This is a genomic window from Paenibacillus sp. JZ16, from assembly GCF_015326965.1.
GTDB lineage: Bacteria > Bacillota > Bacilli > Paenibacillales > Paenibacillaceae > Paenibacillus_AQ.
In genome coordinates this window covers 5,049,044-5,106,714 of sequence record NZ_CP017659.1, presented here as the reverse complement: position 1 = coordinate 5,106,714, position 57,671 = coordinate 5,049,044, and the positions used below count along the sequence as shown (strand labels likewise).

The following is a 57,671-nucleotide window of genomic DNA, read 5'->3' as shown; positions in this document are numbered from 1 at the left end:
CCGGAAGCATAACATCCAGAACAACGACCGCACACGAAGCTGCTTCCCCTACGGCCTTCTCTCCGCTGAGCAGCCATCGCACCTCATACCCCTTGTCCTTAAGAAACTCACTGACCCACCCGCCGATCTCCCGGTCATCCTCGATATATAGAATGCATGCGCTCATGAACCATCTTCCTTTCTCGTGCAAATAATCATATCCCCTTAGAAGGAGCTCCTTAGGTCCTTCAAAACAAAAAAGACTCCCGTATCTATGTAGGTATACATTGATCCATCATTTGTCATTGTATCATGGGAGACCCGGCGTGCAGGCATATGATTCGCTAACCCGGCAATCCGTAGTGCAGGCTCAGCTGCCTTGCCTTCTCCCTGAGCATATCAACGATCTCCGGAGGTTCAATGACTTTCGCTTCCGTACCCAGACGCAGGAAGATTTGAGCGACATATTCAAGATCATGGCCATCAATGGTTGTATCCACAATGCCCCGGTGCTCGTCTTGCATGGCTACCTCGTTCTCCAGCCACGGAATGCTCTCGCACTGTCTCGCCCCTTCCCTAGTCAGCTCTGCATACAATCGAACCGGCTCCCGAATGGGGTAATCCTCGAGCCATTCTTGCATGCTAATGTCCGCCTCATAGGTGTTATCGGTCAGGGCTAAGGATTCCATTCGGTCCATGCGGAACAGGCGCACCCCTTCCTTCCCATGCTCCACCGCGGGCATATACCATAAACCATCCTGGGCATAAACGCCGATCGGCAGCACTTCCCGGTCGCTCGTGCCCGATTTGGAACGATAGCTGATCCGTATAGCCCGCTGATGAAGAGCGGCTTCAATGACGTCTTTTAGATAAGGGGACCCTGCGGTTCTGTTTGGACTCCAGAACGTCAGCACCGATTCCAGGCGGCTGATCATTATTTTGGTATCCTCCGGAAATCCGGCCAGCAGCTTGCGGGAGGCAGAGCCGATATTCAGCTCGAACGGCAACGAGGTATAACGCTTCAAAGCTTGAAAAGCAAAAAATATAGCAAACACTTCATCTTCATCGAACAGGATCGGAGGAAGAACGCGGCTCTTCAATGTACGGTATCCCCCGTGCCGCCCTTGCTCCGTATATAAGGGAACGCCCATGTCGCTGATCTCGGTTAGATACCGGTGCGCCGTGCGAACGGAAACGCCGAATTCATCGGCCACTTCCTGAGCGGTAAAGCTCCTTTTGGCATTGACATACATGATGACATCCATGAGCTGTTTCACTTTTGACATAATACCCACCTCACACGTTATAACTAGACAATAATTGTCATGTTTATAAGATATGCTATTGCTGTGTCAAGGTCAAAACGATACAAGAAAGGAGCCCTCATGATGTGCAACCCTATGGAACAGGCCATCAAGGTTAATGGTGCCCGCAACAAAAACCTGCGTAACGTGAGCCTCTCGATCCCCAAAAAACAAATCACGGTGTTCACCGGTGTGTCCGGTTCCGGCAAATCCGCCATGGTCTTCGATACGATTGCCGCGGAATCCCAGCGTCAGCTAAATGAGACGTATTCCAGCTTTATTCGCCATCGCCTCCCCCATTACGGACAGCCGGAGGTGGATTCGGTTGAAAACCTGTCGGTGGCCATCGTCGTCAATCAGAAAAGAATCGGCGGCAATGCCCGTTCAACCGTGGGAACCATTACCGATATCCATTCCTTGCTGCGCTTGTTATTCTCACGAATAGGCCGGCCCTTTGTCGGATATTCGGACGTCTTTTCCTTTAACAACCCTCAAGGCATGTGCCCCCATTGCGAGGGACTCGGCAAAGTGAACAGCTTTCGGATCGAGAACTTGATCGACAAGGAGAAATCGCTGAACGAAGGCCCCATCCGGTTCCCGACATTCCGCCCGGGGGAGTTCCGCTGGAAGCGTTATGTCGCTACAGGCCTGTTTGATAATGATAAGAAATTGAAGGATTACACCGAGGAAGAATGGGACACGCTGCTGTACAAAACCGGTTTTAAACCGCCGAGCCCAACGGAGGAATGGCCGCCCACCTCGTATTATGAAGGCATTATACCCCGGTTGGAGCGGACGTTCCTGAGCAAGGATTCACGGGATGCGAGGACGTACAGGGAAGCTATTGATCAAGTGGTGGCTGAGACCGCCTGCCCGTTATGCCATGGCGGGAGACTGAATCAGGAGGTGCTCTCCTGCAAAATCAACGGCACATCCATCGCCGACTGTGCACGGATGCAGGTCAATGAGCTGATCGCTTTTTTGCAGACGATCGAGGATCCGGCGGCAGCAACTGTCGTGGATACCTGCATCACTCGGCTGGAGCAGCTACTTCTGGTCGGGATCGGTTACCTGACGATGGACCGGGAAACCGCAACACTGTCCGGAGGCGAGTCCCAGCGCATCAAAATGGTGCGCCAGCTGGGGAGCAGCTTGACGGATTTAACGTATATTTTTGACGAGCCCAGCATTGGCCTGCATCCGCACGATGTGCATAACATGAACCGCCTGCTGCAACAGCTTCGGGATAAGGGGAACACGGTCATCATCGTGGAGCATGATCCGGACGTCATCCGGATTGCGGATCATATTGTAGATATGGGGCCGCGAGCAGGCACCGCTGGCGGTACGATCGTGTACGAGGGGGACCCGGAAGGGTTACGGCACGCCAACACCCTGACAGGTAAATATCTCAGTCAACGCACCCGCTTAAAGTCCGCGGTCCGGGAGCCGGCTGGATGGCTGCGCATCAAAGACGCCTCACTTCACAATCTGAAGCAGGTATCCGTGAGCATTCCCGCCGGGGTGCTGACCGTGGTAACAGGCGTTGCCGGGTCAGGCAAAAGCACACTCATTAACCAGGTGCTGCCGAACGTTTATCCGGAGGCCGTCATTATCAATCAGGACATGATCCAGGCATCCAACCGCTCCAATATCGCGACGTTTACCGGCATTTTTGATGCTATCCGCAAGCTGTTCGCCAACGAGAATCGGGTAAGTCCTTCCCTGTTCAGCTTTAACGCAAAGGGGGCTTGTCCGGTATGTAACGGCTCCGGCACGATTACGATGGATCTGGCTTTTATGGACAGCCTGGTTACGGTTTGCGAAGCCTGCCAGGGCCGCCGCTTTCATGATGACGTTCTGGGCTATCAACTTCGCGGTAGAAACATCAGTGACGTGCTCGCCATGACCACCGACGAAGCGCTGGATTATTTCACGGAACAGGGTATCGTGGCCGCGCTTCAGCGCATTGAGCATGTTGGACTGGGTTACTTGACGCTCGGCCAGCCCTTAAGCACGCTGTCGGGAGGGGAACGGCAGCGGGTGAAGCTGGCGGCAGAGCTCGATAAGCAAGGTGAAATTTATGTGCTCGATGAACCTTCAACTGGCCTTCATCTGTCCGACTGTGAGCGGCTTATGTCCATCATCAACCGACTTGTCGCTCAGAACAGCACGGTCATTGTGATTGAGCATAACCTGGATATCATCAGCCAAGCGGATTGGATCATTGACATGGGGCCCGGCGCGGGACATGACGGCGGGAATGTCCTGTTCTCCGGCAAACCGGCCGATCTGCTGAAGAACCCGCATTCCCTAACAGCCAGATATTTACGGCAGTTTCAAGGCTAGACATCTAGGCCTTTTTTGGCTCATGCGAAGGCATCCTAACGGCAAAAAGACCGCGAGTCCCCCTCCTTCCAAGGGGGTACGCGGTCTTTTTGTGTTCCACTGTAGTAGACAAGCTGAGACCGACTTACTCCAATATGACGGTTGTATAAGGCGGCAGTGTTAAACCTTTGCCGTCTAATGCCGCTCTATCATCCGTTGTTTTCGACAAGGATTGGAACGGCGATTCCCCGCTCTTTGCTGCCAAATCAACCGTCTGCTCTTCGCTTGACAGATTGTGGACAACAAGGGCTTTGTTGTCTTGGGAACGGCGGATATAAGCCATCACCTGCCCATTGCCGGAAGCAAAGGATTCAATCGTTCCGCTGTTCAGCGCAGGCATATCATTCCGCCAGCGGATCAGCGTGCGGTAACGGGACAGCAGAGAATCCGGGTCTTCTATCTGCTGTTCCACGCCCTGCACCTGATCGCCGCGATTATGCTTAAGCGGCTCCCAGGTCGTCTGCCCCTTATCGCTGCCCGTATTGGACCAGATCATCGGCTCGCGGATTTGTTCGTCCGGTTTCGCTCCCTTCATCCCGATCTCTTCTCCGTAATAAATAAACGGATTGCCCGGCATGGTCAGCAGAATGCCGGCGGCCATCTTGGCGTGGTTCTCATCGTCCTTCAGCTGGGACATGACACGGTTCATGTCATGATTCGTCAAGAATGCGGCATCCGTAAACTTGCCGCCCGATACTTGGCTGAACAAACCATACATCCGCTCCAGGGTGAAGGCCAGATTGTTATCCTTTTCATTCATCGCGGCACCGATGATGCTCTCGCCCAGGCTAAAGTTGAACCCGGAATCAAACGCGTTATCCAGATACGGCGCAATGACCGCAGCGGAATTATCCCAAATCTCCCCGACAATATAAGCGTCCGGATTCACCTCATTCATGCTGGCGCGGAATTCCTGCCACCATGCTGTATTCTTAGCCGTTGTCGCTTCGCCTTTATCGGACATCAGATCCTCATAAATATGTTTGGCTGCATCGATCCGGAATCCGTCGACACCCAGCTCCAGCCAGAACTTCCCGATATCCTTCATCTCTTCGCGGACCTTGGGATGATCAAAGTTCAGGTCCGGCATCCCGCCCCAGAACGTGCCCATGTAATGGGCCCCGTTGATCTCATGCCATGGCGAGTCGCTGCCTGCCGCGCTGGCTCCTGAAGGAGTCCTCCCTTGATCCTCGGCCCATATGTACCAATCGCGGGTTGCCGAAGCCTTGTCTTTGGCAGCCTGCTGGAACCAGGCATGCTCCGTGCTTGTGTGATTGACTACCAAATCCATAATAATCTTGATTCCGCGCTTATCCGCTTCGGCAAGCAGCTTCTTAAAGTCATCTAGGGTTCCGTAGTCCGGGTGGATGGAACGATAGTCGGTCACATCATAGCCGTGATAGCTCGGCGAAGGATTAATCGGCATCAGCCATATCCCCGTCACGCCAAGATCCTCTGAAGTTTCCGGATTTCCGTCATTCAGATAATCCAGCTTCTCAATGACGCCTTGTAAGTCACCGATCCCATCCCCATCGGAATCATAGAATGAGCGTACAAAGATCTCATAATAGACGTCGGAGGGCTGCTCATCCACCTCCGCTGTCTCCATTGCTTCGGGCGCTTTCGGATCCGGCTGTTTTGTTTCCGGGGCTGCCGGCGGCTTAGCCTCCTCTTGCGACGGAGCCGCTGTGCCGCTGCAGCCTGCCAGCAGACTTCCCGTAAGCGCAAAGACAGCGAGCCATATAGGCAGAGCCCTGCGTTTTCCCCATGTAGAACGTATCACGTTGTTTACCTCCTGTTCGTTGCAGCAGCTGAAATTCATCCAGTTGCTGCACTTATCTATTCAAATGGATCTCTACAGCTATCTTAGAATAGCGCAAACGTTTGTATTCGATTTCATCATTGTTTCCCAGTAAAACGGTTACATTTCGTGGTTCAACTTAACATTCATCTTCTTCCGTAGATGACGGCTCGTTTTTATCCATCCATATCATAACTTACTTCTTTGTTTTGTTAAATCGTTTGCACAATGCCGTTTTAAGTTGTTTTCCGGGCTTTTCTGACTATAACACTGCACTTTCTCCCGTTTTCTAACCCTTGCTTCTTTTTTGATGTATTTGTGAAATATTTGCGCTGGACTGACTTGGATACGTATTTACAAGCCTATCGATTAACGTTAATATAGCAGTGTGAAACCGTTTAACAAACCGGATCAATATGGCTTTAAATCAATAGGTATCATGTATACTCAGGGCCTGACAGACCCACAATTAAATAAAGAAGAACGGTCCGCGATTAGCGGAAGTTACTCTTCTGAAATTAGAGAGAACTCCAGTAGTCGCTTTCTTATTTTCAAAAAAACGCAAACGGTTCCACTGGAGGTCCTATTATGTCTGTAACGATTAAAGATGTCGCAAAACGAGCGGGCGTATCCCCCTCCACCGTCTCAAGGGTCCTTTCCAATCATCCTAGGATCAGCCGCGAAACCTCGCGGAAGGTAAAAGAGATCATGGAGGAAATGGGCTACCATCCCAATATTATGGCCAAGAGCCTGGTTTCCAAAACGACGGAAAGCATATGCGTGATTCTGCCGAAACCTGCGGAAGAATTGTTCCTCAACTTATTCTTCATGGAACTGATCCGCGGGATCGTCACCCAAGCGAACCGCTCCGGATACGACGTCGTTCTCAGTTCGGGCGGCAACGAGAAGGAAGAAGTCGAAGCCGTATCCCGGCTGCTTAACGGTCGCCGCGTCGACGGCGCCATTTTGCTGTACTCTAGGCAGGACGATCAGGTGGTCGATTTTCTCAAGTCCAACAACTACCCGTTCGTGCTTGTCGGCCGGAGCGAGAAATACCCGGATCTGTTATCCGTCGATACCGATAATGTGCAGGCTGCCTATGATGCAACCAAGCATCTGATCTCCCTTGGACATCAACGGATCGGCTTTGTCAGCGGCCCGCCTAACCTGATCGTCTCTCAGGACAGGATGAAAGGCTATGGCAAAGCGCTTGCCGATGCCAATCTGGAGATGAGAAAAGAATGGATTGTCGAAGGCGAGTTCCTTCAGGAGAGCGGCTATCGCGCCATGTCCTTTTTCATGAACCTGCCTGAACGTCCGACGGCGCTTGTTATTGTTGACGATATTGTATCCTTCGGCGTGCTGAGAGGACTGCACGAGCTGGGGTATAAGGTTCCCGAAGATGTGTCCATTATCAGTTTCAATAACATCTCATTGACCGAACTATCGACCCCGCCGCTGAGCAGTGTGGACATCGGTATTTACAACCTGGGTTATACCGCTTCGCAAGCGCTGATCCAGACCATTCGTAACGATGACAACACGATACTGCCGCACCGCTATATCATTCCGCACCGGTTGATGATCCGCGAATCCTCGATGTTTTCGCTGCCGAAATCATAAGGTTTGGATAAACATGGCGGAATACACGAAGTATTATCAAAATAAAGAAGCATCGTGGTGCTTCCTTTATTTTTGCAGCTTGGTTCAAACGTTTGCACTAATTCATTAAGGAGGATGATCATGTCAAACCTAACCGCTTGTTTATTTGATCTTGACGGCGTGCTGGTGGATACCGCCAAGTATCACTACATTGCCTGGAAGCGTCTTGCCGGAGAGCTGGGCTTTGAATTTACGGAGCAGGACAATGAACGCCTGAAGGGTGTAAGCCGCATGGCTTCCCTCGATATTCTGCTTGAGGTTGGCGGAATTACGCTCGATGAAGACGCGAAGCTGGCGCTAGCCGAGAAGAAGAATGCTTGGTATGTCGAGTATATTTCCAACATGGACGAATCCGAGATTTTGCCTGGAGCCCGCGAATTTATCCAAGCGCTGAAGGACCGCGGCATCAAGGTTGCGCTGGGCTCCGCCAGCAAGAACGCGATGCTGATCCTGAACAATACCGGCCTGACTCCTTATTTCGACGCTATCATCGATGGAACGAAGACTGCCCAAGCGAAGCCGGATCCCGAGGTATTTACGATGGGAGCCCGCGAGCTTGGCGCCCGGCCTGACGCCTGCGTCGTATTCGAGGATGCCGAGGCCGGCATCGAAGCCGCCATCCGCGCAGGAATGCGGAGCGTCGGTATCGGGTCGCCTGAAACCTTGGGGCGCGCCAACATCGTTCTTCCCTCCCTGGAAGGTTTCACGGTGGATCGTCTGCTGGAGTTGTAAGCGAATGCGACACGCTTACGGCATCCGGTAGTTTCATCCCATATAGAACTGCAACCATTTTTCCTAAAAACAAAGGAGCCGATGATTGTGAAACAATATTTAAAGCTTGATGAATGGTCAATTATTGAGGAGGGCTTTGATCCTCACACGCATGAGATCTCGGAGAGTATCTTCAGTATTGGTAACGGATTTATGGGCCAGCGCGCCAACTTCGAGGAATCCTACAGCGGTTCTTCCCTGCAAGGCAGTTATATGGCCGGCGTGTATTATCCGGATAAAACCCGTGTAGGCTGGTGGAAGAACGGTTATCCTGAATATTTTGCCAAAGTGCTGAACAGCACCAACTGGATTGGCATCGGCATTGAAATCGACGGCACGCCGCTTGATCTGGCCAAATGCACGGTGAAGGATTTTGTGCGCGAGCTGAATATGAAAGAAGGCTTCCTCTCCCGCAGCTTTACCGCTGTCATGGAAAACGGCAAGGAGCTCAAAGTTGAAGCTGTCCGTTTTGTCAGCATTGTTCGCCACGAGATCGGCGCCATTCGATATGCCGTAACTCCGCTCAATTTTGCTGGAGAACTTACGGTTACGCCTTATCTCGATGGCGATGTGAAGAACAAAGACTCCAACTATGACGAGAAGTTCTGGCTGGAGGTATTCAAAGAAGCGGCGGAAGGCTCGGCCGCATTGACCGTAAAGACCAAGAAACTCGATTTCCATGTGACCTCCGTCATGTCATATAGCATCCTTAAGAACGGCGCGAAGCTGGATCTTCAGGCCGAACTGGTGGAAAAAGAGAAGTATGCGGTGAACCGCGTAAACGTATCCGTATCTGAAGGCGAAGCCATCACCATCTATAAATATGTAGCCAACGTCACATCCCGCAATCATGGATTCGGCGAATTGGTGGATGCTGCACGTGCTGTGCTGGAGCCGGCGGTCGAAACCGGATTTGAGATGCTGCTGAAGGAGCAGGCGGATGCGTGGGGCGACAAATGGAAGGAAAGCGATATCGTCATTGAAGGCGATGTGGCGGCCCAGCAAGCGATCCGCTTCAACATCTTCCAGCTGAACCAAACCTACAGCGGCGAAGACGACCGTCTGAACATCGGGCCGAAGGGCTTCACCGGTGAAAAATACGGCGGCAGCACCTACTGGGATACCGAGGCTTATTGCCTGCCGTTCTACCTGAGCACCGCGGACGCCAGCATTTCGCGCAACCTGCTGATCTATCGTTATAAACACCTGGAAAAAGCGAAGGAAAACGCCAAGAAGCTCGGCTTTACCAAAGGCGCCCTCTATCCTATGGTGACGATGAACGGCGAGGAATGCCATAACGAGTGGGAAATTACGTTTGAAGAAATCCACCGTAACGGCGCGATTGCCTATGCCATCTATAACTATGTAAACTATACCGGCGACTTCTCTTACCTCGGCCAATACGGTCTGGAAGTGCTCGTCGAAATTTCCCGCTTCTGGGAAGAGCGCGTGAATTACGTGCCGGCGAAGGATCAGTATATGATGCTCGGGGTCACCGGTCCGAACGAGTACGAGAACAACGTCAACAACAACTGGTATACTAACCGCATTGCCAGCTGGACGATGGAATACACGCTTGACGTGCTCGAATATTTGAAAGAGAACGAGAATTCCCGCTATGCCGAGCTTGCGGCGAAGCTGGGGCTGCAGGATGTCGAAACGGCCAAATGGCAGGATATCATCAGCAAAATGTACTACCCGGTCGATGAGGAGCTCGGCGTATTCCTGCAGCAGGACGGATTCCTCAACAAGGAGCTTGTCCCTGTGAAGGAATTGGATCCAGCCCACCTGCCACTCAATCAGAACTGGTCCTGGGACCGCATTCTGCGCTCGGTGTACATTAAGCAGGCTGACGTGCTGCAAGGCTTGTTCTTCCTTGGCGACCAGTACGACTTGGCTACGAAAAAACGCAACTTCGACTTCTATGAACCGTTCACGGTGCATGAGTCCTCCCTCTCGCCTTGCGTACACTCCATTCTCGCGTGCGAGCTTGGGTACCAGGAGAAGGCGTACGAGATGTACCTCCGTACAGCTCGCCTGGATCTGGACAACTACAACAACGATACCGAGGACGGCTGTCATACAACCAGTATGGCGGGAACCTGGATGTCCGTTGTGCATGGCTTCGGCGGCTTGCGCGTGAAGGACGGCGTATTGCATTTGAATCCATTCATTCCAGGTCACTGGTCTTCCTTCTCCTTCAAGGTGATGTTCCGCGGTTCCCGCCTGAAGGTCAGCGTCAAAGGCAAGGAAACCATCATCGTCAACGAAACGGATACGCCGGCTGTCCTGAACGTGAATGGCAAGGAGTACAGCATCGACGGATTTGGAGAGGTCCAAGCCGCAAGATAACAGGCATACGTCTAATAAAAACTACCGAGTTATATAAAAATAAGAGCCCTGGAGAACATTCCAGGGCTCTTGTTTTTACAGAAAACGGGCTCCTTCAGGCATCATTGCTCCTTCTTAAAGGGCTCGTTTTCATCCACGCCAAGCATCTATATCATCTGAACTCAGCCAAAGGCTGTGACAATCAGATGCAAAGCTTCGCATCCCGATGGCGGGAGAAATACCGATTATGTATGCTATGAATAAATGAGTTGAGAATGGGGATCACGCGGAGGCCGTTCAGATGGCTTCCCAAACAAATACCCCTGCGAGAGCTCGATCCCGATATCTCGGCAAAAATGAAACTCCTCCCGTCTCTCAATGCCTTCAGCCAGCACCATGGCCCCAAAATCATGAGCCTTGTTCGTGATCATTTTGAGTTGCTCCTGCTGCCCGGGATTACGATCGCAATGGTCGATCAGACTTCGGTCGATCTTTACATAATCCGGCTTAAGCTTAATCATCTGCTCCAATGTGGAATAACCTGCACCAACGTCATCCATGGCTACCGAGATTCCATGACTGCGATACACCTCGAAAATCGATTGCAAATGCTCAACATCATCAATCTTCTCGGTTTCCACAACCTCAAATACGAAGTCCCTCGGATCCAGATGGAGCCTGTCTATGGTATGGAAGGTGTGGCTTAGACACATCTGCGCATCATATATGGAGGATGGCAGGAAGTTCACGAATCGCTTCACGCCGATGGGAAGCCACTCGGCACTGGTCTCAATGGCACTGGTTCGTGCCGCCCGGTCCAGGAATGCATGCAATCCGGTTTTACGGGCTGTCTCAAACAGCTCATACGGCTGGAACCTGGCTCCCCCATCTACCGGACGAAGGAGAAATTCGTAGGCAACGATCTGCTCGGATGAATCCACGATGGGCTGCATATAGCTCGTAAACTGCTTATGTAAAATGATACTTACCATATCGTAATGCTCCATCTGCAGTTCGAACTTCTGCATAGGGGTCCACGAATGCCGGATTTGCGGAGCTTCTCCGTCGGTAACACAGAAGGACAGCTCTTGACGAATCTTCAGCGGAAGGGGCTGCAGACACTTCATCATGGAGATCAGGTCCGCGCGTACCTTGTAGTTTACAGCACAACCCTCATTGTTCTCTTGTACCGCGTAGCCGTTCACTGCCAGCAACTGAATAAGCTCTCCACTTGCAGGCTTCATATGAATGGTCCCCTGATCCTCAATCGGTTCAAAGGTGCTGCAATTGTCGCAAATCATGTTCGTCCTCCTTGGCAAGCTAGCTCTCACTATGCTTCTTATCGGCATTTTGAATATGATTTCTTTGCATTTTATGGATTTTATATCGAATTTATGACCTATTTTAAGAGAAATGCGCAAGATTCGTGCAATGATTACGCCAAATTCTACAAAAATCGACTTATATTGCTTTTAACAACGTATTGTCAATATTATGGTCATACTTGATCTACTCAACCTTTTGATCCAAAAGCTGCAGCAGCATCGTCCGCTCCACATCAAAATGCCAAGGGGCGTTCCGTTCCTTGGCCGCATACATCGCGGCATCGGCGCGACCAATCAGCTCCTGGTCATTTCTGGCATGATCCGGATAAACCGCAATGCCGATACTCGGCGTGGTTCGAACTTCATGCCCTTCCAATTCGTACGGCTCGCTAAGCATCGTCCAAATCTCCTCCGCCATCCAGATCAGCTCCTGATCCTCACCAGCCGGATGGATCATAACGGTGAATTCGTCTCCTCCTAAACGGGAAACCAAAACTCCCTTGGATTCAAGAGATTGAAGCCGGTCTGCAACCTTTCGTATCAACAAATCGCCGGCACGGTGGCCGTATCGGTCATTGACTCGTTTGAAACGGTTCATATCCATATACAGCAAGCCTACACGGGAAGCTGCGAGGTCCGCCTCCTTCAGCGAACTCGCCAGCCTTGCATTAAAATAACGGCGATTATACAGCCCCGTAAGATCATCACGATGTGCCAGGGCTTCACTCTGCATCAGACTCTCATGCAGTCGGTCAAACAAGCGATCGTTCTCGAACTGGATTAAAATCTGCCTGAACAGAATCAGGATCACGCACAGGGATAGGCCGGTAAACAGTCCAGTCCACCCTCCAAACCGCTGCGCCATAAGGGCAAACATCCCGCCAAGCACGCTGTAGGGAAGCAGGTACCTTACGATCAGGTTTCCGACTGAACGCGGCTCCCGCTCGCCAACGGATGGTTTACGGGAATTAGGAGCGGACTGCCCACCTGCGAAACTAATGAATAATACCGATATCGTATAGAGTGGATACAGATAGGAACGAACCTCGATACCCATCAGATCAACGAGATAGATGTACAGGACATCTCCGGCAATATATGCGCTTCCGCCTAGACATAACAGAATGGCCGCCCTTTTCCCTAACAGTCCGGTATTAAAATACAACACCAGCGTAAAAAAAATAAGTACCATTGCGCACAGGGGATACAGCATGTCCACCCAAAGGTTTCCCCATACTGCCTCATGGGCCAGACCCTGAAGCTCAGGCTTGATGAAATATTCCCACCCTACTGTCATGACGGCTATGCCAACAATCACGATATCCAGCATAAACCGGAGCCCCCGAAACGAACCTTGAACATGCCGGAATAAATAAATGAGAGAACTTGCGAACAGAATGAGTTCAAGTCCCCAGAATAAGTGGGTTAGGATCGGCGAGAAAGCGCTCTCTTTTTCAAACCAAACATAACAAGCGTGAATGATTCGTGCCGCTGCATCCCCCATTAATCCGAGACTCACAATAAGCCAAAACCTGCGAAGATGAACCTCATAACGCCGACTAATCCGCATTAAATAAACGGAGGCGGCTGCAGGAGGAATAATGACTAGAACACGCTGAAGCGATAAAGCCACAGGCATCCACAGAGCAATCATGATCTGAATGAATGCATATATCATGGCGAGTCGAATCCACAGATGATCTGCTGGAGTTGGACTCATAAGCATTCCTCCTCGGCCAAAGGGTAAGCTGGATCACTTTCATATGTTAGGTCTTTTGAATTAATCTTTCTATTTCTCACGATACTTTTTACCCACCCAAAAGTAAAGATGAGGAAATGAAAGAAAAATCATCTGTATCAGCCCTGCATGAACACAACTCCCACTTGACGTATAGGGATTATGTGATAATATTTCAGTCATATCTCATATGGATCGGAAAGGGTGTTGAACCATGTCACAGAAACGATTAGATCATGTTGGTATTGTTGTCCGGGACCTAGAAGCTACAATCGCCTTCTATACATCCGTAGTCGGACTAGAACTAAAGGATCGCCTGACCCATACGAATGGCGTCATCCAGCTGGCGTTCCTCGGATTTAACGGCAGCAACGAGACGGAAGTCGAGCTTATTCAGGGATACAGCGACACGCTGCCAGCGGAGGGCACCGTTCATCATTTTGCAGTCAGCACGGATAACATTGAAGAGGAATATGCCCGGGTTCAAGGACTTGACGTTCCTCACTTGGACGAGGAGATCGTGACGCTCCCGAATGGTTTCCGTTATTTCTTCGTGCATGGTCCCGAAGGGGAATGGATTGAGTTCTTCCAGCGCTAACCTCAATATAGAAGCCTTATTCAAATCCTTTATTCCGTGAAAGGTTCATAGGATTAATTAATCCTTCCCATGGCAAGTGTTCTGAGCAAAGACCTGCCTCGTTCGCGCTCCTTCGAACTAGACAGGTCTGGTGTGTTAGGACTATAATAGCGGATGTAATGATCAAAACTTCATAAATACCGGGGGAGCTGGGATATAGCCGGCTGAGAGTGTATCCGATATGATACTGACCCTTACACCTGATCTGGGTAATGCCAGCGTAGGAAGCCCATGTTTGCGGCAGCTATTTATTTGCCGTGGTATACACTTACGCCGTCATGCGTCCTGATATCATCAGGGCGTTTTTTTGTGGAGTTGCGAGGTAATAGAAAGAGAACTTAAAGGAGAGAAGAAACGATGAAGAAGGGAAGATGGATTCCGCTGCTTCTCGCTTGCGTCCTGCTGATGGTCGCGTCCGGATGCGGCACAAGCGGACAGAACAAAAAGACAGGTGCCGAAGGCGAAGGCAGTCAGACTTCCGGGAAACTCCGTGACGTGCAGCTGATGCTCGATTGGTCCGCCAATACGAATCACACCGGCCTGTATGCAGCGAAGGAGCTTGGGTATTATGAGGAAGAAGGGCTTAATGTCCAGATCGTCCAGCCGGGAGCAGGCGGAACGGATACGCTGGTCGCATCCGGAAACGTGCCGTTTGGCATCAGTTATCAGGAAGGCGTAACGCTGGCCAGAACCCAAGGCTTGCCGCTCGTTTCCATTGCAGCGATCATTCAGCATAATACGTCCGGCTTTGCCGCCCCCAAGGACAAAGGCATCGTGAAGGCAGGCGATTTTGAAGGAAAATCCTATGGCGGCTGGGGCTCGCCTGTGGAGGAGGCCGTCATGAAATCCATCATGGAGATCGATGGCGCCGATGTCAGCAAGGTGAATATGGTCAATATGGGCGATGCCGATTATTTTACGGCCGTCAAACGCGACATTGATTTTGCCTGGATCTTCTATGCTTGGACGGGGATTGAAGCCGAGCTTCGCAATGAACCGCTTGACATGATTTATGTGAAGGACTACTCCGAGCAGCTTGATTATTACACACCAGTGATCGTGACGAACGAGAAGCTGATCCAGGAAGACCCCGAGCTTATCAAAGCGTTCATGCGGGCGACTTCAAAAGGATATGACTATGCGATTCAACATCCTGAAGATGCGGCAGCTCTGCTTACGAAGGCGGTTCCTGACCTCGATGCCGAACTGGTTCTCGCCAGCCAGAAATGGCTGAGCCCCCGTTATCAGGATGATGCATCCCGCTGGGGCGAACAGAAAGCCGAAGTATGGTCGGGATATGCAGACTGGATGTTTGAGCGTAAGCTGCTGGAGAAGGAACTTGACGCGGACCGCGCATTCACCAATGATTTTTTACCGGAGCAGCCATAAGGTTATTTTTATTTAATAAGAAGAAAGTCGGCCTTTGCAAAAGGCTGCCTTTCTTCCAATACATTATAGCTTGCACGAAAGGATGAGTTTACATGGCGAATACACTTTTGAGCATTCAAGTGATACCGAGAACGCCAAACGGGGCCGACAGCATCCCTTATGTAGATGAAGCGATTAAGGTCATTCAGGAATCAGGCGTGAAATACGAGGTTCATGCACTCGAAACGACCATGGAAGGAGAGCTCGCCGAGCTGCTCAAGATCGTGGAGCGCATGCATGAAGCGCTGGTGAATGCGGGAAGTCCCAGCATCATATCCCAAGTCAAAATCGCCCATCATCCCAGCGGCATCAGCATGGATAAGCTGACTGAGAAATACCGTCCATGAGAAGCTGGTGGAGTTCGGTTTGGCCGCCCGTTGTGGCGGTCCTCTTCTTTTTGGTGGTATGGCAGGCCGCAGTATCTATATTCGACATTGAACCTTTTATTCTGCCTGCGCCGACGGCCATCGGGCATGAGGCCGTTACCGGAGCTTCCGGTCTCTTCCAGCATACAGCGGCCACCCTGCAATTAACCTTGGTCGGATTTATGATCGGTACGGCGATTGGCCTAGTCATCTCGCTGGCACTGCACATGGTGCCTTTTCTCAAAACCGCTCTTTATCCACTTCTTATTCTTAGCCAGAATGTGCCGACAATCGCCCTAGCCCCGCTTCTCATGATTTGGTTCGGCTTCGGCATGCTGCCCAAGGTTATCGTGATTACGCTGGTCTGCTTCTTCCCCGTCGCTGTTGCGGCCTTGGACGGACTGGCCCGTACTGACCGAACCATGATGAATTACATGCAGATGGCGGGGGCTACCTCTTGGCAAATTTTCAGAAAGCTGGAGCTGCCGCATGCCCTTCCCTCCATCTTCTCCGGGATTCGAATTGCGGCCACCTATTCGGTCATGGGTGCGGTTATCGGGGAATGGATCGGCTCGGACCGGGGAATCGGTTACTACATGATGCTGCAAAAATCCGGCTACCGCACGGATCGGGTGTTTGTTGCCATCCTGGTCATCGTCCTGCTCAGCCTGCTGATGGTGCTGCTGATCACTCTGCTGGAGAAGCGGCTCATCCGCTGGAATCGAAAAGGTTGAGTCCCCGTGAATAGACGTAACGAATCTTATATGATAGGAGGCCATTTGTCGATATGACACATCAAGTACCCCTGACGGTCCAGGACGGGGCTGACCCGTCGGCTGCGTCGGTCTCAACCGCACCTGCCCTCGAGGTTCGCAGCCTTCGAAAAACCTTCCGCGACCGGCGCAGCGAAGTGCATGTGCTGGATGGCCTTTCGCTTCAAGTACAACCCGGGGAATTCGTCTCCTTAATCGGTCCCTCAGGCAGCGGAAAGAGCACCCTCTTCCATATCATTGGGGGGTTAACAGCTCCGGATGCAGGCTCTGTCCTCATGGACGGTCAGGACGTGACCGGGGAAAAAGGCCGCATCGCCTATATGCCTCAACAGCCGGCCCTATTCCCTTGGCGTACGGTGGAGGACAATGTGCTCCTTCCCGAGGAGCTGAGAGGCACCTCGAAAGCCGCTGCCAGGGAACATGCCCGCAGCTGGATGGAACGCGCCGGACTCAGCGGCTTCGAAAAGGCCTATCCGCACACCCTCTCTGGCGGAATGCAGCAGCGGGCGGCTTTTCTTCGCGCACTGATGAGTCCGCAGGAAGTTATGTGCCTGGACGAACCGTTCAGTGCATTGGATGCGTTAACGCGCAGCGATATGCAGCGCTGGCTGCTCGATATCTGGGAGGATACGCGCCGTTCGGTGCTGATGATTACCCATCATATCGAGGAGGCGCTGCTCCTCTCGGACAGTATCTATATCCTATCAGCACGGCCCGGAACCATCTTGAAACGGGTAGAAGTCCCTTTCTCCCGCCCGCGCCGGGAAAACATCCTGATGGATCCGTCCTTCATCGCATTAAAAACCGAAATTTCCGCCATCATGCGGGAAGAACAGCACAAGCGCTGACCGATGAAGGCCAGCGTAATACATACATCCATGATGGGCAAAGCGCTTCGTGGAAGCTTGCAAGCGAGGAGATGTAACCATGAAATCATTCATGCAGAATGAAGCGAATTCCCCCCTGATCGACACTCATATTCATCTGGACAGTTATTCGTTATCCGATCAACAAGCAATTCTCGCGGACATCCGCCATCATGAGGTTCAATCCGTCATCTCTGTCTCCATGCATCTGACTTCCTGCAAGCGAAACCTGGAGCTGGCCAGGCAGTACGGACTGATGGTGCGGCCGGCTTTCGGTTATCATCCGGAGCAGCCCCTCCCTTCCTCTGACGAAACCGAAGGGCTGCTGGATTGGATGGCAGAGCATGCCGATGAGATGGTTGCCGTAGGAGAGGTGGGTCTCCCCTATTACGCCAGGCTGGAGGCTGAATCGGAAGGCCGTCCCTGGGATAACCGCCCTTACGCCTATCTGTTGGAGCAATTTATAGCTTTTGCTAAGAAGCATCATAAACCGGTCATTCTGCACGCTGTATATGAAGATGCGGATATCGCATGTGATCTGCTCGAAAAATACGGCGTCACTCGTGCCCATTTTCATTGGTTTAAGGGCTCCCGTGACACCTTGCAGCGAATGGCGGGCAACGGATACTATATTTCCTTTACGCCCGACATCCTCTATGAGGAAGAAATTCGTGCTATGGCATGTAGGTATCCGGATCACCTCGTCATGACCGAAACCGATGGACCTTGGCCGTTCGAAGGTCCGTTCACCGGACAGATGACCCATCCTCGGATGACGGCTTCTGTGGCTTCGGCATGGGCTGAGCTTAAGGGGCTGTCCATACTTGAGGCCCGCAGGATTTTATATGAGAATGCCGCGAGACTTTACGGTCTATAAAAAGAATCTTCATGCAGTTCAAGTCGGTTGCTTAGGCAATCGGCTTGTTCTCTTTAAGAAGAAATCGGTTATATTGATTAATCAACTCATCAAGCACAATCGATTGTCTGAGGACTTTAGGATGATTAAAATCACGATACCGCTGCTTCATCTTATGAAGTTTATGCCGTTCTTGCTCGATATTAAACTTTATGCCTTCCTTCGTTTCCATGACTTTATATCCTCCCCTCATGTAATATTTTATGCTTTAATGTAAAATTATAGGATGTTTAATATTAGACATCAGAAATATGACATGGAGGGGCTTCTTTCTGTTATTCACGCCAAAAAACCACAATGCCAACCGCAGCATTGTGGTTTTTTGGTTCCATTATTTAACGTACTTATTTAACATACTTCTCCTGATATGCCTTTGACATCTCGTCCGTAATTTCCTTCATCTTCGGGTCACTCTTGATTGTTTCGATCAGTTTATCGTACGATTCAACCGGTTCTTTGCCCGTGATGACCATGACCCGCATATCCTCCACTTTCTTGGAAAGCTCGGGATAGTATTTGTTGTAGGCTTCCGAATACAGCTCTCCCGAAGGATTCGGAACCTTGACCGTCTTGCGCTCCGTGACGATCTCTACGTTCCGCTCATATACTTCATCCGGCATCCCTACCGCGCTGATAGCCATATCGTCGCTGACGAGGTGAATCATATTGTTCAAGTTGCCGTCACCCGTCTTATCCACGGCGGCCTGCGGCGTTGCAACCTTCTTCCCGTTCTCCACATTGTAATGGACCCCTTCAATTCCGTAGGTCAACATTTCATTGCCTTCCTGACTATAACCATAGTCGAAAAACTCGAGGATTTTCTTCACTTTCGCCTCCGGCACTTTCTTCGGAATCAGGTATACTCCATAATACGGCGATCCTGAAGGCGTATACTTCACCCCGTTTGCATTCTCCAAATAAGCAAGCGGCATCAGATCCGCCTTGGGATCAACGCCCTTCACGGCTTCGCCGGTCACCCAGGCATGGTTCATGGACATGCCCCCTACCCCTGCCTTGGCGCTTCGCATCGTATCCATTACCTGCGAGAACTTCATGATAGCGAAGTCTTTGGGGAACAAGCCCTCATCATATGCTTTTTTGATCCACAGCATGGCCTCCCTAGACTCGTCCGACGTCATAATCGGAGTCAGGGTATTATCGGGTTGAAGCTTCCAGGACCCTTGCGTTTCATTAAATATATTATAAATATAGGCGAGTGCGCTCGGATTAGCGGCATACGGGATCTCATCCGCCTGTCCATTACCATTCGGATCCTGTTCCTTAAAAGCCTTTAACACGTTATGGAACTCATCCAGCGTTTTGGGCGTTTCCAGCTGAAGGGCATCCAGCCAGTCCTTGCGGATCATCGGGAACACTCCGCCGCCATAGCTAGGATAATAACGAGGAATGACGATGTTCTTGCCATCCACCTTGGTGATTTCCCACATTTCCTTCAATTCTTCGCGGTTCAAATTCGGATAGTCTTTAAGAAACGGTGTCAGATCCCAGAAAACCCCCTGCTTCAGCATTTTCTGCAGCTGCGGGTTCTGCAACGTCTCCACGAAAGTAACCTCTGGAAGATCGCCGGATGCAAGCATGACATTGATCTTCTCTTCGGCCGTGGACGGCGACAGCCACGTAATATTCAGCTTGGTATTGGTGCGTTTCTCGAGCTCTTTCCATAGTGCATTGGTGTTGTCTATGAATTCGGTGGCATAATTCAGGGTCTGTATCGTAATACTTGTAGGTTCACTGCTGTCTGTTCCGCCTCCGTTGTCGCTCGGTGCACTTCCGTTACGGCTGCCGCATGCGCTAAGCAAGAGCGAGCTTGCCAAGAGCAGCACCCCCGACATTTTTAAAAACGACTTGCCCGGCTTGGTTTCCATTCTTTTCATCATTAGACCTCCCTTATAATGATACCTCTCTCCTGACTGATCATGATGTCAGATAAACCGTATATCGATTCATTCCTTGACAGAGCCTACCATCGCTCCTTTGGCGAAGTGCTTCTGCAGGAATGGATACACTAACATGATCGGCACGGTTGCAATAACGACCGCCGCCATCTTCAACGTTTCCGTTGGAACGGGACGATTCACTTGGAAGGCGAATCCGCCGCCGCTTCCGGATCCCATCGTCGTTGGATCCACAAGCATATTTTGCAGCAATACTTGCAGCGGCCACATCTTCTGGTCGTTAATAAACATCAATGCGTTGAAATACGTATTCCAATAACCGACCGCAAAGAACAATCCGAAAGCGACCAGCGCCGGCAGCGACAGAGGCAAAATAATTCTCCAGAATACGCCGATATCATTCGAACCGTCAATCATCGCGGCTTCCTCCAGACTTTCCGGAATGCTGTCGAAGAATCCCTTCATGAGCAGCACATACCATGCGCTGGTCAAGCTGGGCAGGATAAGCGACCAGATGCTGTCAATGAGTCCCACATTACGAACCACCAAATACAGCGGCACCAATCCCGGCGTGAAGAGAAAGGTGATTAGGATCATAATCATGATTGCCTTGCGAAACCGCAGACGTTTGCGGGACACCGCATAAGCCAAGCCCCCGGTAACGAGCAGACTGAGCAGCGTGCCGACCGTAGCCAGGAACACACTCACGGAAATCGAGGTGACAAACAGTCCGTTGGAGAGTAAATGCTTATAAGCATCCAGCGTCCAAACCCGCGGCCATAATATCAGGCTTCGTTGATAATACTCCACCGGATCGGTAAACGACAAAATAACGGTATAATAAATCGGAAATATCGTTGCCAAACCGATGATCAGCAGCAGTCCGTTATTCACAAGACCGAACAGCCTGGTTTTCCATCCTTTCTCATGCATGCTTTACTCCTCCTTGTCTTCACCCATCCTTTAGTACAAGCTTTCTTGACCGTAACGCCTCGCCAGCCGGTTGGCCGTAACCACCAGAATGACGCCGACAATCGATTTGAACAATCCGATAGCCGTACTGTAACTGAACTCTCCCTGCCGAATCCCCACCCGGTATACATAGGTATCGAACACTTCAGCTACATTGGTAACAGGTGCATTCATCATCAGATATATCTGTTCGAATCCCGTATCCAGAATCGTTCCCAGACGGAGGATCAACAGAATCAAGATCACGTTGCGCATCGCGGGCAGGGTAATATGCCACATCCGTCTCATACGGCCCGCGCCGTCCATGACGGCTGCTTCATATAACTGCGGGTCCACACCGGCGATGGCCGCGAGAAAGATGATGGTTCCCCACCCGACTTCCTTCCAGATGGATTGTCCCGTCAGCATCCCCCAGAAGTAGTTGGGGTTGGAGAGAATATCGATCGTCTCCCAATCCATCGAGATGAGCCACTTATTAAACAAGCCCTCCGATTGCGAGAACATGAGGTACGTAAGGCCATAGATCAATACCCAGGATAAAAAATGGGGGATATACACCAGAGACTGAATGGTCCTCTTATAGAAGGAATTTCGCACTTCATTCAGCATCAAAGCTAAAATGATCGGTGCCGGGAAAAAGAAAATCAAGCTCAGAAAGCTGATCGCCAGCGTATTGCGCAGCAGCATCCAGAAATCATCGTTGGAGAAGAACCGGGTGAAATGCTCGAATCCTACCCAGGGGCTTCCAAGCACTCCAAAGTATGGTGAATACTCCTGGAAGGCAATCACGAGATTCGTAATCGGAATATATTTGAAAATGATAAAAAAGATCAGACCCGGCAAGGCCAGCACGTACAAATACTTGTCGCGCACAACATCCGACCATATCCTCCCCCACTTCGTTTTGGATTTCACGGGAATGGGGGGGCCCCCGCTTCCTTTTGCCGACTGAACGGTTTCTTGTGCTTTCATCGATACTCCCTCACTTTCAGCCTTGTCATCTCGTTCAACATACCGTTCACGGAATGTAGTCCTAATGTAAACGGTTGCAGGATTCCCTGCAATTCCACTTTTTTTCCGTCGGCTCCAATCCCCCTCCCATTCGATGCACGGCACAGGGAAAGCTTGGTCTCTACGGCATTGTGGAACCTTTCGTTTCCTTGTATTGCACTTTTTTTCCACGGCAAACGAACGTCCGATCCGGTTAATCGGTCACGTTGACTCGAACTCGATTAGGAAGATATGATCTTTTCAACTCATCCACTCATTCGCTATGATAGTATGTAATCATTTTACCGGCTCGCTTCGATCAAGCCTTTGATTTGTCTATGCCAACAGGGGGTTAAAGTAATGAGGCAACAGAATCCTGAATCCGTTTTCAAAGGTATTATGTATTGGAGAAGCATCGCGCTTGCCGTTTTGTTAACATGCCTCCCCATCTCGGCCATAACGGCCGTTTACCTTTATGTGGGCAACCAGCACATGATTAACCAATATCAGCAGCGGAACGAAGAAGCCTTGGTTGACGCTGCGCGACAAGTAGACGAGCAATTCACCCAATTGGTCCACTACGCCCTCAATATGGTGGTGAAGCCCCATTTCAAGCCTTCGTTGTCTGATATGGACTTTGTATCGAATATCGAGGAGACGAACGAGCTGTTCAATACACTGAACCTGGTGGAGAATGCCGATCCGCTGGTGGATCAGGTCTATCTCTATATCAAAAAGCAAAATAAAATCATGGAGCCTGATCTCGGCCTGCGGACGCTGGATCAGGAACAGGATGCGTTAAACTTCAACAGGCTCATGGAAGGAGATACGGACATGTTCTGGGTCCACGACCTGGAGCGGCCTTTTAACAAGGATAAATCCTCTCACGCGCTCGTCATGCGACTTCCCTTCAACGGTCATACGCCCTACGGCGCGATCGTCATCTATATTGATCCGTCGAAACTGCACGTCATTCGCAATAGCGAGAATCTCTCGTTCCTGCTGGACGACCATGGTCACGTCATCGGAGAGTCGGGGATGAGCCGCAGCATGCCGAAGGCGATGAGCGCGATTCAGGAACAGCTGAAGCTACCGGAGAATGCCCGGAGTGCGAATCATCTGCGATTGAAGGTTCCGGTCGACCAGGATGTATTACTGGTGAATACCGTTCAATTCGAAAAAATGCAGCAAAGTTGGACCTATGTTTCCGGCACGCCGCAATCGAAAATCATTGCTCCAACGAAGCCCTATACTCATATCATCCTGATTTGCTTTGCTTTTGCGCTTGCGGCATCACTGGCTGTAAGCTGGTTTGCCTCTAAGAGCATGTATCGTCCTATCAGCAAGATGCTGAATATGATTGGCGGCGATCAGGCCAAACCGAGCGCGCGATACAATGAGCTTGATTACATTGAACACGAGTGGAAGCAGTACCGGTTCTCGCATGATACGCTTCAGAGCCAATGGAAGCGGTCCCTGCCCGCGATCAGGGAGGCTTATATCAATCAATTCTTGAGCGGACAAGCCGCCCACCTGACGGAGTCCGAATATGTGCTCAAGCTGCAAGAGATGGATCTTGACATTACCCATAAACAGTTCTCGGCCATCGTGCTTCAGCAGCATACCCACGGGGAGGATCGGACACCTCTGACAGAAAACGATCAGCATCTTCTCACGTATGCCGCTCTGAACGTGATCCAGGAGCTGGCAGAGGACATAAGCGCATATATGCATCCCATCAATTTCTTCGACGGCTCCTTCGGCGTCATCTTGATCGCTCCGGCCTCCCATCAAGCCGATGAACAATCGCGTTTGATGAAGGAGCTGTGCGATCAGATCATGCGGGCGTTGCGCGATACGCTCCGCATGTCGGCAACCATCGTATTGGGCGGGCCAAGCTCAACCTGGACCGATGTTCCCCATATTCTCGAACAGGCCAAGCGGGCGCTGCATTACCGGTCCTTCGACGCAGGCAGTCAGCTGCTGGAAGCGGAAACCGTGCTTTCCCAGAAAAACGACTGGATCGACTTCCCGCTGGAATTGGAGCAGGATTTCATTCATACCTTGAATCTTGGGCTTCAGGGGGATGCGCTGCGTTCCCTAAGCCGCTTCGTAACGGCGCTTCAGGCCGGGGGAGGCTCGGAGTGGCATGTCCACCATGGCCTCATGCGGTTAATCACAAGCGTTCACCGGTCTATGCTGCAGGCTGGCTTAAATCCATATCAGGTGTACAATTTCTCCAATCTGCAGGAACAGTTGTCCCTGCTTCGGGATCCGAAGGCCTGCGTGACCTGGTTTCAGAAAGAAATTATCGAACCCTACCTCGATCAGTTAACAAAGAACTTCAACAGCTCCATGAAATCGCTGGTCGAAAACGTGCTGGAGCAAATCGAGCAAAACGGGATGCAGGATTTGTCCCTGGATGCCATGGCCATGGAAGCCGGCGTCAGTGTATCCCAGCTGAGCAAAGCGTTCAAGCAGATGACGGGCACGAATTATATAGACTATCTGACAACCGTGCGCATGAACCGCTGCAAAGAATTGCTGCTGACCACCGATCTTCGCATTCACGAGATTGCGGAGGCCGCCGGATATCAGCCTCCCTACTTCAATCGTATGTTCAAGAAGCTTGAAGGGATTACGCCCGGACAATACCGTCAGCAGGGCATCGGCAAATAAATCAGCATGTCATCCTGATCAGTAATCTCCATATAAAAGAAGACCGCTGAAAAAAGGGCTGTCCCCAGGTCCGTATTTCACGACCTTTTGGGACAGCCCCTTTTTTATGAGCTATGACTTACGTTCAAGCGTCGTACATGGCGGCACGATTAGCGCCGACGAGTCATCCAAGCATGCTCCGAACCACGCATCGTGCGCACAGGGAGCAGTGCGCACGATGTATAAAATAGTTGCACATTTTTGCGGACTCAGCGGACCTTATTTTGACCAAAAGCACCATTTCTCGAATGGTGGCGGACAAGAGGTCCGTTATTCACCGAATAAGGCTCTCATGTTTCGGATTATACGCTACTTAACGGAACGTGTGTCCGATAGATCCTGCAAAAACGAGCCCATAGCGCAAATAACGGATCTGAGGTCCGATACTGCTATCGCCGTACTGCAACTCGTTCCGACTTGCGGCTTGGAAGCTACGGTAACTTGCGGTGCACTGCTCGCCTCCTACGCCACCAATCCCACATCAGCCAGGTTTGGGTTCGAGGCCGGCTGATGTGGGGTTGGGTTCATGGCGGGGCTTGGTTCCGAGGCCGGCTGGCGTGGATGTGGTCCGATACTGCTACTCCCGGGCCGTAACTCATTCCGGCTTGCGGCTTGGAAGCTACGGTTAAACTTGCGGTGCACTGCTCGCCTCCTACGCCACCAATCCCACATCAGCCAGGCTTGGGTTCGTGGCTGGCTGATGTGGGATGGGGTCCGAGGCGGGGCTTGGTTCCGACGCCGGCTGGCGTGGGATGGGGTCCGAGGTCGGGCTTGTTTCCGAACTAGGCTTGGGTTCATGCCAGGCCTAGTTTCGGGGCCGGCCTAGTTTCGAGGCCGAGCTTAGTTCCTAGAGCCGCGTCCTCCAGGCATGCCCCACGAGAGCAGCCGTACCAGTCCTCTCTATTGATTTACGAGAGCGCTGTACCCGCTTTCTCTATTCATGTCTAACGCCCCATGAACCCCTTCCCCTTCAGGAAGTCCTTCATGTGCAGCCTTACCGGCTCTGCCAGGCGTTTAGCCATAAGCGCCGACCACGGTGTGTTGTTTTTGCCATGGGTACGCAGGGACAAGTATTCGGAAGAGGTTCGATCGTAGTTCTTCACTTCTTCTACAGCCGCACGATTGTAGCTGTCGCGGTGCAGAACAGCCTCCATCGGAAGCCGAGGACGAAGCCCCGGCTCCTGATCCGGGTAACCCAGGCACATGCCAAATACCGGATAGACCAGCTCCGGCAGTTCCAAAGCCTCGGAGAACTCAGCAATGGAGTTGCGGACCCCACCTATATACACGATGCCAAGACCAAGCGATTCCGCGGCGATCGCGGCATTTTGCGCAGCCAAAGCGGCATCCACCGTCGCCACGATGAAATTCTCGGTCGAATCTTCATACGTCTCTTGATCAACCACGTGCGCCTCTGCGCTTTTTTTCAAACGATACAGATCCGCGCACCACACCAGAAATACCGGGCATTCCACAATATACGACTGATTTCCCGCTAAAGCGGCCAACCGCTGCTTCTTCTCTTGAGAGGTAACGGCAATTACGCTGTATGCCTGGACGTTGCTTGAGGTTGATGCCATCTGACCTGCTGCCACAACGGTCCTAAGCTGCTCCTCTGACACGGGTCGATCCGAATATTTACGAATCGATCGATGGTTCATCAGAAGCGATATGGTATCATTCATCGGGGTATCCACTCCTTAGGCTGAAAGCATTGTTCCATCTATTATGAAACTTCGGCTTGGGCAGTGCAAGTTCACGCGATAGGTGACACCGCGCAAAAAAGCCGGCTTGCTGTCGATCGCCTTCAGCAGCCGGCTCCTATTTTAGCCAAAGCTCATGGCCTTGGATTATTCCAGGGAATGTTCGTTAGGACACGATATCGTAGCCTTGCTCTTCAATCGCTTCTTTTAATGCTTCAAGGCTGACCTTGTTTTCGTCGTATTCGATAGCCACTGTATTGGATGCAAGATCGACTTTACCGGAAGCTCCCGCATTCTTCAGTGCGCCTTCCACCGAGTTCACGCAATGGTTGCAGGACATGCCTTCCACTGTCAATGTCACTTGTTTCATGCTGTCGTCCTCCTATCATATAATGTTGTACCATTCAACCTTACTATACCCCCCATAAGTATGTAAAGCTCAAGAATTTGCTTCTTTCTGCAACAGAAACACGAAAAAAGTAGGAAGATTTATCCTTTTAATCTGTTATAATGTACATAATTCATTAGATTCATACAGGAAGGGACAAGCTTTTTATCATACTTCCTAAGTTTTTTTATAAAATTTGATTTTTGTTGAAGGAATTACCAATTTGCTGTCGAACTATCTTAATAACAGAGATAATGAACTATGAAAGTAGGAATTCTATCATGGTATTTGACGGCATTATACTCGGGTTAATTGTCGGGCTGATACGTGGCGGACTCCGTCATGGACTGCAGCAATTCAGTAAGATTCGTCTGAAGGGCGGCTTAATCTTCCCCATACTCCTGATTGTGCAGCTGCTCATATTCCGCTTTCAAGTGAACTCTGATTGGTTGGCAGCCGCAAGCGGCTACGTCTTTATGTTCATCTACGTTGCCGGCATGATCTTTCTCTGGATGAACCGGGATCAGAAAGGTTTTGGCAGCATCTTGGCAGGTGTCTTTCTGAATTTCCTTGTCATGGCAGTGAACGGTGGCAGAATGCCCGTTTCCATGGGTGCAGCTTCCGTGCTGGATCCTGTTTATATGGACATGCTAGTGGATGCCACAGCTACTACCAAGCACTATCTGATGGACGCCTCTACCCGCCTGCCGTTCCTGGGAGACATTATACCATTATCCCCGCCGTACCCAAGAACACAGGTTATCAGTATCGGAGATATTATCATGAACTTCGGCATATTTCTCTACATTCTAAATCTCATGACCGTGGGGAAGAATACCGCCAACGTGCAAACATTAGGAACCAAATCCGATACCAATGAACGTGTGGAACCGCAAAATTAATCATACATCATGCCACCTGGAAAGGAGGGAGAACTGTGAAGAAAACTGATAAAATCAAGTATTCCCGCATCGTATTGAATGCGATCATCGTTGCTTCTGTTGTTGTCGCTCTGACTTCCGGTTACAGATTCGGATAATAGACTTCCATAAAAACAGGCTGGTAAATTCAGCCTGTTTTTTTATATCTTTTTCGTTGTTTTGCATCGCAATATACCTTAAAATGTGGAGAATACACCATTGATTTTATTGAGGAGAAATCATTTATGTCCATATTAAAGCGTCCTAGATTCTCTCGAGACTTAGCGGGACAGCTGTATTTTGTTTTTCTTTCTCTTCTGGGCTGTTCAACCTTCCTGTTGGTGCAACAAGGGGAGATTTTCCATTATACTCCTTCACAGTGGGTATGGGTCTATGCGATGTTAGGCGCCGCCCTCATCTTAAATTACTTCACCTTCCAGCTGCCGCCAGAGGGTAATTTACAGTCTATGGATTCCTCTGTTTACCTGGCGTGTATCTTTATATATGGAGCACCGTTTGCGCTGTCTGTCATCCTGTTTGTCTCCCTTACCATGGCGCTGTACGACAGAAAAATCCCCTTCTGGAAGCATTTTGTTAATTTCTCTGTGTATACCGTGATGATTGTCGGGTCCTCCTTCATTTTCAAAATGGCAGGCGGACAAGCTGGCCCTATTCACAATGATCAATTTGGTGCGTATCTTGCAGCGTTGGTTGTTTATTTTGTTATCAACGTATTCCTTGTCGGTTTCTACTATTACCTTCTATACAAAGGATCGTTATATGATATTTTGAAAACCTTCATAAAAGATACACTGCTTGTATACCTTAGTACGCTCATTCTTTCGCTGGTTCTCTCCATACTCATCGTACATAACGGCGTGTTCGGACTAACCTTGTTTATAGGACTCAGCGTGATGCTGTCCTATTCTTTCAAACAGCTCTTCACAATGTATAAACAGGTACAGGAAAAAGCAATCAAGGATCAACGGACGAGCCTGTATAATCACAGTTATTTCGAAAGTTTACTGGAGGACGAGATCAAGAAAGCCAAGGCCAATGAGACGCCATTGTCGCTGGCCATGATCGATATCGATGATTTCAAGAAATACAACGATCAATTCGGTCACCTGAAAGGGGACATGCTGCTCGGATTTCTCGGCAATTACCTCAAGGTGGAATCCGAAACGGCTGAAGTGGTGGCCTCTCGTTTCGGCGGTGAGGAATTCACGATTCTAATGCCGGGTTACGATGATAACAAAGCACGTTCCTTCATTAACAGGCTCCGCAAAAAATTGAACGATACCTATTTTGACGGCGTTGAGATATTCCCATCCGGGTGCCTCTCCTTCTCTGCCGGCGTTGCGTCCTATCGGATTGACATCCATGACAAGTCACAGCTCGTCGAGCTTGCCGATCAGGCGCTGTACTATGCCAAGAAGCAGGGCAAGAATAATGTGCACGTATACGGGAGCGGCGCCGAAAAAGAATCCGAGATCGACTTCGCGGAGGACGTCCGCGATATTGAGCAGCAGCTGAAGCTGTTCTTGTATAAAGATGTGGATACGTTCAAACACTCCAAACGGGTATTCCGCTATGCCATGGACATCAGCGAAGTGCTCGGGCTTGATAGTGTGGAACGACGCAATTTCGTACTCGGTGCACTCATTCACGATATCGGCAAGCTTGAGATTCCTTGGGGGATCTTGAACAAACGGGACAAGCTCACGGCCGGTGAATGGGAAACCGTCAAACGGCATGTCAGCTGGGGTAAACGCATCGCGGAAACGAACGAGAAGTTCAAGGAACTGGTTCCTTATATTGAATTACACCATGAAAGATACGATGGCGGGGGATATCCGCACGGCTTCAAGGGCAGCCAAATCCCCAAACTGTGCCGGATGCTGACCATTATCGATTCCTTTGACGCGATGACAACGGAACGACCTTACCAAAAAACGAAAACCTTCGAGGAGGGAATTGAGGAATTGCTCCGCTGCTCAGGCACGCAATTCGATCCGGAGCTTGTTGAGCTGTTTATTCGTTATTTAAGACTCAAAGCAGAAGCGCAGCAGCAGCCTGCAGCCGGTTCGGAGACATCTTAAAGAGACCGATGCCCCTCCTATTATTACCTCTACATGTTTGATACTTCCCCAAATAAGGTATAAAGGTAGTATCACAACGATAAATGAGGTGAGAAACGGTGACTGACAAGAAAAAGGATCTCCCGCTTCACAACGGTCCCGGCAACATGGATCACCCTGAACAATACCCGACGGAACAAGAAAGCCTGTTCGATCAACATGAGAGCGAACAGCATGTGGACCCGATTCCGATGGAAGACGCCAGACTGGAGCGCCAGGAAGAGAAGCAGCGGGACGGGACGTCAAAGAAGCGTTCATCCAGTAATGATAAGTATCACAGCGGCTTTTAAAAGAGGGACTGACCTTGTCACTGCAGCGTAACTTGCACTTATGGGCTCCGTTTTGGCGGAGCCTTTTTATTTCACCGTTTTTTCTTTAATATAGAAGAGGATGAATGCGGATTTAAACCTAGAGATTATATAAAGAGTGGAGTGGACCCTTTGTTTTCCATATGGACGTTAAACCGTGTGCAGCGAAGGATGCTGCTGATACTGATTGCAGCGGTTCTGGTTATGTCATGTCTGCTGGTTCTTACCGGTCTTCATGAACGTTCCCCGAGCATAAGCAGCGTGATCGAAGAACGATATATCCAAAGTGCGGCCATGATCAGCCACCCCGGTGGAGACCTGGAAGACCATGCTTCCAGCGTCATGCCCGGTGTGCCGCTTATGATTGCCGGACTTACCGCCTTATTCGGAAGCATGGATGCCGCCCTGATTGCCTACCAGCTCCTTCAATGCGTCTTCCATGCATTTTCCGTATACTTGGTTTTCGTACTGTCCCGCTACATGTTTAATACGCGAATCGCTTTTCTGTCATGCATGATCTACGCTCTGTTCTGGCCGGCCTACGGTGCAGTCCGGCTAATCCTGCCGGATACGACCATGCAAACCTTAATGCTTCTTCTGGTCTGCGCCGTCATCGGAGCGCTTGAATTGAAGCAGGCTGGCTGGTACGCAGCTGCCGGCGCGCTTACAGCGCTTATGGCTTGTTACAACCTTCAAGCGCTGCTGTATCCGGTATTGTTCATTGCCTTTTGGATCAAGTACCGCAGTCCGATCAAAATCGTAACCGGCGGGCTCCTTCTTATTAGCGCAGGTTATTTGCTCATCTTATCTCCATGGTGGCTGAACATCCCGCTTTTCAATCGTTTGATGTATATGTCCGGTCCGTGGAACCTTGCCTCGCTGTGGCTGGAATCGAGATACATCGAAGGCAACCCTTTGGTTCATCTCTTCCGGAGCATATATGCCGGCCGCACCTCCAAATATGCGGCAGCGATCGGAAACGAGGAGGCCAGAAAGGTTGTGCAATCCGCATTGGACGCCGTCCGTCTCCTCATGCTGTTTGCCGGGACTGCCGGCGTCATCTGGTCGGTTTGGAAATACCATCTGAAACGGCAGCTCCCGGTGCTTCTGACGCTGCTGTATTTTATTGCCGCCGAATGGTTGGTTCCGAGCCTGGACGGCACCGGATTTCCCTATGCGGTCTTCCTGCTGCTCTACGCGGCATTTCTCGCGGACAAAGCGATTATCTATGCCCATAAGACCCGCCTGCTTCGTAAGTAAGTTTCAACGCGAAGCCTGTCATTCCATCATCATGTAACTTTTGCGCCTGAAAGCACTTTATCTTGTGCCTTCAGGCGTTTTTTTCACGTTGTTATAGAACCTTTCAGGCTGATGAAACGTCTATATTATATCTTCGTTTTCATATATCCCTGTCAAGAGAGGTGTCAGGTATGAAAATAAACCGTAAATTTATCGCCATTCTCAGTATCGCTGTGGCCAGCGTTCTGACGGTAAGCATCATACTCTTCTTCACGGATGCTTCGAATCGCTCGGGCCAGCATCATCGCATGAACGACAACATGAACGGACAGGCGCTGGTTCAAGTCGGCTCCACCTTCATCACGCATACCCATCTAACTGCCTATAAGAACAACCTCGCGCATAGCACCGCGCCCCTCCCTGATGACGCTACGCTCCTTAAAGAAATGGCAACGAAGGAATTGATGCTTCAATTGGCCAACGAACAAGGCGTTGCGGCGAGTCTGGAGGATGGTATTCAAAGGGCCAAGGAGCTTCGGAAGACGCTCGAAACCCAGCCGCGTCAGGTGCAAGAACAGCACTTGCGCATACTGGATACGATGGGCATCAGCGAAGATCAATACTGGGAAGACTACTCCCCGCCGGAATATCGGGATATGCTATCGATCGAGCGATTAGTGAATAAACTGACGACGGATACCAAGTCTACCCAGCCTGACGTCATAACCAGCACGCAGCAGCTGAAGGATAAACTGCTAAACACCGCATTGGATGAACAGCGAATTATCGTGTTGGATCCGGACATTCAATTGAGGTAACGCTGCATGGTATATAAAGAGGTGCGACAGCCAGCAATACAACTCTCTTACAGTTCCTACATCACCTTATATACGTTTGAAGCCCGCTCATCTGGCGGGCTTTTGCTTTTTGCGACTAAGGGGTTACATCGCAGCTTCATTACTTTATTGCCGAAAGTGTAACTTTTTGCCCTGGTTAAACGTGTGTTTACTTAGAGGGGAGGACATGAAACTGAACAGTCTTGAATCGGTTTATCAATATTACGTAAAGGACGTTTATCGTTACTTGTACTCCCTCTCTTATGATCACCATACGGCGGAAGACCTGGTACAGGAAACCTTCTATCGCGCTTACCTGTTCCTTGAGGATTGGAAGGAAGAACGAATCAAGCCATGGTTATTTCGAGTCGCCCATAACGCTTATGTGGATTATCAGCGGAAGGCCAGCCGCAGCATCGTGAGGGATTCTGTTTTTTTCGATCAACTAATCGACCGCCATACCCCGGAGGACATCCTGCTCCAGCAAGAAGCCCAAAGAGAAATTGGGCAAATGTTAACCGATATTCCGGAAAAGCAGCGGCAAGCGATGCTTCTGGTGGACTTTCATCAATTCACATACCAGGAGGCGGCGGATATTATGGGCATCACCTTATCCCATATCAAAATCACGTTATTTCGGGCCAGGCAGCGGCTGCGGGAAATGAAACGAAAGGATGGAATGTTATGAGCGAAGAATTTAAACAGCGGCTGAAGGATTATGCAGATGGCAATTTGAGTGACGAGGAAAAAATCGAAATTGAGCGGGAAATGGAGAAGCTGGAGGAATACCAGACTTACTTGAACGAGATGATGGATAACACAAGCTCTAATTCTAATAGCGCTATGCATATGCGAGCTGACGATCAGACCGGCCTCTCGCCCAAGAAAGAAAAGCGAATCGTTCGCAGGGGCAAATGGAAAGCCCGAATCTCGAATGCGCTGACAGTAATATCGGCAATTCTGGCTATAACGGTCCTTAGCTCAATTGGTACAGCGTTATTCTACGGTGTCGGCGACCCGAGCCGAAACGATAAATACCAGGATGCCATCGCCTCCGCTATCTCGATCTCCCAACCTAACATCGAGGTTCCACTAAGCAGTCAGGGCAAAGTCTTCTTTATGCAGGAGGTGTACGGGGATATAGACAAGAAAGTGGGGAAAGAACGCGTGACCGTCGGCGAATATACCGTGAACTTCCTGTTCGGGCTGCCGTCCGTCAACATGGATTGGAACGAACGCAGTAGTCCATCACGGGTTTTCTACCGACCGGACAGCCCAGCGAAGGCGTCTTCAGTCGACCAAGACGGAGCTCCCCAGGAACAGTCAAAAGAACAGAACACCAGACCCTCCTCCACCAAGAGCGGTGACTGGTCCAGGCTTTCAAAGCTCCCCGAGGGTACCGTGGCCGAGGCTTATGTATCGTTTAACCGCTTCTTCTCGACCGACGAGCTGCTGAAGCAGTTCGAGAACCGGAACATGGAGCCTGTCTGGTTTGCCGTGGATACCGGGCCGAATGACCGATTCGGCGATCATGATGGAGTCATCACCGATCCTGTCGGCTTCCCATCTTATCCCGTCTGGCATCATGACGATTTGACGGTAACCTCTTATCAGGAAGAAAAACGCGGCTGGTTCGGCAAAATCGTGTCCAGCGGCGGACATTACCCTTCTATAGACACCTACGGGGACGGGGAACTGCGGAATGAACACTTCATCAAGTCGCTGCGGCTTCTGCAGGAGTACGAGCTCATTGCGAATCGGGTGGCTCCGTTCGTAGACGTGGACGCTTCCTTAGCTTATGTGGAACAAAACGGCGTTCGTCTCTATGGCGCTGTCATAACCGGGCCCGTCAAGGAACTGCTGACCCTGCGCGAGGTATCCTGGGTGCATAACCTGCGGGTCGGGGAAGTGCGGTTGTGGAATTGGACCGAGTGATGATCTTTTAGCGAATTTCGTCTGCTTCTAAATGCGTGCTGACATTGAATAAAGGTGCCCAGCCAGCCAGCCAGCCAGCCAAGCCTGCCCCGGTTTACACACCGTGCCACATGGAGCATTACGCACGATGTACAATATCACATAGGGGTAACAAATCTCCCGGACTTCCTACATTCGAGTCCGGGATTTTGTTATTCATATAAATGATTTAGGTCATGAATGATCCGCGTTGTGCTGCCAGATGCTTTCCAGATATATTTAGTGAGACGGTCTCTATACGAATAAAGGATCTCGAGATTAATAAGGATTTAGAATTGAAAGGAGAATGCTATGTTCATAAATCGTATCTATCAATCAAGAGAAAGCCTTATTCGAAAATTCAAAGTTATAGATGCTGGTGCCGAAGCCAGCTTTAATTTGAACAACAAGGTTTTATATATAACTATAAAATCGCATACAAATGATGAACTATTGCTACATTTCAGAGATTTTAAAAGAAACGAGGATGCCCCACCGATTTCTTTAGCGAGCGAATCCTTTTATTTGATTTTGGATAAGGTTAGAACATCAAGCAATGGAGAGAAGTATATGCAACCTATTTTAGATTTATTGGATTCTATTCTTGCGCTTATCATTTTTATTCCAGAGATTAGATACAACGAGATAGACCAAAACACGTTAAATATAATTACCAAGGTGTTTCTTCCGGAACTAACTTATGAAATCGATGGAATAGAATATAGGCTACTACATTCAGCAAGCAACTTAGTGTAACTGTTATATGGTCAATCCAAAACTATACTATTAAATGAAATGGGGTAACGTGATCAGTCTATCAAGCACCCGCCTCACGTCTCTCATCCATATCCTGCGCTTTGCCAGACTTCCGAGAATCCGGTAAACTGGTAGGACGATAATCGAAATACGAAATGATTGGTGAAATTCATGACATCCATACCCTTCTATAAACGCCCGTACGGCGGTGAGCGTCAGGATATTCCGTTTGCCAAGCTGGCTTCCTTCGAGAACAGCCAGGACCTGATCCGCGATGACGCCCCGGATGCGGCTTTTTTTCGCGGCTTGGAATCACAAGGGCTGCTGCTGAACCGCGCCCAAATCCAAGCTGTACGACATACGCAAGGACCGCTGCTTACGCTTGCAGGCGCCGGCTCCGGGAAGACCTCCGTGCTGGTCAGCCGGACAGGCTACCTCATAGCGGCCAAGAAGATCGATCCGTCTTCCATCCTGCTTGTCACCTTCTCATCCAAAGCGGCAGCCGAGATGAAGGAACGCATCATGGCGCTTCCCGGGTTACGGGCTAGCGAAACCGCCAAAGTAACGGCAAGAACCTTCCATTCCTTCTTCCTATACTTGTTGCGAACCCGCGGCTACAGGCAGGAAATCCTGAGCAACTCCAGGCATCAGCAATTTATTATGAAGCGCATCCTGCGAGAAATGGGCTTGCAGGACAGCTACGAAGCCGAGACACTGCTATCCCTCTGGTCTGCCCATCGAATGAGTATGACCGGTCTTGACGAGCTGCCTGTCAAAACACCTGCGGAAGTCGAGCAAAGGCAAATTTTCGCCCGTTATGAGGCGTGGAAGGAAGAACACGGCCAGATGGATTTCGATGATATTCTGGTTTTGTCCTACCGTCTGCTGTCGCAGGATCCCGGATTGCTGGCTTCCCTTCAAAGGCGGTACCGTTATGTGATGGTCGACGAGTTTCAAGATACCGGGCTGCTGCCCTATGAGCTGCTGAAGAAGATGGTCGCCCCGCATCGCAACCTGATGGTTGTCGGTGACGATGATCAGACCATATACGGCTTCAATGGCGCGCGTAACGAATTCATTCTGGAATTCGACCAGACGTTTCCCGGGGCCAAGGTGGTGACGCTGGATATCAACTATCGATCCCTCTCGTCGATCGTCGGGCTGGGAAATGAAATTATCCGTGTCAATGAACGCCGCCGTCCCAAGCAGCTGCGCTCTACCCGCAAGAGCAGCAGCGTACCGCTGTATCTTCGTCCAGGTGATCCCGACCAAGAAGCGGAGCTACTGCTGACCCATATTACCGAACAGGTCCGGGAGCACGGAAAACAGTACCGCGATCATGCGATTCTATACCGAACCGCAAACAACAGCCGGGCGATTTTCGAACAGCTCGTGATGAGGGAAATTCCGTTCATTCATTACGAGAACGGGGATCTGTTCTACGAGCAGTGGATTGTCAAACCGCTCATGGACCATCTGCGGCTGTCGCTGGACCGGCGCAATTTCACGGCGATGGAGGGCATGCTTCATACGCTGTACATGAACCGGGACAAAGGGATGGCGTTCATCCGGCAGCAGGATGCTCCGCGTCCCAAGAAGGGGCCTCTATCGCATCTTCTATCCTTTCCCGGCCTGAAGGACTTCCAGATCGAGAATATTAGAGATCGCACTAAGCTCATAAAGGGATTAAAGGCGATGGAGCCCCTTCAAGCCGTACAGGAAATGAGGCGGCAATTCTACGACAAGTTTCTGGAGGCAGACGAACGTCAGGAGATCACCCTCCATAAGGAATTCATACAGGAAGGCCTGGATGAATTGGAGGCCTCGGCGAAGCGTTTTGGCGATATCGCTGAGTTCGTTGAATTTGTCGATCGGCTGATCGTCATTCATAAGGAAATGGCGGCCATGAAACGGGACGAGCAGGCCGATGCCGTCCGCTTAATGACGATCCATAAATCCAAAGGGCTGGAGTTTCCCTCGGTATGCCTGATCGGGGCGAGCGAGGGCATTCTCCCGCATACGTCCGCTTTAGACGCCGAGCGCAGGGACGATCAGCGTCCGCTGTCGGACAAGGAGGATAAGGCGCTGGATGCACTGGAAGAGGAGCGCAGATTAGCTTATGTCGCTATCACCAGGGCACGGGATGAATTGATTGTCAGTTCGCCTGGCTTTTACCGGGGACGTAAAGCGGAGGTTTCCCGCTTCTTCCGCGATGTGTTCGTCACGGACGAGCAGAGCAAACAAGGCAACCGTATACCAAACAAGGTCGGCGGGTCAACGCCCCGTACATCCTTTACGGCTAAACGCACGATCCGCATAGAGACCTCAACCTCAACCAAGCGCTCTTCCCTGCCCTCTTCTGCTGGGCGGACAACGGTGAGCACAACCAGTCAGAGGAGCCAACGTATCGGTTCAGATTCGGGCTCCGCTCCGAGCCCACAGCATCAGGCTGCATCCGCCGGGACAGAGATCGTCGACGTGTGGTTATGCACCAGCGCCAATTGCAAAGGCTGGCAGCGGGTCAACGCAAGAATCCCTGCAGGCACACGGAATCGGGAGAGCAAGGCCTGTCCTCTATGCCAGTCGCCCATGAAACAGGGGCGCAAAGAGGTTCCGGTGCACATTAGGCGTTAAGGAGCTAGTTACTGGAATTACCGCAAACAATGACATCATTCATTCATATGCTTATAAGACGCTATCCAATATACAAAAAGGACTGACCCCTATCGTTCTTCAGCGAACGTATCAGGTCGGTCCTTTTCTCTCCATTGTTTTAATTTCCCGATTTTACATATAAATATGGAAGCGTATACAGAATGCGTTACAATGGACTTAAGAAATCATCTTATCTCATGCTTTGATACATACCGAGGAGGAATGCCGTCATGATTAAAGGAATTGCCCATCTGGCGTTTGACGTAGCCGATATGGAGAAGTCCCTGCATTTTTACTGCGATGTGCTTGGTTTCACCCGTGCTTTTGATATCCCTAACAACCAGGGTGAGCCGTGGATCGAGTACATTAAGGTATGCGAGGGACAATTTATCGAGTTGTTTTACGGCGGGCAAAATAAACCGGAGCATGTAAATCGGCCCGTCGGATTCTCCCATCTCTGCCTTGAGGTGGAAGACATCGAGCACATCGCGGAGCATCTCCGCAATCAGGGCGTGAAGCTGGACGCCGAGCCGGTTCAAGGAAAAGACTTCAACTGGCAGTGCTGGGCCAGGGACCCGGACGGCAACCGGATCGAATTCATGCAGCTGGATCCCAAATCGCCGCAGATGAACTGCTAGGTCCTAACTGGCACAGCTGGCAGCGCGTCTTAACGCGAAAGTATTCCGGCAGCTGACTCCTTATTATCGCAAGGTCATCCCGTAAATCAGGGTTGGCCTTGTTTTTTCTTGTGCAGAATGTAGAGAAAGGCCGTGCCATTAAACATCTTGCCAACATCTGTTAATCCGGCTACAATATAACCACCGAATTATTCAAATTTGAATAATATGTACATAGTTGAATATGGAAAAGGAGTATCCTTAACATGAATGCACAACAAAGCAACATCAAATTGGTCGTGGCCGGTCTGCTGCTCGGCATCTTCATGGCCGCCATCGATAACACGATTGTAGCCACTGCCTTATCGACGATTATCCGCGATCTTCAGGGCTTCGACCAAGTCGTCTGGGTAACCTCGATCTACATGGTTGCCGTTATGGCCGGTACACCGATCTTCGGTAAGTTATCCGATATGTATGGACGGAAGCGGTTCTTTATATTCGGGTTGGTTGTCTTTCTGATCGGTTCCGCTCTTTGCGGGATGGCGAACAACATGACAGAGCTTATTATTTACCGGGCGATTCAAGGAATCGGCGGCGGTGCTCTTATGCCGATTGCGTTTACCATCGTGTTTGACCTGTTCCCGCCGGAGAAGCGCGGTAAAATGACGGGTTTGCTCGGTGCCGTATTCGGCACCTCCAGCATTATGGGACCGCTGCTGGGCGCTTTTATTACCGACAGCATCGGCTGGGAATGGATATTCTATGTCAACGTGCCGATCGGTATCGTATCCTTTATCTTCATCATGACTTCCTACAAGGAGTCCCGTTCCCATGCCAAACAAAAGATTGACTGGACGGGGGCTGCAACGCTTGTTGGCGCGATCATCTGCCTGATGTTCGGTCTGGAACTGGGCGGGCAAACCTATGCATGGGATTCACCGCAAATTCTGGGCTTGTTCGGGGGATTCATTGCTCTGTTTATTGTGTTTCTATTGGCAGAGACCCGGGCAGCCGAACCCATTATTTCGTTTCAAATGTTTCGTAAACGGCTGTTTGCCTCCAGCAATATCGTTGCCTTGTTCTATGGAGCAACCTTCATCGTGGCAACGATCTACATCCCGATCTTTGTTAGCGGAGTGTACGGTGGATCAGCAACCAATTCGGGCCTCATTCTAATGCCGATGATGCTCGGCAGTGTAGTCGGCAGCCAGGGCGGCGGTATGCTGACGACCCGGACTTCGTTTAGAAACATCATGATTCTGTCCGTCTTGTGCTTTATTGCAGGCATTTTCTGCCTGAGCACGATAAGCCCGGATACGCCGCGCTACCTGTTGACGGTTTTCATGATCCTGACCGGCTTTGGCGTCGGATTTTCGTTCTCCACGCTCAGCATGGCCTCCATCCATAACTTTGATGCCAGACAGCGCGGCGCAGCCACATCAACGAACTCCTTCCTTCGCTCCTTCGGCATGACGGTGGGGATTACGATCTTCGGGATTATCCAGCGCAACGGCCTCAACAGCCGACTCGCGGAAGCCGGAGGAAACGCGCCCGCCGGTGCCGAGTTAAATGCAGATGCTGTGCTTTCACCTGAAGTGATGGGCCAGCTCCCGCCGAACGTACGTGAACAGATCACGGCCTCCTTGGCGGATTCCATTTCGAATACGTTCTTGTGGGCGCTTGTGCCTGCGGTGCTGGCTCTCGTGTTCGTGCTGATGATGGGCAACGAACGAGTGACCGTACCTGCCAAGGCCAAGGGAGCCTAATGGCATGTCGATGAAGCTGGCCATCCTGGGCTTGCTGCTGGAAGGAGACCATCATCCGTACGAGATCCGGATCAAAATGAAGGATCGCGGCATGGATCAGTATACGAAGCTGCAGATGGGCTCTCTTTATTACGCGGTAGACCGGCTTGCCGAGGACGGATATATCAAAGCAGTGGAAACCATACAGAGCGATAGCCGCCCGGACAAAACCATCTACCGGATCACGGATGCCGGACGCAAGCTTTTTGAGCAGCTGCTGCTCAAGAAATTCAGGGACATCGAGCCCGTACACCACCCGCTCTATATTGCCCTGCCTTTCTCGCGACACGCGGATCCGGCCGTTCTGGCCCCGATCTTGCAGTCCCGTATCCGGGAGGCAGAGCATCGGGTGAACCAGGCATATCAATTATACGTGGAACACCAGCATATCGTACCCCGCAGCACCCAGCACCTGATGATCGGGATGTACGAACATGCCAAGACCGACCTGAACTGGTTAAAAAGATTGAACGAAGACCTAGTGCAGGGAAACCTCGGCACGATCGGCGAACCGTTGTTTCCGGAGGATGGACCCAAAGAACAGTAACTGTAAGAGGCCTCTCCATCCTGATAATTGACGCAAAAAGAGCGAGCACTTCCCTCATTCCGGGTTGGGCTCGCTCTTTTTATATAAATGCAAAATTTAGAACAGGAATTCATCCGGATTGGAGCCAAAACGTTTGTTTTGGTTCAAGCCGTCAATGGCTGCCATATCTTCCGCCGAAAGCTCGAAATCGAAGATGCCGGCATTTTCGCGGATGCGATGCTCCTTCACCGATTTCGGAATGACGATGACGCCGTTCTGAATATCCCAGCGCAGAATGACTTGCGCCGTGGTTTTTCCGTATTTCTCCGCAATCTGCGCGAGGACCGGTTGATCCAGATTGCCCTGCATCAACGGACTCCACGCCTCCAGGACGATCTGGTTCTCGCGTGCAAATCCCAGCAGCTCCTTCTGGGAGAGCAGCGGATGCAATTCGACTTGGTTCACAACCGGTACAACACCTGTGTCCTCGATGATATGCTGCAAGTGGCGGATCTGGAAGTTGCTGACGCCGATGGAACGAACAAGTCCTTCTTTTTGCAAGTGAATCAATGCCTTCCACGTGTCGAGGTATTTATCTTTTCCCGGCCAGTGCACGAGATACAAATCAACGATATCCAGCCCGAGCTTCTTGCGGCTCGTCTCAAAAGCTTGCAGCGTCTTCTCATACCCCTGGTCATCGTTCCACACTTTGGTGGTGATGAACAGCTCGTCCCGCGAAACTCCGGATTCGCGAATGGCTTGCCCTACGCCCTCTTCATTGCCGTAGATGGCAGCAGTATCAATGCTGCGGTACCCTGCAGCGATTGCTGATTTTACGGACTGAATAACCTCTTCGCCTTCTTTGGTCTTCCATACGCCAAGACCCAGCCACGGCATTTTTACGCCATCATTCAAAGTAGGTCCATCGGTAAAAGTTTGATTGGCCATTCTGAAATCCCTCCTATTATGTAATGCAGCGGTTGTAAAGCCGCTTTCTCCAGTATATCAAAACCCCAGTATCCCGCTCAACGTTACACCACTTGCCAGGGCTGCCTTCATTTTTTTAACTACATTTAACCGGGGTTTAAACTTCGTCCGTTACAATGGTTATATCTGATACAACATTAGCAGCTTAAACAGGAGGATTCACAAACCTATGGAAACCGTTACGCTCATCGGTGCGATCACCGCACTCGCGCTCATACTCATTCTATACATCGGTAATTTAATCAATAACGGACTCACCGCCGCCTTCAACTTGAACATCCGTGCCAAAAAGTACGCTGTGGTGCTGTTAATCATTTACGCGGTGTCCATCAGCGGCTTTGTCCTGCTCACCCAGAGGTGATCCGTCTCATATAGAAAAAGGGCCGTCCCTCTCGGAGGTATGTCACCTCCGGGTTCAGCCCTTCATTCCTATCACTCTTATGCAAAAGACTGCGCAGCGAGACTAGAACTTGCGGCTAAAAATACCGAAACTCAGCAGTCCGCATGACGCCAAGAACAGATACGGCCCCGCCGCTGCCCCTCTTATCGTCTCTCCAAAAAAATCTACGGTCTTGGATGACACGTACATCATTGTCAAAAAAATAGCGACCAGCGCAAAGGCGTATGCTATGATCTTGTTCATCTTCTTCTCGCGAACCACTTTCAAAAGTGGATAGATGAAACATACGATGAAAAACACGCCGCCCTGCAAGAAACCATTCTCTGCAGCCACGCCGATATCCAGCCATTTAAAAAAGAAAGAAGCTATCGCTAAACAGGTGGCTATAAAAATCAACTTGCTCCCCAGATCCCACTGCTTGAACCGAAATTTCATCCACGTACACTCCCCTAGTGTCAATCGCCCGGATGCCGTAACACCCTTTAGGCAAACTTAGGGTTCATTATACCGGATTATTGCGGCGTAGGGTAGATCAACTACAGGTCTGCGGCACTATTGAGCCATACCGTTTTGTTCGCTGCCGGTTGACGTTTCCCCTGCTTAGGTTCCATATCCGGATATCCGATGTACAGGAAACCCAGCATTTTATCTTCAGGCTTCAATCCGAACGCTTGGTTCATCAGCGTATGGAAACACGGCTCGCCTGTTCTCCACACGGCACCCAGACCAAGCTCATGAATTTGCAGAAGCATATTTTGAATGGCGGCAAATACCGCTCCGTACTCTTCAAGTTCAATCACCTTGGGGTCCGTGGACGGTTCGACCGCCACACCGATGACAACCGGAGCCCGGTATGCCTTCGTACGTCCCGACTCGCGTGCTGCATTTACAGCCTCTTCACTCGTATCATCGCCGCCTGCCGCCTGAATGTCACCAAGCGCGTTGCCGAGCACATCACGGCCCTCACCTTGCATAACAAAAAATTTCCACGGCTCCGTGAGCTTGTGATTCGGCGCCCAGGTACCTGCTTCTACGATTTGTTCAATCCATTCCTGCGGTACGGCATCAGGCTTGACCTTGCCAAGGCTGCGGCGCGTTCGGATCGCTTCACTTACGTTCATATCTGATTTCCTCCTGAGCTATATATAGTTGGTTTTATTTTACATACTCCTAATTGAGAGTCTATCTCAATTATAACAAAAAGCGCACCGTATCGCTCCTAAATTGACCAGTTGAAAATTAATTCGCTGTTTTCAGTTCAACAACCTCCGTATTACACCCTATAATTATTGTAATTCCCCCTCTATTTTACTAGCATTGGGTACGAAACGTCCGCATCTCCCCTCTCATTTTTCTTCTAGATTTCCATGCCATTATCTGGGATAATGATGTTTAACTCATACAAGAAGATTAGGAGGATGATTCATGACTGATAAGCGACTCATAACGCCAGAGGATTTGTACCGGATGCACTGGGTGAATGACCCTGTCGTATCTCCAGCTAGCGGAGCCATAGCTTATGTACATAAATCCGTCAGCGAAAAGTTCGACGGTTACCGTTCCCATATCCGATTGCTTCCTGCAGAAGGAGACCAGGATGTTCCCTTCACGTCGGGCGAAGCGGATGCCGCACCCGCTTGGTCCCCGGACGGGTCGGAGCTTGCTTTCTTGCGCAAAAAGGGCGATAAACCACAGATATGGATCATGCCTGCCAACGGAGGGGAAGCAAGACCGGTTACCGACTTGAAGCACGGAGTCAGCGCCTTTAAATGGTCACCGGACTGCACACGCCTGCTTGTTAAAGGCGAGGCAGACGCGGGGAAGACTACTGAAGGCGAGGAGCTAGACAAAGACGGTAAAAACAAGCTGCCCGAGGAAAAAATCATTAATCGCATTAAATATAAAGCCGATGGGCCCGGATTGTGGAATGAACGTCGACATCATCTATACCTCGTGAATCCGGCAACGGAAGAATGCACACAAATTACAGAAGGAGATTTTGATATACAAGCCTTCACCTGGTCACCGGACGGCACCCGCATCGCATACAGCAGCAGCCTTGCCACGGAGCAATTCCCGGATCCGGATCTTCGTTTGACGGACGATGTGTTTGTCATGGACCTCGCCAGCGGATCCGTAACCGAATTGACGGATGGAACTCTCTCGATCGGCTCCATTGCGTTCACCCCGGACGGGCAGTATATGCTCGTGCTTGCCAGCGATCTTAGCTGCGGTTTTGCCACGCTGACCAAAATCCACTTGATCCCGCTCTCCGGCGGAGAATCCCGCGTGCTCTTCACGGACATGGATATTCAGCTGGGGCACGCCGCGGTTAGCGACATGAGGGCCGGAGCCGGAACGCCTCCGCTGTTCAGTAGGGACGGCCAATCCGTGTACATCCAGCTCAGCCAGGATGGCGGCGTCCATATTGGACGATTTGCCCTGGACGGTTCATCCTATGAGCTGGTGGTATCGGGTGAACGCGAAGTGTACCAATTCGCTCTGACACCGGAGGAGAACGTAGTGTTTGCTGCGGCTGACCCGCTGCAGCCCGGTGATCTGTTCAGCTTCTCTATCGCTAAGAACGAGGAGAAACGTCTGACGAACTGCAACGAGGAGCTGTGGAGCGAGCTTACGTTAAGCACGCCGGAGTCCTTTACGTTCCGGACGTCGGACGGCTGGCCGATTCAAGGGTGGATCATGAAGCCTGCCGGCTTCACGGAAGGCGCCAAAGTTCCGGCCGTGCTTGAAATTCACGGCGGTCCGCAAGCCATGTACGGGCATACGTTCATGCACGAGTTCCAGCTGCTGGCTGCAGCCGGTTATGCGGTATTCTACACCAACCCTCGGGGTGGCCACGGATACGGTCAAGTACACGTTAATACCGTTAGGGGAGATTACGGTGGACGGGATTACCAGGATCTGATGGAAGCTGTCGATTATGTTCTGGATACCTATACCTATGTCGATGCCTCCCGACTTGGCGTAACCGGCGGCAGCTACGGCGGCTTCATGACCAACTGGATCGTCGGTCATACCGACCGGTTCCAGGCAGCGGTAACCCAGCGCTCGATATCGAACTGGATCTCCTTCTACGGCGTCAGCGATATCGGCTACACCTTTACGCAGGATCAGATCTGGGGCAATCCATGGGACGATCTGGAGAAGCTGTGGAAACATTCCCCGCTCGCTTACGTGAAGGACATCCATACGCCGCTTCTCATCCTTCACGGAGAACAGGATCTCCGCTGCCCGATCGAACAGGGAGAACAGCTGTTTATTGCCTTGAAGCGACTTGGCCGGGAAGCTCAGTTCATCCGTTTCCCTGGTGCCGATCACAACTTGTCCCGAAGCGGCCACCCGCATCTGCGGGTGAAACGCTTAAGTCATATTATCCGCTGGTTTGTGGAGCATATCGAAAAATAAACGAAATTAAAAAACCATCCCCGTGTGAACTTGCTCTATGAGCAGCTTATATGGGGATGGTTCTTTGATTAGACGAAATATACACCGTCAAAAAAAGACCGCCAGGCAACCCTGGCGGCAATATAATTGGTGGAAGGAATTACATGGTTCAGTAGGAATAATGAGCAGCTAAAAAAATGACTGAGTCTGAGATTACACTTCAGGTGTTCCGTAGGTTGCGAACCAACCCTTAATGGTATTGAAATCATCCGTAAAGGACAGGGAGAGCAGCAGCAGTACGCGGGCTTGTTGAGGACTCAGATTGTCGCCTGAAATGATGCCTTCACCTCCGCCGTATACGCTGCCGGAGCCTGTACGGGTCGTTGTTACGAAAACCACCCCCTTCTCGATGGCTTCCTTGCGGGCCGCGCTCATCTCTCTCGAGATGCCGCCTGCGCCGGTGCCGGAAGTGACGATGCCTTTAGCTCCGTCTGCCACAAAGCCTTTAATGGCACCACCGCCGGCTTCCTGATAAGAGATTGCAATTTCAACCTTCGCCAGGTCCTCTTTTGCGATTCTGCTCAGATCAAATACCGGTTTGCCTTCACCTTCCGCCTTCATCGCACGGAGGGGGGCACGGTATATCCGAATATTCTCATCATCGATATATCCGACCGCTCCCAGCATAGGCGTCTCAAACGTGTCGGTACGGTAGTCATTCGTCTTGGTTACGCCGCGCGCCAGATGAATCGTATCATTCAGCATTAGCACCGTGCCGAAGGATTCCGTGCGGCCGCTTCCAGCCAGTTTGATGGCATTGTACAGATTCGCCTGCGCATCGGAACCGATCACCGTCCAAGGCCGCATGGAGCCGGTAATGACTACAGGCTTGTCGCTTTGTACCGTCAGATCAAGGAAGTACGCAATCTCTTCCATCGTATCCGTCCCCGTCGTTACAACGACACTGTCATAGACCTTAAGCGCATGGTCCACCGTCCGGGACAAATCATACAGATCCGCCATTGTATACGCGCTTGATCCCGAATTGCCGAACTGGAGCGTGCTGATATCCGCAATCTTGTCCGTATTGGGAAGCTCACCGACCATGTCCTCAATCTTCAACGTACCCGCCCGGTAGGATTGAAAGCTGGTGGCATCCGTCGATTGCCCTGCCAAAGTGCCGCCGGTAGCAATGACCAACACGTTCGGCCTCGTCGATTGTTTGGAAGCTTCCGATAGCGGAGGTACCGTCGTATTCCTTCCCGGCGTTGCAGGAGCCTGTACAGGCGTAGCCGTAATAACCGTTCCTTTCACTTCCGTCACCGTTGCAGCATGTGCCGCATAGGTTCCAACAGGTGATACAGAAATAACAAAAGCGGTGAATGCAGCGGTACTCCAGACCGCTAAAGGACGTTTTGACTTTGGTTTCATTATGGCACTCTCCCTTTATGTTATATAAAATAACATATAAATATGTATTTGTTAGATTTATTCTATTTAATGTTATTTAATATAACAAATCTGATATATTATAGGAAAAGCGTTTACAATTGAAGAAATACAGAAATATAACTGTATTATCAGCTTATTTTAGTGAATTGAAAATAATATAATCCAGTAATAGGGAAGTGTTATTATATATAATAGACTTCAAATATGTTATATAACATTACATGATACTATTATACTTAGCGTTTCTAACCCAATCTTTAAATCTTTGAACATAAAAAAAGGGATAGCCCCCATCATGCGATTGGGCTATCCCTGTATATGGCTGTTATTTATCGATATAAGCTCATGACGGTATCATCATGCGGGATTTGCCATAGTGATTACCACCACATTAATCGTTCGAGTTGTGACCTCTACCGAGCGTTCACGTTAAAAGCAATCAATAAACTGAAAATCCTATTCGATGTCAGACTCAGCATGGGTATTCGTCGTAATGTGGAATTCCTTCATCATGTTATGGAAGCGTGCGCCGAAGCCCTCGGAGGCCTCCAGGAAATACTGCTGCTTCACAACAAAGCTGCCGCCCTGCCCGTTATCGAACACATAATATCGTATCACCGGGTCATCCCACTCTTTACCGCCGGTTCCACCAACGGCACGCACTTCCCAGCCTTGAATCGGTTCATCCACGGGATTCGATTCAACCTTCGGATATTCTTGCAGCTCCGTCTGGATCCGCTCCGCTGCCGTCTTGGCATCGATGCCCTCCTGCGAAATTTCCATGAACACTTCCGGATAGCGGTCATCCGTCGGCTTCTCCTTCAATTCAATGCGGTCCACGCCCGATTCATGAATCATTTTAAACCGGCTCTCATCAATATAAATCACGTAATCGGCACCCTCATGCAGCTGATCCACGCTGGTTTCCGGCGTTCCTTCAAGCTCCTGCTCGACCGTTTTCTGGGGAGCAAACCATTCCTTCACCTGATCAAGGAACGCCTGAACCGGCGCCGTCTGAAAGCTGACGGTCAGCACGATGGCTGCCGCAGCGGCGGTTGCCGCAATCCATCCGACAGTTCTTCGTCCCGAACGGCGGCGCCCTTTCGATTCCCGCGGCGCGAAGGAAGTCTCCGATTCCGCAGACCGCCGGGCTTGCTCGCTATGAATCCGCTCCTTAATCGCCAACCAAATCTCGTCTTTATGTCGCATCGCGTCATCCGTACCCTTTTTCAGACCGTCCGTTATCTCTTGATCCAATGGATCACGTCCCATGCTGATCCCCTCCCCTATTCTGCAGCATCCATTCCTTCAACTTCTTTCGGGCTTTGAACAATCTGGACTTCACCGTGTTGATGTTGAGCTCCATCATGTCCGCGATATCCTTCTCGGCAACATCGTTCAAATATTTCAAGATAACGGGAATCCGGTGCTGGTCATCCAGCCGCTGCACCATCTCATATACCTCGCCATGCCGGTCAAAATCGTAGGTGTCGGTTTCCGAGGGAAGATCCCTCTCCTCCGATATCTCGGAAGGCACCACTCTCGCATGTTTCTTCAAATACCGATTGCATTCGTTATAGAGAATCCGGTTGAACCACGGGTCAAAGGGTTTGCTTCCATCATAGGCACCGAGGTTACGGTATACCCGGATGAACGTTTCCTGGACCACGTCGGCAGCGCTTGCCGGACTTCCGGTTACTGCGGTAGCCGTTCGAATCGCCCGATCCGCGTATAACCGGTAAAGTTCTTCAAACAATTCGTCACTGTATTCCGTCTTTAGTCGTTGTATAAGGTCGTGTACCAAACCGCGCTTTCCTCCTTTCACTTGGCCAATCACTTACAATACCCCGTCATGCGGTTAAAAAGTTTTCGAATGCATTATTTTATAGTATGGCAAAAAAAGGATACCCCGATGCCGCACGGCCGAAGTATCCTTTTTCATTTCATAACCCATCATTACGCTTGCGCTGGCATCGGCTCCATTGACGTCCCCTGATGATTCACCGGCTCGACTCGCTCTGCCTTCCGCAGGTGTTTTTGCCCGCGCCAGCGGAAGAAGGACAGCACACCCCGCAAATACTCGTCGGCAATCATGCAGGAGTATATGCCGATAAGCCCCCACCCCATGTGAATGCCGAGTACATAAGAGAGCACGGTGGCGACCAGCCACATCGAGCCCAGGGAAATGTACATCGTAAACCTCGTGTCTCCGACGGCATTAAGCGAGTTCCCGAGCGCCATGTTGAGCATTTTGCCAGGCTGGAGAATCAGGTTCATGCCCAGGAGCGAGGCCCCGATCGCAATGATTGTCTTATCGTCCGTAAACAGCCCCAGCAGCTGCTTCCCAAACACATACAGTAGGAAGGCATTGACGACAACGTAAACAGCCCCGATGCCCAGCGCGCGGTACGCGCTCCGATAAGCCTCCTTGATCCGGCCCGCGCCGAACAGATGCGCGATCTGAATCTGGGCAGCCATCGCGATTGATGAGCCCAGCAGGAAGCAGAAGGATTCCAGTGTATTCATATACGTACGCGCAGCCAGCTCAGCAGCGCCCAGCGTTGCAATGAAGGAATAGATGATCAGCTGCGTGAACACCCAGCAGGACATATTGATGCCGAGCGGCCATCCGATCTTCAGAATTTCACCGAACAGCGGACGGTTGAACACGCGGAATTCCTTCCACTTGATCCGGTATTCAAATGAACGAAGGAATATATACAGCAGTAAGAGCACAGCGAGCAGCCGGCTTACCACCGTCGAGATCGCGACGCCGGTAAGCCCCCACTGCGGGAACCCGAAAGCGCCGAAAATAAACCCATAGTTCATAATAACGTGAATGATATTCATTCCGATCGCTACATACATCGGCGCACGCGTATTACCGGTATTCCGGATGACGGTGCTCATCGTAGCCATCATGGCAATCAGCACCATCCCGCCGCCGACAATGGAGATATACGTTCCGGCTAGCGGAAGCAGATGCTCCGGCAGCTGGAGGATCGAAGCGATAGCCTCCGGCATCGCAAACAATATCACGCTGCACACCAATCCGATGATTGTCGTGGCACTCACCGCCATGATGCCGATCGTTCGAGCGTCTCCCGTTCGATGCGAACCGATCTTCTGGGCAATGAGAATGCCGGCACCGCTGGCAACCGTCATGAACAGGGTCGTCATCGCCTGAAACAGCTGATTGGAGAAGCCAACCACAGCCACCGCATCGTCGGAAATCCGACTGACCATCAATGTATCCACCGCTCCCAGCAAAAACTGCAGGAACAGCTCGATAAATATGGGCCAAGCGAGAACCCATAATGTAAATTTGCTTGTGTTTTTATCCAACATTCCAACCTCCACCCATGATGTAAGGGTTAAACACAATTCATGATGAAACGGTCTTTAACCTTCTCAAATTATAGATGGTATACTGGAGTTATAATATCATTTTCCGAACGAAAACTATCAAAATTCAAACCTCGCGAATCACGAAAGGGCTTTCTTATGACGATCCTGAATTTTACCGTTCCGCCGCTGCCGGAATACATCAATAGCGGGCTTACCCGCGCTCCTGTTCACAGCGGACATCCCAACCGCAAAAACATTGGCATCTTTGATCTGCTCGTGGTCATGAAGGGGCAGCTCCATGTCACGGAGAATGGCATTCCTTATGAAATCAAACCCGGCATGTTCCTCATCCTGCGTCCCGATACGCATCATTTCGGCACGAAGGGATGCACGGAGGAGACCGATTATTACTGGCTTCATTTCCAAACCTCCGGGAATTGGCATGCGGATGAGGCCTGCCAAGCGCCTAGACGAGAAGAGGCTCCGGAGTTAAAGGCGATGACGCCAAACTATTTTTCCGTCAACATCCCCCAATTCGGCACCCTGCCTCAACCGGAAAAGGCTCTGGAGCTTCTGGCTACCATGTCTTCGCTGGTTCAGTACGGTCACCAGGCTAAATTTCTGTGGCGGCAGCAGGTGGTGTTCCAAGAGCTCATCGAGCAGCTGGCCGCCGCATTGGATACACCGGTGTCCTCTCCTTCCTCCGCTTGCGCCGAGCGGGCCGCAGCCTATCTGCGGAAGCATTATCGGGAAGAGTTCAAGGTGCAGGAGCTGGGCGACCGCATCAACTTCCACCCTGTCTATATTGCACGCTGCATGCAGAAGGAATTCGGCTGTTCACCCGTTGAATATTTGCAGCGCTATCGGATCGAACAAGCCAAGATGCTCCTGATGCAGACGGACTTCAGCATCAGCCGGGTTGCGGAGGAGGTCGGTTTCAATCATGCGGCCTACTTCACCTCCTGCTTTACGAAGCAGGAAGGGATCTCGCCGCGCAAATATAGGCAGCGGTTCTTCATGAATTAATTCTTTTTTACGCAAAATCCAAGAAAGTCGCTTGCAACCTGGGCGGGAAGCCTTTATAATGAGAATTAACCACATGATAATGATTATCATTACCGGACAAGTGAGAATGTGTTGAGAATGTATTTATACTCAGGTTTACACGCTTTTCGCTTGAAGAGTTTATATATAAAGGAGAGCCGATTGACTTATGAAAACGACTTCCCGCCGCTGTTCTCTGCAAATGGATGATTATCTGGACCTGTTGAACCTCGCGATCCAACTTGGAGACGTGAAATGGCAGAAAGAAATCACCCGCAAAATGGAAATGACGCTGTCCACATTAGAGACCGCAGCTCAATAAATAATATTATAGGGATTACATAATCCTGCATATAAGAAGACACCCGATCGCGAATTCCAGGCATGTCCCTGGAAAGCCGACCCGGTGTCTTTTTTTCGGTGAGCAAAATAAACGACCCAGTCAATAGGACTGGATCGTACCGAATCTTTAGCTGCCTCGAATTTGGCGCCACATATCGGTGCTATCCATATCACTCCGATTCCAGAAATTCTCGATATACCTCCCCATTCGTCCATTCAAATGCCATAAGCTGACAAACGATTCGTTGTATGATAATATGTGACTATACTGTCACGTTTTTAACACATTACCATTTAGTCACATGTAAATAGCCATTTGGATTTTCTTAGCATGTTGTTAAGAAGGAGATGCAACGATTGGAAAATGAAATTTTTAAAGCACTGGCGGATCCCAGCCGACGCACACTCTTGGATCTGCTGTATAAAACAGATGGGCAAAGTTTAAGCGAACTTTGTGTTCCCCTGGAGATGACCCGATTCGGTGTCATGAAACATCTTCATATACTGGAGGAAGCCGGCCTTATCACAACGAGAAAGGTTGGCAGGGAGAAGCTGCATTATCTGAACTCCGTACCGATCCGACAAATATACGACCGGTGGGTCAGCAAATACGCTGAGCCTTGGGCCATGGAATTGTCATCCCTTAAAAATGAATTGGAGCGTGAACCGAATATGGAACAAAAACCTCGACATGTAAACCAAATTGCCATTAAAGCAGCGCCCGAGCAAGTATGGCACGCCATTACCGATCCGGCCAAGACATCAAAGTTCTGGTACAACTGCTCTATCCAATCCAACTGGGAAATTGGCTCTCCTTTCGAACTTAAGAACCCCCAAGGCAAGGTTCAAGCAGAAGGAACCATTCTAAGCATAAACCCTCCGCATAAGCTGGTTCTGAGTTGGAGGATGTTAATAAACGAAGATACGGCCGGCGAGAGTCTCTCACGTATTACGTGGGAAATTGATCCCCATGCGGAGCTTAGAGGTGTAACCCTTGTAACGGTTATCCATGATGAGTTTGATCAGGCCGAACATACGGCGAACACACTCAAGTTAGGCTTGCCGATCGTACTATCGGGATTGAAAACCTTACTAGAAACGGGTTCAACGCTTACTAGTTAATAATAGCGTAAACCGGTAAAACGGGATCGGATATAAAATCCCCCGTTTATATAAGAGGGGAGTACCCTGCTGCTTGACGGCCAAGGTTCTCCCCTCTTATATGACAATAGGATTCAGTTGTCTCCTCCTCACCGCGTTTGCATTACCTACTCCTGCTGCAGTCCCGGACCTGTTTGTACCTTGATCCGGTATTCATGCGGCGAGATCCCTTCCAGCTCCTTAAAGACACGAGAGAATTGCTTGGTGTTCTCAAAACCGACCGCTTTACCAATGTCCGCAAGCTTCATGGTGCCGTCTTGAAGCAGGTCTTTGGCCTTCGTAATCCGCAGCTTCTTAAGATATACCACAAAGTTCTCCCCCGTATGGGCCTTAAACGCTTCACTGAAATAAGAATAATTCAAAGACACATAATTGCTGACCATCGCCATGTTCAGCGGCCTGTGGTAATTCTCCTCCATGTAACTTACCGCTGCCTTGATCTCGGAATGCTCGCTGTGGGCGGAACGAATCCCTTTAACATATTCATTCACGTGCAGCAGCAGATGCTCCAAATTTCTGAAATAGGTGTGAAAATGACGGTAATTGTCCATTGTCCCCACCTTTCGGTATAACTTCAACACTTCCACCATGGATTCCCCGTACACGCGGAACACCTCATCCAGCACCTGCTCATTGATCCGCTTGCTGACATGTTCCAAATAATCGATGGCCACATGCGGCATATCCTCGATATGAAAAATATCCAGCAGCAGCGCCTTGATCTCCCGCTCCCGCTCCGTGCCGAGCATGTTGCCCAGCTTCCGGATGCTCTCTTCCGGCACCGGATATGTGCGCAGCTCCCCCTGAATATCATCATGGCTCATCAGCTTGACGTTGGGATGGATGAACGTATAACTCAGGGCGGTCAGCGCCTGAATATAACCCATCCGGATGTCTTCGATCCGGATGCCTTCCCGGCTGATGCCCACGAAGAGCCCGTCCATCTCCCGCTCGGCAAACTGCCGTGCCAGCTCTTCGAATTGTCCGTCCGGACTGCCAATGAGCACGACTCTCCCCTTGCTGTCCAGAAAGCAAGCGTTGATCCGCCCTTCCACTGAAGCCCTCATGTTATCAATCAATTGCTTCAGCTCATCCTTGTTCATGGCATTACCGTCTTCGTATTTGTATTTCATCACCGCTACCCGAAATGGCTTCACAAACGAATCAAATCCGATTTCGTTCGCGGCAGCTTCCATATCCAGCCCCAGTCCTTGCGGCAGCTCCAGCAGCTCCTTCAGCCGATGGGTCTGCAGCTGCTGAAGATATACCTCGCTGGCGGCCACCCGGTTGTGCACTTCCGCTTGCCGGATCAAAACTTCTTCTGTCTTTCGAAGGGCGGCGAACAGTTCATCCCGTCGAATCGGCTTAAGCAGATACTCCTTTACCTGATAGCGGATCGCCGCCTTGGCATATTCAAAATCGTCATATCCGCTCAGGATCAGAACGACGGGTTTAACCCCCAATGTTCCTTCCAGTTCAGCAAGGGCCTCAATCAGGCGTATCCCGTCCATGACCGGCATCCGGATGTCTGTAATGACGATATCGGCCGGCTCTTCGCGAAAAGAGTCCAGCGCTTCCTGCCCTTGGGCAGCCAGGCGGATCTCGTACTGATCCGGGAACTCCCGTTCAATCATCGTTTTCAGTCCATACCGGATATTCTTCTCATCATCCACGATCATCAGACTTCTCATGTCCACTGCCTCCTCCTGTTAACAGAACCTTAGGGAATGTCATGGTCACCTGCGTGAACTTCCCCTCTTCGCTCTTCACTTCGATTCCATATTCATTCCCGTAGAACAACCGGATTCGCTGGTGCACATTCCGAAGTCCGATTCCTCCAGCCTGCACTCCACCGTGCCCGTAATCTACGGAAGGGAGTTCCTCATTGTCCGCCGTTCGAAGAATCTCGCCCAGCCTGCCCAGTCGATAAGGCTCCATCCCGATGCCATTATCCGTAACGTTAATCGTGATCCGATCCTCTTCCCATGCAATGGCATCGATCTTGATTCGCTTTTCCTGATCCGGGAACTCGGGCCAGGCATGCTTAACGGCGTTTTCCACGATGGGCTGCAGCGACATTTTTAATACCTCGAGCTCCATGAATTCGGACGGGATATTGAGTTCAAGCCGGATTGGCTCGTCAAACCGGATATTCATGACATCAATGTAATTGCGGATATGGCGAATTTCATCCTTCAATTTAACGTACTCCCCCGACCACTTGAAGTTGTAGCGCATCATCCCGCCAAGTGAGGTCAACGCATCCGAAATCGTCCGCTGCCCCTCGATTTCGGCCAGCATCTTAATATTTTCAAGCGTATTGTATAGGAAATGAGAGTCAATCTGGCTGTGCAGCGTTCGCAGCTCCGCCTCCTTGGTCACCGCTTGCTTGCGTACGCCCTGGGCAATCAGTTCATTGATGGTGCGGATCAATTTGTTAAAATGATGCGCCAGTTCACCAACCTCGCCGCCCCCCTGAATCGTAATGGCTGCAGTAACTTCTCCCTTGCGGACTCTCTTCATCGTCTCCGTTAAACGGCGCAGGCTCTTCAGAATAATGGAATTTAGGTAATACGTAATGATCGACAGCAGAAAAATCAATACAATATTCGCCGCTATAATCTGCCCCTGGGCCTTGGATACGTTATTCAGCGCCCCTTCCAGGGAAACGACATTCAGCACATGGGCATGAAGCCGCTCCATCGGCGTCGCGATCAGCAAGAACGAGGATCCGTCCAGGCTAAACCTGGCATGTATGGTCTTCTCGGAGTCGCCCGCCTCCTGTTTCAGCTTAGCGAACTGAAGCTCCACCTCGCCGCGGAGTCCCTCGTGACTGTTCATGAACGATTGGCTTCGGTCCATGAACATCTGCCCTTCATGATCGACGATGACCATCTGCGAGCTGTTATCCACGATACCGGCAAAGGTCTTCGGAGCAAAGTACTTGAGCAGCATATCCACTTGAATCACGCTGCTATAATCCCCGCTATGGACTTGGCGAATCAGGGACACCTTCGGCAGCTCCTCGGACACGTCGGCAGCGTAGCGCTGCAGAATATCGGGATCGCGGTGGTTGAATATCCACATCTCTCCGCCGTCCAACTCCTTGACTTCGGGGAACCACGGCTCGCTTGCGATCCGTTTCTCCTGAAAAATGATCGGCCACATTTCCGTCACGTTTGCGTTGTTTGTGTATAACCGAAGGTGGGTAATATTCGGATTGTTGGTTTGGATCCGCTGGATGTCCTTGAAGGGCCCCCGAGCCAAATCGATCAGCCACGCCACCTCGGGTTCTTCATTGATCCGAAGATAATCCTTGATGCCGTCATCCGAAATCGCCAGCTGTGCGGCCATTTCAATCGCTTCAATCTGGTTCAGCATGTTCATCTTCTCAATTTCCAGCAGGAACGAGTTCTGGTTGAGCGCATCGCTGATGTAGGTATCCCGAATCTGCTTAAAAAAATAATTAGACACGATAATGCTCGGAACCAGCAAAATCAAGATATAGGCAGCAACCAAACGACTCTGCATCGACCTGCGGCCAAACCAATAAGCAAACGATTGAATAAGCGATCTGATTCGTGTCATCATGACTGTCACATCCCGTTTTCTATGAATGACCGCAGCCGAGCCCAGTATGAAAAGGCGCCATCAGCCGATCGGATACCCTCCTATATTAGCTCGTGATGCGACAAAAGGCACCCTATTTCGACAATATCGATAATAGGGTACCTTAAGTCCTTATTCTGTTCATCCGCCTGAGCGGATCATCCTTACTTCAGGAATTCCTCAAGCTTCTTGACGTTCTCTTCGTATTCTTTCTGTCTGAATTCCTGAACTTTCGCGAAACCGAGGGATTCACGCTTCGCTTGGTAATCGTTCCAAATTTGATCGAACTCGGCATCCGTTTTAGCAAAGATCAGCTTCGGCAGGATTTTACCCCACTCGTTCATTACCTTGTCGTTAATGATGCCTTCCTCGGAGCTTGCATCCGGATCCAACTGATCGAATTGCGAGAAGCTCTGGGTCTTGCCGCGGGTCCAGTCTTCCATTTGCTTGAACGGCTCGACGGCAGCAGGCATCCAAGGCTGCGTAACGTTATTATCCATCATCATCCAGAAGGTGTGGGATGCTCCATACTTTTTGTCGAATGCGCCGCGGTCGCTGTTCAGCAGCTCCGCTACCTCAGGCAGGAATTGGTCTTTGCCGTCAATCGTATCCCATGTCACGCCTTTTTCGCCCAAGTAAGTATCACGCTGGCCTTCTTCGGAGATCAGGTAATCCAGGAAGCGAATGGCGCGCGCTTTGTCTTTTACGTTTTTGGAGATGAGGGTTACCGTCCAGCCGGAGATCGAAGGACCCGACAAGGTCGGCTGATCCAGGTTGGAGTTAGCCGGTCCGTCCACTGCAATGTAGACCGAGTTCGGATCGTTTGCATACAATGCGTTCTGCTGGTTCGCCATATCGCTGCGTTGGTACAGCATCGCGAAATAGCGGCCCTGTGCGATTTTTTCTTCCATTTGCGGACGTTTATCCACGAAAATATCCTTGGACATCAAACCTTTTTCATTCGCCATACGGAACGTCTTCAACCATCTTACATATTCCGGATCGGTGCTGCGGTCGTACAGCTTTCCGTCTTTATCCTGCGGAATGGCAAGGAAGTTCTGCAGGTAGCCCTCGAGGGAGCTGTTTCCTTTTTCATGGAAATCATGCAATCCGAACGGAATGAGCGGCTGTCCGTTCACGTCCGGGAACATTTTCTTGGCATCCTCAAGCGCTTTCAGGAAACCTTCCGGTGT

Annotated in this window: 50 protein-coding genes and 1 riboswitch (2 of these 51 running past the window's edge); of the genes, 29 read left to right on the top strand and 21 right to left on the bottom strand. The window is 50.6% G+C overall.

What is annotated here, in order from left to right:
- Together BJP58_RS22980 and BJP58_RS22975 are read right to left on the bottom strand one after the other, a co-directional pair.
- Positions 1-166: the start of a response regulator transcription factor gene (locus BJP58_RS22980; protein ID WP_071222186.1), read on the bottom strand. It extends 509 nt beyond the left edge of the window; 166 of the gene's 675 nt are visible here — the first part of the coding sequence; the start codon lies at positions 164-166; its stop codon lies beyond the left edge, outside the window.
- Positions 167-323: 157 nt separating this feature from the next.
- Positions 324-1,265, bottom strand: coding sequence for a helix-turn-helix transcriptional regulator (locus BJP58_RS22975; protein WP_194540715.1), 942 nt, complete (start codon positions 1,263-1,265; stop codon positions 324-326).
- 114 nt (positions 1,266-1,379) lie between these two features.
- Between BJP58_RS22975 and BJP58_RS22970 the strand changes: the two genes are divergently transcribed.
- On the top strand, positions 1,380-3,632 hold the full coding sequence (locus BJP58_RS22970) for an ATP-binding cassette domain-containing protein (protein WP_194540714.1): 2,253 nt from the start codon (positions 1,380-1,382) through the stop codon (positions 3,630-3,632).
- A 124-nt stretch (positions 3,633-3,756) separates the two neighbouring features.
- Here BJP58_RS22970 and BJP58_RS22965 read toward each other — a convergent pair whose 3' ends face one another.
- On the bottom strand, positions 3,757-5,454 hold the full coding sequence (locus BJP58_RS22965) for an alpha-amylase family glycosyl hydrolase (RefSeq protein ID WP_194540713.1): 1,698 nt from the start codon (positions 5,452-5,454) through the stop codon (positions 3,757-3,759).
- A 606-nt stretch (positions 5,455-6,060) separates the two neighbouring features.
- On the opposite strand from BJP58_RS22965, the gene BJP58_RS22960 reads away from it, so the two are divergent.
- The 3 genes from BJP58_RS22960 to BJP58_RS22950 all read left to right on the top strand — a co-directional run bounded on the left by BJP58_RS22960 (position 6,061) and on the right by BJP58_RS22950 (position 10,257).
- Positions 6,061-7,095 (top strand): LacI family DNA-binding transcriptional regulator, encoded by a 1,035-nt coding sequence (locus tag BJP58_RS22960; protein WP_194540712.1) that lies wholly within the window; start codon positions 6,061-6,063, stop codon positions 7,093-7,095.
- A gap of 120 nt (positions 7,096-7,215) precedes the next feature.
- Positions 7,216-7,866, top strand: coding sequence for a beta-phosphoglucomutase (gene pgmB, locus BJP58_RS22955; protein ID WP_194540711.1), 651 nt, complete (start codon positions 7,216-7,218; stop codon positions 7,864-7,866).
- Between the two features lie 87 nt (positions 7,867-7,953).
- Complete coding sequence (locus BJP58_RS22950) at positions 7,954-10,257, top strand: glycoside hydrolase family 65 protein (protein WP_194540710.1); 2,304 nt, start codon at positions 7,954-7,956, stop codon at positions 10,255-10,257.
- A gap of 233 nt (positions 10,258-10,490) precedes the next feature.
- Here the strand turns inward: BJP58_RS22950 and BJP58_RS22945 are convergent, their stop codons facing one another.
- Both BJP58_RS22945 and BJP58_RS22940 read right to left on the bottom strand, forming a co-directional pair.
- Entirely contained in the window at positions 10,491-11,537 is a 1,047-nt protein-coding gene (locus BJP58_RS22945) for an EAL domain-containing protein (RefSeq protein WP_194540709.1), read from the bottom strand.
- 208 nt (positions 11,538-11,745) lie between these two features.
- Entirely contained in the window at positions 11,746-13,281 is a 1,536-nt protein-coding gene (locus BJP58_RS22940; RefSeq protein WP_194540708.1) for a GGDEF domain-containing protein, read from the bottom strand.
- Positions 13,282-13,513: 232 nt separating this feature from the next.
- Between BJP58_RS22940 and BJP58_RS22935 the strand changes: the two genes are divergently transcribed.
- The 6 genes from BJP58_RS22935 (at position 13,514) to BJP58_RS22910 (ending at position 18,245) form a co-directional block, all read left to right on the top strand.
- Complete coding sequence (locus BJP58_RS22935; protein WP_194540707.1) at positions 13,514-13,897, top strand: VOC family protein; 384 nt, start codon at positions 13,514-13,516, stop codon at positions 13,895-13,897.
- Positions 13,898-14,068: 171 nt separating this feature from the next.
- Positions 14,069-14,180, top strand: a riboswitch (TPP riboswitch).
- A 113-nt stretch (positions 14,181-14,293) separates the two neighbouring features.
- Positions 14,294-15,325 carry an ABC transporter substrate-binding protein gene (locus BJP58_RS22930; RefSeq protein ID WP_194540706.1) on the top strand — a complete coding sequence of 344 codons (1,032 nt, stop codon included), beginning with the start codon at positions 14,294-14,296 and terminating at the stop codon, positions 15,323-15,325.
- Positions 15,326-15,417: 92 nt separating this feature from the next.
- Complete coding sequence (locus BJP58_RS22925; RefSeq protein ID WP_071222195.1) at positions 15,418-15,711, top strand: MTH1187 family thiamine-binding protein; 294 nt, start codon at positions 15,418-15,420, stop codon at positions 15,709-15,711.
- Positions 15,708-16,463, top strand: coding sequence for an ABC transporter permease (locus tag BJP58_RS22920; protein WP_194540705.1), 756 nt, complete (start codon positions 15,708-15,710; stop codon positions 16,461-16,463). The genes BJP58_RS22925 and BJP58_RS22920 overlap by 4 nt, the downstream gene beginning before the upstream one ends.
- 53 nt (positions 16,464-16,516) lie before the next feature.
- Complete coding sequence (locus BJP58_RS22915; protein ID WP_194540704.1) at positions 16,517-17,350, top strand: ABC transporter ATP-binding protein; 834 nt, start codon at positions 16,517-16,519, stop codon at positions 17,348-17,350.
- Positions 17,351-17,429: 79 nt separating this feature from the next.
- A complete protein-coding gene (locus tag BJP58_RS22910) occupies positions 17,430-18,245 on the top strand; it encodes a TatD family hydrolase (protein ID WP_194540703.1) in 816 nt (271 codons plus the stop codon).
- A gap of 31 nt (positions 18,246-18,276) precedes the next feature.
- Here the strand turns inward: BJP58_RS22910 and BJP58_RS22905 are convergent, their stop codons facing one another.
- The 4 genes from BJP58_RS22905 to BJP58_RS22890 form a co-directional block, all read right to left on the bottom strand.
- The gene (locus BJP58_RS22905; RefSeq protein ID WP_113059296.1) at positions 18,277-18,456 is read right to left on the bottom strand and encodes an aspartyl-phosphate phosphatase Spo0E family protein; all 180 of its coding nucleotides are present in this window, start codon (positions 18,454-18,456) and stop codon (positions 18,277-18,279) included.
- A 172-nt stretch (positions 18,457-18,628) separates the two neighbouring features.
- Positions 18,629-20,182, bottom strand: a complete 1,554-nt coding sequence (locus BJP58_RS22900; protein ID WP_194540702.1) for an extracellular solute-binding protein — start codon at positions 20,180-20,182, stop codon at positions 18,629-18,631.
- A gap of 66 nt (positions 20,183-20,248) precedes the next feature.
- Complete coding sequence (locus tag BJP58_RS22895) at positions 20,249-21,133, bottom strand: carbohydrate ABC transporter permease (protein ID WP_071222199.1); 885 nt, start codon at positions 21,131-21,133, stop codon at positions 20,249-20,251.
- A gap of 30 nt (positions 21,134-21,163) precedes the next feature.
- On the bottom strand, positions 21,164-22,144 hold the full coding sequence (locus tag BJP58_RS22890) for an ABC transporter permease (protein WP_194540701.1): 981 nt from the start codon (positions 22,142-22,144) through the stop codon (positions 21,164-21,166).
- Positions 22,145-22,522: 378 nt separating this feature from the next.
- Between BJP58_RS22890 and BJP58_RS22885 the strand changes: the two genes are divergently transcribed.
- Positions 22,523-24,841, top strand: a complete 2,319-nt coding sequence (locus tag BJP58_RS22885; RefSeq protein ID WP_194540700.1) for a helix-turn-helix domain-containing protein — start codon at positions 22,523-22,525, stop codon at positions 24,839-24,841.
- Positions 24,842-25,058: 217 nt separating this feature from the next.
- Positions 25,059-25,391 carry a hypothetical protein gene (locus BJP58_RS22880; protein WP_194540699.1) on the top strand — a complete coding sequence of 111 codons (333 nt, stop codon included), beginning with the start codon at positions 25,059-25,061 and terminating at the stop codon, positions 25,389-25,391.
- Positions 25,392-25,824: 433 nt separating this feature from the next.
- On the opposite strand, the gene nfsA is transcribed toward BJP58_RS22880, so the two are convergent.
- Together nfsA and BJP58_RS22870 are read right to left on the bottom strand one after the other, a co-directional pair.
- Entirely contained in the window at positions 25,825-26,565 is a 741-nt protein-coding gene (gene nfsA, locus BJP58_RS22875; RefSeq protein ID WP_194540698.1) for an oxygen-insensitive NADPH nitroreductase, read from the bottom strand.
- A gap of 184 nt (positions 26,566-26,749) precedes the next feature.
- Positions 26,750-26,953 (bottom strand): cation transporter, encoded by a 204-nt coding sequence (locus tag BJP58_RS22870; RefSeq protein ID WP_071222204.1) that lies wholly within the window; start codon positions 26,951-26,953, stop codon positions 26,750-26,752.
- 299 nt (positions 26,954-27,252) lie between these two features.
- Here BJP58_RS22870 and BJP58_RS22865 point away from each other — a divergent pair, with 299 nt between their 5' ends.
- The 12 genes from BJP58_RS22865 (at position 27,253) to BJP58_RS22810 (ending at position 40,751) form a co-directional block, all read left to right on the top strand.
- Complete coding sequence (locus BJP58_RS22865; protein WP_194540697.1) at positions 27,253-27,873, top strand: DUF5317 domain-containing protein; 621 nt, start codon at positions 27,253-27,255, stop codon at positions 27,871-27,873.
- Positions 27,874-28,136: 263 nt separating this feature from the next.
- The gene (locus BJP58_RS22860) at positions 28,137-29,993 is read left to right on the top strand and encodes a bifunctional diguanylate cyclase/phosphohydrolase (protein WP_194540696.1); all 1,857 of its coding nucleotides are present in this window, start codon (positions 28,137-28,139) and stop codon (positions 29,991-29,993) included.
- A gap of 98 nt (positions 29,994-30,091) precedes the next feature.
- A complete protein-coding gene (locus BJP58_RS22855; protein ID WP_194540695.1) occupies positions 30,092-30,322 on the top strand; it encodes a hypothetical protein in 231 nt (76 codons plus the stop codon).
- A 150-nt stretch (positions 30,323-30,472) separates the two neighbouring features.
- Positions 30,473-31,600 (top strand): ArnT family glycosyltransferase, encoded by a 1,128-nt coding sequence (locus BJP58_RS22850; protein ID WP_194540694.1) that lies wholly within the window; start codon positions 30,473-30,475, stop codon positions 31,598-31,600.
- A 170-nt stretch (positions 31,601-31,770) separates the two neighbouring features.
- On the top strand, positions 31,771-32,397 hold the full coding sequence (locus BJP58_RS22845; protein ID WP_194540693.1) for a hypothetical protein: 627 nt from the start codon (positions 31,771-31,773) through the stop codon (positions 32,395-32,397).
- Between the two features lie 205 nt (positions 32,398-32,602).
- On the top strand, positions 32,603-33,103 hold the full coding sequence (locus BJP58_RS22840; RefSeq protein ID WP_194540692.1) for a sigma-70 family RNA polymerase sigma factor: 501 nt from the start codon (positions 32,603-32,605) through the stop codon (positions 33,101-33,103).
- A complete protein-coding gene (locus tag BJP58_RS22835; protein ID WP_194540691.1) occupies positions 33,100-34,350 on the top strand; it encodes an anti-sigma factor in 1,251 nt (416 codons plus the stop codon). The genes BJP58_RS22840 and BJP58_RS22835 overlap by 4 nt, the downstream gene beginning before the upstream one ends.
- Before the next feature lie 330 nt (positions 34,351-34,680).
- A complete protein-coding gene (locus BJP58_RS22830; RefSeq protein ID WP_194540690.1) occupies positions 34,681-35,124 on the top strand; it encodes a hypothetical protein in 444 nt (147 codons plus the stop codon).
- Positions 35,125-35,295: 171 nt separating this feature from the next.
- The gene (locus BJP58_RS22825; protein ID WP_194540689.1) at positions 35,296-37,758 is read left to right on the top strand and encodes a UvrD-helicase domain-containing protein; all 2,463 of its coding nucleotides are present in this window, start codon (positions 35,296-35,298) and stop codon (positions 37,756-37,758) included.
- 251 nt (positions 37,759-38,009) lie between these two features.
- Positions 38,010-38,417, top strand: a complete 408-nt coding sequence (locus BJP58_RS22820) for a VOC family protein (protein WP_194540688.1) — start codon at positions 38,010-38,012, stop codon at positions 38,415-38,417.
- Between the two features lie 245 nt (positions 38,418-38,662).
- On the top strand, positions 38,663-40,165 hold the full coding sequence (locus BJP58_RS22815) for an MDR family MFS transporter (RefSeq protein WP_071222214.1): 1,503 nt from the start codon (positions 38,663-38,665) through the stop codon (positions 40,163-40,165).
- Positions 40,166-40,169: 4 nt separating this feature from the next.
- Positions 40,170-40,751: a PadR family transcriptional regulator gene (locus BJP58_RS22810; protein WP_194540687.1), complete on the top strand. Its 582-nt coding sequence runs from the start codon at positions 40,170-40,172 to the stop codon at positions 40,749-40,751.
- Between the two features lie 96 nt (positions 40,752-40,847).
- On the opposite strand, the gene BJP58_RS22805 is transcribed toward BJP58_RS22810, so the two are convergent.
- Positions 40,848-41,678 (bottom strand): aldo/keto reductase, encoded by an 831-nt coding sequence (locus tag BJP58_RS22805; protein ID WP_071222216.1) that lies wholly within the window; start codon positions 41,676-41,678, stop codon positions 40,848-40,850.
- Positions 41,679-41,886: 208 nt separating this feature from the next.
- On the opposite strand from BJP58_RS22805, the gene BJP58_RS22800 reads away from it, so the two are divergent.
- Positions 41,887-42,078 carry a hypothetical protein gene (locus BJP58_RS22800; RefSeq protein ID WP_194540686.1) on the top strand — a complete coding sequence of 64 codons (192 nt, stop codon included), beginning with the start codon at positions 41,887-41,889 and terminating at the stop codon, positions 42,076-42,078.
- 102 nt (positions 42,079-42,180) lie between these two features.
- Here BJP58_RS22800 and BJP58_RS22795 read toward each other — a convergent pair whose 3' ends face one another.
- Entirely contained in the window at positions 42,181-42,552 is a 372-nt protein-coding gene (locus tag BJP58_RS22795) for a hypothetical protein (protein ID WP_194540685.1), read from the bottom strand.
- A 101-nt stretch (positions 42,553-42,653) separates the two neighbouring features.
- Positions 42,654-43,238: a nitroreductase family protein gene (locus tag BJP58_RS22790; protein WP_071222219.1), complete on the bottom strand. Its 585-nt coding sequence runs from the start codon at positions 43,236-43,238 to the stop codon at positions 42,654-42,656.
- A 304-nt stretch (positions 43,239-43,542) separates the two neighbouring features.
- Between BJP58_RS22790 and BJP58_RS22785 the strand changes: the two genes are divergently transcribed.
- Positions 43,543-45,543, top strand: coding sequence for a S9 family peptidase (locus BJP58_RS22785; protein ID WP_194540684.1), 2,001 nt, complete (start codon positions 43,543-43,545; stop codon positions 45,541-45,543).
- A gap of 192 nt (positions 45,544-45,735) precedes the next feature.
- Here the strand turns inward: BJP58_RS22785 and BJP58_RS22780 are convergent, their stop codons facing one another.
- The 4 genes from BJP58_RS22780 to BJP58_RS22765 form a co-directional block, all read right to left on the bottom strand.
- Positions 45,736-46,953 (bottom strand): asparaginase, encoded by a 1,218-nt coding sequence (locus BJP58_RS22780; protein ID WP_442953936.1) that lies wholly within the window; start codon positions 46,951-46,953, stop codon positions 45,736-45,738.
- Between the two features lie 477 nt (positions 46,954-47,430).
- Entirely contained in the window at positions 47,431-48,246 is an 816-nt protein-coding gene (locus BJP58_RS22775) for a hypothetical protein (RefSeq protein WP_194540683.1), read from the bottom strand.
- A complete protein-coding gene (locus tag BJP58_RS22770; protein ID WP_194540682.1) occupies positions 48,236-48,778 on the bottom strand; it encodes an RNA polymerase sigma factor in 543 nt (180 codons plus the stop codon). Before BJP58_RS22770 ends, BJP58_RS22775 begins: the two co-directional genes overlap by 11 nt.
- Before the next feature lie 152 nt (positions 48,779-48,930).
- Positions 48,931-50,322 carry an MATE family efflux transporter gene (locus BJP58_RS22765; protein ID WP_194540681.1) on the bottom strand — a complete coding sequence of 464 codons (1,392 nt, stop codon included), beginning with the start codon at positions 50,320-50,322 and terminating at the stop codon, positions 48,931-48,933.
- Between the two features lie 156 nt (positions 50,323-50,478).
- On the opposite strand from BJP58_RS22765, the gene BJP58_RS22760 reads away from it, so the two are divergent.
- From BJP58_RS22760 to BJP58_RS22750, 3 genes are all read left to right on the top strand, one after another.
- Entirely contained in the window at positions 50,479-51,348 is an 870-nt protein-coding gene (locus tag BJP58_RS22760; protein WP_194540680.1) for an AraC family transcriptional regulator, read from the top strand.
- A 187-nt stretch (positions 51,349-51,535) separates the two neighbouring features.
- On the top strand, positions 51,536-51,688 hold the full coding sequence (locus BJP58_RS22755) for a hypothetical protein (protein ID WP_009591875.1): 153 nt from the start codon (positions 51,536-51,538) through the stop codon (positions 51,686-51,688).
- Positions 51,689-52,065: 377 nt separating this feature from the next.
- Complete coding sequence (locus BJP58_RS22750; protein WP_194540679.1) at positions 52,066-52,830, top strand: ArsR/SmtB family transcription factor; 765 nt, start codon at positions 52,066-52,068, stop codon at positions 52,828-52,830.
- Positions 52,831-52,976: 146 nt separating this feature from the next.
- Here BJP58_RS22750 and BJP58_RS22745 read toward each other — a convergent pair whose 3' ends face one another.
- From BJP58_RS22745 to BJP58_RS22735, 3 genes are all read right to left on the bottom strand, one after another.
- Positions 52,977-54,560 carry a response regulator gene (locus BJP58_RS22745; RefSeq protein ID WP_194540678.1) on the bottom strand — a complete coding sequence of 528 codons (1,584 nt, stop codon included), beginning with the start codon at positions 54,558-54,560 and terminating at the stop codon, positions 52,977-52,979.
- Entirely contained in the window at positions 54,535-56,460 is a 1,926-nt protein-coding gene (locus tag BJP58_RS22740) for a cache domain-containing sensor histidine kinase (protein WP_194540677.1), read from the bottom strand. The genes BJP58_RS22745 and BJP58_RS22740 overlap by 26 nt, the downstream gene beginning before the upstream one ends.
- Before the next feature lie 182 nt (positions 56,461-56,642).
- Positions 56,643-57,671, bottom strand: the 3' portion of a protein-coding gene (locus BJP58_RS22735) for an extracellular solute-binding protein (protein WP_194540676.1). The gene runs 645 nt beyond the window's last position; only the last 1,029 of its 1,674 coding nucleotides appear in the window; the start codon falls outside the window, past its right edge; its stop codon occupies positions 56,643-56,645.

Bases quoted from the DNA above. Each gene is read 5' to 3' on its own strand.
- BJP58_RS22975 (WP_194540715.1), bottom strand. From the start codon at position 1,265: ATGTCAAAAGTGAAACAGCTCATGGATGTCATCATGTATGTCAATGCC.
- BJP58_RS22970 (WP_194540714.1), top strand. From the start codon at position 1,380: ATGGAACAGGCCATCAAGGTTAATGGTGCCCGCAACAAAAACCTGCGT.
- BJP58_RS22960 (WP_194540712.1), top strand. From the start codon at position 6,061: ATGTCTGTAACGATTAAAGATGTCGCAAAACGAGCGGGCGTATCCCCC.
- pgmB (WP_194540711.1), top strand. From the start codon at position 7,216: ATGTCAAACCTAACCGCTTGTTTATTTGATCTTGACGGCGTGCTGGTG.
- BJP58_RS22945 (WP_194540709.1), bottom strand. From the start codon at position 11,537: ATGATTTGCGACAATTGCAGCACCTTTGAACCGATTGAGGATCAGGGG.
- BJP58_RS22940 (WP_194540708.1), bottom strand. From the start codon at position 13,281: ATGAGTCCAACTCCAGCAGATCATCTGTGGATTCGACTCGCCATGATA.
- BJP58_RS22935 (WP_194540707.1), top strand. From the start codon at position 13,514: ATGTCACAGAAACGATTAGATCATGTTGGTATTGTTGTCCGGGACCTA.
- BJP58_RS22930 (WP_194540706.1), top strand. From the start codon at position 14,294: ATGAAGAAGGGAAGATGGATTCCGCTGCTTCTCGCTTGCGTCCTGCTG.
- BJP58_RS22925 (WP_071222195.1), top strand. From the start codon at position 15,418: ATGGCGAATACACTTTTGAGCATTCAAGTGATACCGAGAACGCCAAAC.
- BJP58_RS22920 (WP_194540705.1), top strand. From the start codon at position 15,708: ATGAGAAGCTGGTGGAGTTCGGTTTGGCCGCCCGTTGTGGCGGTCCTC.
- BJP58_RS22915 (WP_194540704.1), top strand. From the start codon at position 16,517: ATGACACATCAAGTACCCCTGACGGTCCAGGACGGGGCTGACCCGTCG.
- BJP58_RS22910 (WP_194540703.1), top strand. From the start codon at position 17,430: ATGAAATCATTCATGCAGAATGAAGCGAATTCCCCCCTGATCGACACT.
- BJP58_RS22905 (WP_113059296.1), bottom strand. From the start codon at position 18,456: ATGGAAACGAAGGAAGGCATAAAGTTTAATATCGAGCAAGAACGGCAT.
- BJP58_RS22900 (WP_194540702.1), bottom strand. From the start codon at position 20,182: ATGATGAAAAGAATGGAAACCAAGCCGGGCAAGTCGTTTTTAAAAATG.
- BJP58_RS22895 (WP_071222199.1), bottom strand. From the start codon at position 21,133: ATGCATGAGAAAGGATGGAAAACCAGGCTGTTCGGTCTTGTGAATAAC.
- BJP58_RS22890 (WP_194540701.1), bottom strand. From the start codon at position 22,144: ATGAAAGCACAAGAAACCGTTCAGTCGGCAAAAGGAAGCGGGGGCCCC.
- BJP58_RS22885 (WP_194540700.1), top strand. From the start codon at position 22,523: ATGAGGCAACAGAATCCTGAATCCGTTTTCAAAGGTATTATGTATTGG.
- BJP58_RS22880 (WP_194540699.1), top strand. From the start codon at position 25,059: ATGTATAAAATAGTTGCACATTTTTGCGGACTCAGCGGACCTTATTTT.
- nfsA (WP_194540698.1), bottom strand. From the start codon at position 26,565: ATGAATGATACCATATCGCTTCTGATGAACCATCGATCGATTCGTAAA.
- BJP58_RS22870 (WP_071222204.1), bottom strand. From the start codon at position 26,953: ATGAAACAAGTGACATTGACAGTGGAAGGCATGTCCTGCAACCATTGC.
- BJP58_RS22865 (WP_194540697.1), top strand. From the start codon at position 27,253: ATGGTATTTGACGGCATTATACTCGGGTTAATTGTCGGGCTGATACGT.
- BJP58_RS22860 (WP_194540696.1), top strand. From the start codon at position 28,137: ATGTCCATATTAAAGCGTCCTAGATTCTCTCGAGACTTAGCGGGACAG.
- BJP58_RS22845 (WP_194540693.1), top strand. From the start codon at position 31,771: ATGAAAATAAACCGTAAATTTATCGCCATTCTCAGTATCGCTGTGGCC.
- BJP58_RS22840 (WP_194540692.1), top strand. From the start codon at position 32,603: ATGAAACTGAACAGTCTTGAATCGGTTTATCAATATTACGTAAAGGAC.
- BJP58_RS22835 (WP_194540691.1), top strand. From the start codon at position 33,100: ATGAGCGAAGAATTTAAACAGCGGCTGAAGGATTATGCAGATGGCAAT.
- BJP58_RS22830 (WP_194540690.1), top strand. From the start codon at position 34,681: ATGTTCATAAATCGTATCTATCAATCAAGAGAAAGCCTTATTCGAAAA.
- BJP58_RS22825 (WP_194540689.1), top strand. From the start codon at position 35,296: ATGACATCCATACCCTTCTATAAACGCCCGTACGGCGGTGAGCGTCAG.
- BJP58_RS22820 (WP_194540688.1), top strand. From the start codon at position 38,010: ATGATTAAAGGAATTGCCCATCTGGCGTTTGACGTAGCCGATATGGAG.
- BJP58_RS22815 (WP_071222214.1), top strand. From the start codon at position 38,663: ATGAATGCACAACAAAGCAACATCAAATTGGTCGTGGCCGGTCTGCTG.
- BJP58_RS22810 (WP_194540687.1), top strand. From the start codon at position 40,170: ATGTCGATGAAGCTGGCCATCCTGGGCTTGCTGCTGGAAGGAGACCAT.
- BJP58_RS22805 (WP_071222216.1), bottom strand. From the start codon at position 41,678: ATGGCCAATCAAACTTTTACCGATGGACCTACTTTGAATGATGGCGTA.
- BJP58_RS22800 (WP_194540686.1), top strand. From the start codon at position 41,887: ATGGAAACCGTTACGCTCATCGGTGCGATCACCGCACTCGCGCTCATA.
- BJP58_RS22795 (WP_194540685.1), bottom strand. From the start codon at position 42,552: ATGAAATTTCGGTTCAAGCAGTGGGATCTGGGGAGCAAGTTGATTTTT.
- BJP58_RS22790 (WP_071222219.1), bottom strand. From the start codon at position 43,238: ATGAACGTAAGTGAAGCGATCCGAACGCGCCGCAGCCTTGGCAAGGTC.
- BJP58_RS22785 (WP_194540684.1), top strand. From the start codon at position 43,543: ATGACTGATAAGCGACTCATAACGCCAGAGGATTTGTACCGGATGCAC.
- BJP58_RS22780 (WP_442953936.1), bottom strand. From the start codon at position 46,953: ATGAAACCAAAGTCAAAACGTCCTTTAGCGGTCTGGAGTACCGCTGCA.
- BJP58_RS22775 (WP_194540683.1), bottom strand. From the start codon at position 48,246: ATGGGACGTGATCCATTGGATCAAGAGATAACGGACGGTCTGAAAAAG.
- BJP58_RS22765 (WP_194540681.1), bottom strand. From the start codon at position 50,322: ATGTTGGATAAAAACACAAGCAAATTTACATTATGGGTTCTCGCTTGG.
- BJP58_RS22760 (WP_194540680.1), top strand. From the start codon at position 50,479: ATGACGATCCTGAATTTTACCGTTCCGCCGCTGCCGGAATACATCAAT.
- BJP58_RS22755 (WP_009591875.1), top strand. From the start codon at position 51,536: ATGAAAACGACTTCCCGCCGCTGTTCTCTGCAAATGGATGATTATCTG.
- BJP58_RS22745 (WP_194540678.1), bottom strand. From the start codon at position 54,560: ATGAGAAGTCTGATGATCGTGGATGATGAGAAGAATATCCGGTATGGA.
- BJP58_RS22740 (WP_194540677.1), bottom strand. From the start codon at position 56,460: ATGATGACACGAATCAGATCGCTTATTCAATCGTTTGCTTATTGGTTT.